The organism is Nocardiopsis mangrovi, assembly GCF_042653925.1.
GTDB classification, from domain to species: Bacteria; Actinomycetota; Actinomycetes; order Streptosporangiales; family Streptosporangiaceae; genus Nocardiopsis_B; species Nocardiopsis_B mangrovi.
The window spans coordinates 57,672-113,432 of sequence record NZ_JBHSFQ010000021.1 but is presented as its reverse complement, the minus strand read 5'-3'; the positions used below and the strand labels follow the sequence as shown (position 1 = coordinate 113,432).

At 72.6% G+C, this 55,761-nt stretch carries 44 protein-coding genes and 1 pseudogene (1 of these 45 cut by a window edge); 24 read left to right on the top strand and 21 right to left on the bottom strand.

Features of this window, described 5'->3' with window-relative positions:
- Positions 1-132 (top strand): annotated as a pseudogene (locus ACFO4E_RS20225) (IS481 family transposase); the annotation flags it as partial.
- Here ACFO4E_RS20225 and ACFO4E_RS20220 read toward each other — a convergent pair.
- The 5 genes from ACFO4E_RS20220 to ACFO4E_RS20200 all read right to left on the bottom strand — a co-directional run bounded on the left by ACFO4E_RS20220 (position 129) and on the right by ACFO4E_RS20200 (position 4,230).
- Positions 129-965, bottom strand: coding sequence for an SAM-dependent methyltransferase (locus tag ACFO4E_RS20220; RefSeq protein ID WP_378577081.1), 837 nt, complete (start codon positions 963-965; stop codon positions 129-131). The pseudogene ACFO4E_RS20225 and the gene ACFO4E_RS20220 sit on opposite strands and share 4 nt — an antisense overlap.
- A gap of 159 nt (positions 966-1,124) precedes the next feature.
- Positions 1,125-1,595 carry a hypothetical protein gene (locus ACFO4E_RS20215; RefSeq protein ID WP_378577079.1) on the bottom strand — a complete coding sequence of 157 codons (471 nt, stop codon included), beginning with the start codon at positions 1,593-1,595 and terminating at the stop codon, positions 1,125-1,127.
- Positions 1,596-1,875: 280 nt separating this feature from the next.
- On the bottom strand, positions 1,876-2,601 hold the full coding sequence (locus ACFO4E_RS20210) for a recombinase family protein (protein WP_378577087.1): 726 nt from the start codon (positions 2,599-2,601) through the stop codon (positions 1,876-1,878).
- 156 nt (positions 2,602-2,757) lie between these two features.
- Positions 2,758-3,237, bottom strand: a complete 480-nt coding sequence (locus tag ACFO4E_RS20205; protein ID WP_378577078.1) for a hypothetical protein — start codon at positions 3,235-3,237, stop codon at positions 2,758-2,760.
- Between the two features lie 180 nt (positions 3,238-3,417).
- On the bottom strand, positions 3,418-4,230 hold the full coding sequence (locus ACFO4E_RS20200) for a zinc-binding dehydrogenase (RefSeq protein WP_378577076.1): 813 nt from the start codon (positions 4,228-4,230) through the stop codon (positions 3,418-3,420).
- A gap of 229 nt (positions 4,231-4,459) precedes the next feature.
- Between ACFO4E_RS20200 and solA the strand changes: the two genes are divergently transcribed.
- The 9 genes from solA to ACFO4E_RS20155 all read left to right on the top strand — a co-directional run bounded on the left by solA (position 4,460) and on the right by ACFO4E_RS20155 (position 13,211).
- Complete coding sequence (solA, locus tag ACFO4E_RS20195) at positions 4,460-5,596, top strand: N-methyl-L-tryptophan oxidase (RefSeq protein ID WP_378577074.1); 1,137 nt, start codon at positions 4,460-4,462, stop codon at positions 5,594-5,596.
- A gap of 71 nt (positions 5,597-5,667) precedes the next feature.
- Positions 5,668-6,768, top strand: coding sequence for an ABC transporter substrate-binding protein (locus ACFO4E_RS20190; RefSeq protein ID WP_378577072.1), 1,101 nt, complete (start codon positions 5,668-5,670; stop codon positions 6,766-6,768).
- Positions 6,765-7,625, top strand: coding sequence for an ABC transporter permease (locus ACFO4E_RS20185; protein ID WP_378577071.1), 861 nt, complete (start codon positions 6,765-6,767; stop codon positions 7,623-7,625). The genes ACFO4E_RS20190 and ACFO4E_RS20185 overlap by 4 nt, the downstream gene beginning before the upstream one ends.
- Positions 7,625-8,416, top strand: coding sequence for an ABC transporter permease (locus ACFO4E_RS20180; protein WP_378577069.1), 792 nt, complete (start codon positions 7,625-7,627; stop codon positions 8,414-8,416). The genes ACFO4E_RS20185 and ACFO4E_RS20180 overlap by 1 nt, the downstream gene beginning before the upstream one ends.
- Positions 8,413-9,522, top strand: coding sequence for an ABC transporter ATP-binding protein (locus ACFO4E_RS20175; RefSeq protein WP_378577068.1), 1,110 nt, complete (start codon positions 8,413-8,415; stop codon positions 9,520-9,522). Before ACFO4E_RS20180 ends, ACFO4E_RS20175 begins: the two co-directional genes overlap by 4 nt.
- Positions 9,523-9,679: 157 nt before the next feature.
- On the top strand, positions 9,680-10,363 hold the full coding sequence (locus ACFO4E_RS20170; protein ID WP_378577066.1) for a haloacid dehalogenase type II: 684 nt from the start codon (positions 9,680-9,682) through the stop codon (positions 10,361-10,363).
- A gap of 4 nt (positions 10,364-10,367) precedes the next feature.
- Positions 10,368-11,321 (top strand): D-2-hydroxyacid dehydrogenase, encoded by a 954-nt coding sequence (locus ACFO4E_RS20165; RefSeq protein ID WP_378577064.1) that lies wholly within the window; start codon positions 10,368-10,370, stop codon positions 11,319-11,321.
- Positions 11,322-11,433: 112 nt separating this feature from the next.
- Entirely contained in the window at positions 11,434-12,105 is a 672-nt protein-coding gene (locus ACFO4E_RS20160) for a GntR family transcriptional regulator (RefSeq protein ID WP_378577062.1), read from the top strand.
- A gap of 104 nt (positions 12,106-12,209) precedes the next feature.
- Positions 12,210-13,211: a Gfo/Idh/MocA family protein gene (locus ACFO4E_RS20155; protein WP_378577061.1), complete on the top strand. Its 1,002-nt coding sequence runs from the start codon at positions 12,210-12,212 to the stop codon at positions 13,209-13,211.
- Between the two features lie 121 nt (positions 13,212-13,332).
- Here the strand turns inward: ACFO4E_RS20155 and ACFO4E_RS20150 are convergent, their stop codons facing one another.
- A complete protein-coding gene (locus ACFO4E_RS20150; protein WP_378577059.1) occupies positions 13,333-13,638 on the bottom strand; it encodes a site-specific integrase in 306 nt (101 codons plus the stop codon).
- Positions 13,622-14,119, bottom strand: coding sequence for a winged helix-turn-helix transcriptional regulator (locus ACFO4E_RS20145; protein WP_378577058.1), 498 nt, complete (start codon positions 14,117-14,119; stop codon positions 13,622-13,624). Before ACFO4E_RS20145 ends, ACFO4E_RS20150 begins: the two co-directional genes overlap by 17 nt.
- A 72-nt stretch (positions 14,120-14,191) precedes the next feature.
- On the opposite strand from ACFO4E_RS20145, the gene ACFO4E_RS20140 reads away from it, so the two are divergent.
- Positions 14,192-15,544 (top strand): MFS transporter, encoded by a 1,353-nt coding sequence (locus tag ACFO4E_RS20140; RefSeq protein ID WP_378577056.1) that lies wholly within the window; start codon positions 14,192-14,194, stop codon positions 15,542-15,544.
- A 210-nt stretch (positions 15,545-15,754) separates the two neighbouring features.
- On the opposite strand, the gene ACFO4E_RS20135 is transcribed toward ACFO4E_RS20140, so the two are convergent.
- Both ACFO4E_RS20135 and ACFO4E_RS20130 read right to left on the bottom strand, forming a co-directional pair.
- Positions 15,755-16,222: a cytochrome P450 gene (locus ACFO4E_RS20135; protein WP_378577054.1), complete on the bottom strand. Its 468-nt coding sequence runs from the start codon at positions 16,220-16,222 to the stop codon at positions 15,755-15,757.
- Positions 16,223-16,252: 30 nt separating this feature from the next.
- Positions 16,253-17,257: a helix-turn-helix transcriptional regulator gene (locus ACFO4E_RS20130; protein ID WP_378577053.1), complete on the bottom strand. Its 1,005-nt coding sequence runs from the start codon at positions 17,255-17,257 to the stop codon at positions 16,253-16,255.
- Positions 17,258-17,360: 103 nt separating this feature from the next.
- On the opposite strand from ACFO4E_RS20130, the gene ACFO4E_RS20125 reads away from it, so the two are divergent.
- Positions 17,361-18,608: an FAD-dependent oxidoreductase gene (locus ACFO4E_RS20125; RefSeq protein WP_378577051.1), complete on the top strand. Its 1,248-nt coding sequence runs from the start codon at positions 17,361-17,363 to the stop codon at positions 18,606-18,608.
- A 218-nt stretch (positions 18,609-18,826) separates the two neighbouring features.
- Here the strand turns inward: ACFO4E_RS20125 and ACFO4E_RS20120 are convergent, their stop codons facing one another.
- Complete coding sequence (locus ACFO4E_RS20120; RefSeq protein ID WP_378577049.1) at positions 18,827-19,258, bottom strand: hypothetical protein; 432 nt, start codon at positions 19,256-19,258, stop codon at positions 18,827-18,829.
- Between the two features lie 570 nt (positions 19,259-19,828).
- Here ACFO4E_RS20120 and ACFO4E_RS20115 point away from each other — a divergent pair.
- Positions 19,829-20,209, top strand: coding sequence for a TIGR03618 family F420-dependent PPOX class oxidoreductase (locus tag ACFO4E_RS20115; RefSeq protein ID WP_378577048.1), 381 nt, complete (start codon positions 19,829-19,831; stop codon positions 20,207-20,209).
- 51 nt (positions 20,210-20,260) lie between these two features.
- On the opposite strand, the gene ACFO4E_RS20110 is transcribed toward ACFO4E_RS20115, so the two are convergent.
- Together ACFO4E_RS20110 and ACFO4E_RS20105 are read right to left on the bottom strand one after the other, a co-directional pair.
- A complete protein-coding gene (locus tag ACFO4E_RS20110; protein ID WP_378577046.1) occupies positions 20,261-22,660 on the bottom strand; it encodes an ATP-binding protein in 2,400 nt (799 codons plus the stop codon).
- Between the two features lie 220 nt (positions 22,661-22,880).
- On the bottom strand, positions 22,881-23,171 hold the full coding sequence (locus tag ACFO4E_RS20105) for a hypothetical protein (RefSeq protein ID WP_378577045.1): 291 nt from the start codon (positions 23,169-23,171) through the stop codon (positions 22,881-22,883).
- Between the two features lie 355 nt (positions 23,172-23,526).
- Between ACFO4E_RS20105 and ACFO4E_RS20100 the strand changes: the two genes are divergently transcribed.
- Positions 23,527-24,462: a Scr1 family TA system antitoxin-like transcriptional regulator gene (locus ACFO4E_RS20100; protein WP_378577043.1), complete on the top strand. Its 936-nt coding sequence runs from the start codon at positions 23,527-23,529 to the stop codon at positions 24,460-24,462.
- A 65-nt stretch (positions 24,463-24,527) separates the two neighbouring features.
- Here ACFO4E_RS20100 and ACFO4E_RS20095 read toward each other — a convergent pair whose 3' ends face one another.
- The 6 genes from ACFO4E_RS20095 to ACFO4E_RS20070 all read right to left on the bottom strand — a co-directional run bounded on the left by ACFO4E_RS20095 (position 24,528) and on the right by ACFO4E_RS20070 (position 31,833).
- Entirely contained in the window at positions 24,528-26,282 is a 1,755-nt protein-coding gene (locus ACFO4E_RS20095; protein WP_378577085.1) for an ABC transporter ATP-binding protein, read from the bottom strand.
- Between the two features lie 113 nt (positions 26,283-26,395).
- Complete coding sequence (locus tag ACFO4E_RS20090) at positions 26,396-28,240, bottom strand: ABC transporter ATP-binding protein (protein WP_378577042.1); 1,845 nt, start codon at positions 28,238-28,240, stop codon at positions 26,396-26,398.
- Positions 28,241-28,851: 611 nt separating this feature from the next.
- A complete protein-coding gene (locus ACFO4E_RS20085) occupies positions 28,852-29,931 on the bottom strand; it encodes a C45 family autoproteolytic acyltransferase/hydolase (RefSeq protein ID WP_378577041.1) in 1,080 nt (359 codons plus the stop codon).
- A 153-nt stretch (positions 29,932-30,084) separates the two neighbouring features.
- Complete coding sequence (locus ACFO4E_RS20080; RefSeq protein WP_378577039.1) at positions 30,085-30,762, bottom strand: FMN-binding negative transcriptional regulator; 678 nt, start codon at positions 30,760-30,762, stop codon at positions 30,085-30,087.
- Positions 30,759-31,409: a P1 family peptidase gene (locus tag ACFO4E_RS20075; protein ID WP_378577038.1), complete on the bottom strand. Its 651-nt coding sequence runs from the start codon at positions 31,407-31,409 to the stop codon at positions 30,759-30,761. Before ACFO4E_RS20075 ends, ACFO4E_RS20080 begins: the two co-directional genes overlap by 4 nt.
- Positions 31,410-31,572: 163 nt before the next feature.
- A complete protein-coding gene (locus ACFO4E_RS20070) occupies positions 31,573-31,833 on the bottom strand; it encodes a hypothetical protein (protein WP_378577036.1) in 261 nt (86 codons plus the stop codon).
- Between the two features lie 683 nt (positions 31,834-32,516).
- Here ACFO4E_RS20070 and ACFO4E_RS20065 point away from each other — a divergent pair.
- Together ACFO4E_RS20065 and ACFO4E_RS20060 are read left to right on the top strand one after the other, a co-directional pair.
- On the top strand, positions 32,517-33,548 hold the full coding sequence (locus tag ACFO4E_RS20065) for a cytochrome P450 (protein WP_378577034.1): 1,032 nt from the start codon (positions 32,517-32,519) through the stop codon (positions 33,546-33,548).
- A 10-nt stretch (positions 33,549-33,558) separates the two neighbouring features.
- Positions 33,559-33,783, top strand: coding sequence for a ferredoxin (locus ACFO4E_RS20060; RefSeq protein ID WP_378577033.1), 225 nt, complete (start codon positions 33,559-33,561; stop codon positions 33,781-33,783).
- A gap of 5 nt (positions 33,784-33,788) precedes the next feature.
- Here ACFO4E_RS20060 and ACFO4E_RS20055 read toward each other — a convergent pair whose 3' ends face one another.
- Positions 33,789-34,805, bottom strand: a complete 1,017-nt coding sequence (locus tag ACFO4E_RS20055) for a LacI family DNA-binding transcriptional regulator (RefSeq protein WP_378577084.1) — start codon at positions 34,803-34,805, stop codon at positions 33,789-33,791.
- Between the two features lie 452 nt (positions 34,806-35,257).
- Between ACFO4E_RS20055 and ACFO4E_RS20050 the strand changes: the two genes are divergently transcribed.
- From ACFO4E_RS20050 to ACFO4E_RS20040, 3 genes are read left to right on the top strand one after another with little or no spacing between them, the layout of a single operon-like run.
- Positions 35,258-36,316 (top strand): substrate-binding domain-containing protein, encoded by a 1,059-nt coding sequence (locus ACFO4E_RS20050; protein ID WP_378577031.1) that lies wholly within the window; start codon positions 35,258-35,260, stop codon positions 36,314-36,316.
- A 55-nt stretch (positions 36,317-36,371) separates the two neighbouring features.
- Positions 36,372-37,427: an ABC transporter permease gene (locus ACFO4E_RS20045; protein WP_378577029.1), complete on the top strand. Its 1,056-nt coding sequence runs from the start codon at positions 36,372-36,374 to the stop codon at positions 37,425-37,427.
- On the top strand, positions 37,424-38,245 hold the full coding sequence (locus ACFO4E_RS20040) for an ATP-binding cassette domain-containing protein (protein ID WP_378577027.1): 822 nt from the start codon (positions 37,424-37,426) through the stop codon (positions 38,243-38,245). The genes ACFO4E_RS20045 and ACFO4E_RS20040 overlap by 4 nt, the downstream gene beginning before the upstream one ends.
- Before the next feature lie 21 nt (positions 38,246-38,266).
- On the opposite strand, the gene ACFO4E_RS20035 is transcribed toward ACFO4E_RS20040, so the two are convergent.
- Entirely contained in the window at positions 38,267-39,742 is a 1,476-nt protein-coding gene (locus ACFO4E_RS20035) for an SLC13 family permease (RefSeq protein ID WP_378577026.1), read from the bottom strand.
- A 331-nt stretch (positions 39,743-40,073) separates the two neighbouring features.
- Between ACFO4E_RS20035 and ACFO4E_RS20030 the strand changes: the two genes are divergently transcribed.
- Both ACFO4E_RS20030 and ACFO4E_RS20025 read left to right on the top strand, forming a co-directional pair.
- On the top strand, positions 40,074-41,258 hold the full coding sequence (locus tag ACFO4E_RS20030) for a pyridoxal-phosphate-dependent aminotransferase family protein (RefSeq protein WP_378577024.1): 1,185 nt from the start codon (positions 40,074-40,076) through the stop codon (positions 41,256-41,258).
- A gap of 65 nt (positions 41,259-41,323) precedes the next feature.
- Positions 41,324-44,263, top strand: a complete 2,940-nt coding sequence (locus ACFO4E_RS20025; protein WP_378577023.1) for an FAD-binding and (Fe-S)-binding domain-containing protein — start codon at positions 41,324-41,326, stop codon at positions 44,261-44,263.
- A 50-nt stretch (positions 44,264-44,313) separates the two neighbouring features.
- On the opposite strand, the gene ACFO4E_RS20020 is transcribed toward ACFO4E_RS20025, so the two are convergent.
- Positions 44,314-44,658 (bottom strand): hypothetical protein, encoded by a 345-nt coding sequence (locus ACFO4E_RS20020; RefSeq protein WP_378577021.1) that lies wholly within the window; start codon positions 44,656-44,658, stop codon positions 44,314-44,316.
- A gap of 445 nt (positions 44,659-45,103) precedes the next feature.
- Between ACFO4E_RS20020 and ACFO4E_RS20015 the strand changes: the two genes are divergently transcribed.
- The 3 genes from ACFO4E_RS20015 to ACFO4E_RS20005 form a co-directional block, all read left to right on the top strand.
- Positions 45,104-46,033 carry a nitroreductase/quinone reductase family protein gene (locus ACFO4E_RS20015; protein ID WP_378577020.1) on the top strand — a complete coding sequence of 310 codons (930 nt, stop codon included), beginning with the start codon at positions 45,104-45,106 and terminating at the stop codon, positions 46,031-46,033.
- Between the two features lie 400 nt (positions 46,034-46,433).
- A complete protein-coding gene (locus ACFO4E_RS20010) occupies positions 46,434-55,400 on the top strand; it encodes an amino acid adenylation domain-containing protein (RefSeq protein WP_378577018.1) in 8,967 nt (2,988 codons plus the stop codon).
- A gap of 13 nt (positions 55,401-55,413) precedes the next feature.
- Positions 55,414-55,761: the beginning of a cytochrome P450 gene (locus tag ACFO4E_RS20005; protein WP_378577016.1), read on the top strand. It continues 1,314 nt past the right edge of the window; 348 of the gene's 1,662 nt are visible here — the first part of the coding sequence; it begins with the start codon at positions 55,414-55,416; its stop codon lies off the right edge, out of view.

Here is a 55,761-nt window from a genome sequence, read left to right as displayed (position 1 = left end):
TACACCTCAGAGACCCAGCGGCGCCAGGCGTTCCCGGAATGGCTGCACCACTACAATCACCACCGGTTCCACACCGCGATCAGCGGCCCTCCCGCCACCCGCGTACCTAACCTCTCGGGGCAGTACACCTAGGGCTTGCGGCCGACCGCGCAGTACTGGGCGACCGGGGTGGCGGTGCCGAGGTCGACCGCGTCCGGGCGCCACAGCGAGCACGAGGAGATGCCCGGGTCGACCAGGTCGAGCCCGTCGAACAGCCCGGCGAGCTGAGCGGCGTCGCGCAGCACCAGCGGGGTGGAACCGCCCTCGTTCCAGAGCCGGGCGGCCTCCCGCATGGCCTCGCCGTGGACCTCGTCGGTGGAGTGGGAGACCGCCAGGAAGCTGCCGGAGGGGACGGCGGCCAGCAGCCGTCCGATGATCGCGGACGCCTGGGCGGTGTCGGGGATGAACTCCAACACGCCCAGCAGCATGATCGCGATCGGGCGCTCGAAGTCCAGGGTGCGCGCCGCCTCGCCCAGGATGTCGTCCGGCGAGCGGAGGTCGGCGTCGATGTAGCTGGTGGCCCCCATGTCGCCGCCCACCATGAGCGCGCGGGCGTGCGCGAGCACGATCGGGTCGTTGTCGACGTAGACGACGCGGCAGTCCGGGGCGACCGACTGCGCCACGTCATGGGTGTTGCCCGCGGCAGGGATGCCGGTACCGATGTCGAGGAACTGGCGGACGCCCTCTTCGGCGACCAGGTGGCGGACGGCGCGGCCGAGGAACTCGCGGTCGGCTCGGGCGTTGGCGACCATGTCGGGGATGGCCGCGAGGATATGGTCGCCGGTTTCGCGGTCGGCGGCGAAGTTGTCCCGGCCGCCGAGCCAGTAGTCCCAGATGCGCGCCGGATGGGCGACGGAGGTGTCGATGTCGCGGGGGGCGGCGGTGTCGTCGGGGGCGGGCTTCATCCACGCCGGCGTGTCGCTCATGAAAAGGGGGTCCAGCCTTCGGAGGGTCGGTGTCCGGTCGGTCACCGCATCGTAGCGTCGGCCGCTTTCGCGGTGTCCGGCGCGGGATGCCGGATTCCCCACAGGCGGGGGGTTCCGGGCCCGGGCGGAGGCGGGGGAGCCGAGGCCGCGCGGCCGCCGTCACTCCCCGATCTTGGGCGCGGGGGCGGAGCTGGAGGCGTCGGGGCCGGGCTTGCTGTTCGAGGGGCGGCAGTTGAAGCAGTTCAGGCGGAAGACCTCCTCGTCGGCGACGGTGCCGAGGTAGGAGCCCGGAAGGCTCTCGTCGGCGGCGTCCTGGCCCGCCAAGGCGGTGTGGTCGATACGTCCCTCGAAGCGGGCCGGGGCGTCCTCGCGGGTGATCCCGCTGCACTCGACCGTGGCGGCGGTGTCGTCGTCCGGCCGGGCGGCGCACTCCAGCTTGCCTTTGATCCGGTGCCCCTTGCGCTCGAACTCCGTCTCCGCCTTGGCGCGCAGGAGGACCGACGACAGGTCGCCCACTGTCGTGCGCAGCGCCGCGGCGTCCTCGGACGCGCCGCCCGAGCAGCCCGTTGCGGCGAGGGCGACGGACACGAGGGCGGCCGCCAGCGCGGCCGTGGATCGACGACCGGTCATGCTACGGCTCCGTTCGCTGCGCTGTTGCCTGCTCATCCGCACGCGACCACTATCGCGCCGGGGCGGCGCGGGGTTGAGGAGCGCCACGGGGGCCGGCGGTCAAGGATCGGGCATGATCCGGCAAACGGGGCCGGTCCGTCGACCGGGCTTCCGCGTGTTGACGAGCACGAGAACTGTCGGGCTCCGAACTCGCCTGCACGAGTGACCGGAGTCGCCTGCCCTCGTCGGCCCACACCTTCGGAGAGGCGGTGGATGTCATCGGTCGGGCAGGGGTGCCCGATCAGAGCGTGATGTGCTCGCGGAGCTTGCCCTTGACGTGCGGGCGGGTGCCGCCCGGGCGCACGGGCAAGGCTGGGCATTCGCATCTCGATCCCGGCGGGGCTGAGCGGGGCGCTGACCGGCACGGCCGCGAATCCGCGGTCGTCCTCCTCCCACCCGCAGTCGGCCTCGACGGCGCGCACCCGGCCCGCGGTGCCGTCGGCGACGTAGGCGATCGCCTGAGGTAGCGGCGCCGGGCCGGAGTGATGTTCCACCACATCCGGTCGGCATCGTGTCGGACCTCCTTGGAGGCGCCGGTCCCGCCGAAGCGGCGGTTGGTGCCGGCGTCGACCTTCTTCTTGCCGCACGTGTTGCGGTAGACGACCAGGGCGAAGTCCTTGCCCTGGTTGGCGGCGGTCAGGTGGCGGCGCATGGTCGGGCGCGAGACGTGGAAGGTCTCGGCGATCTCCTCCACGGTGTGCTGGCGGGAGTCGTACATCTGCTGGGCGATGTCGAGCCGGCGCTGGGTGGGCTTGGGACGGCGCCTGGCGCCCGCCGGTGCGGCCGCGGGCGCGCGGCGGCCCTCTAGGCCGTCGCGGGTGTTGGCGACGATGAGCTCGCGCTGAAGTTCGGCCAGGACGCTGAGCATGCCGAACATCGCGCCGCCCTCCAAGGTGGAGGTGTCGATGCCCTGCTCGGTGACGTGCGGGCCGATGTCGCGATCGCGTAGGTCGGCGCCGAGGTCGATCAGGGTGCTGGACGGAGCGGGAGAGGCGGTCCAGGCGGGCGATCTTGAGGGTGTCGCCCTCGCGGAGCGGTTCGAGCACGAGGTCGGGTTCGGGGGCGGGGCGCCTTGGCGCCGCCGGCGGTATGGATGTTGCCCTCCAGGCGGTGGCTTGACGCCTTAGACCGCTCGGATGTCCTTCGGCGCTACTCGATTAGCGCCCGCCAAGGAGCTCGTGACCAACGCCGCGATGGCGGTGAGGACACCGAAGAAGATGATGTCGACCACGGCGAAGAGCCCGACCGTGGGGATGGCCTCCGCCAGATCCGGTGCCGCTTGCCACAACCAGTCGTCCAGGAAGATCTGCACACTCGACAGCGGAAAGTACATCAGGAACGCGAAGGGGGCCACCAGCAGGGCGGTGAGCAGCGGAGAGGCCGCACCGGACATTCTCAGTACCAGCCAGGTCGACACCGGGGTCAAGAGGTAGACCAGGGCCGTCATGATCATCCCGCCCGCGATGGGCCCCAGGGAGTCCGCGAACATGATGACGACGAGCAGGCTCAGGAGCGAGGCTGCCAGAGCCCCGCCCGCCCCGGCCGCGAAGCCGGCCAGGACAGGGCGGAGAGGGCTGGGGGAAGCGGAGGATTCGAGGTTCATGCCACGAGTGTGGGCGCCTGTGGGAGCTACCGCATGAGTTCACGTACTCATATTCGTGGGGTGCTCGCCCTGCCGCCGTCGCCGGGCCCGCGGGCCTATCCCGTTGGCAGGGGCGGTGGCGGAACCATCGTCAACATCGCCTCGGCCATGGCTCACGTCGGCACGGCCTTCTATCGCAGGTCAGCGGCCTGATCTAGGGCTGTGGTGCCAGGCGGACATGTCGAGGACGAACCGGTACCGGACGTCGCCGTCCTCCAGGCGGTTCAACGCCTCGTTGACGCGCTCGGAGGGGAGGACTTCCACGTCGGCGGCGATGTCGTGCTCGGCGCAGAACGCGAGCATCTCGGCGGTGCCTTTCGTCCCTCCGGTACCGGAGGAGGTGAGCTTCTTGCGGCCGGCCGTGAGTTCCAGAATGCGCGGACCGGTCAGCAGTGGGTTCCCCACGACGGAGAGGGTCCCGTCCAGCCCGAGCAGTCGCAGCAGCGGTGAGAGGTCGTGGTCGGCGGAGATCGTGTCGAGGATGAGGTCGAAGCGACCACGAGCGAGCTGCATCTGATGGTCGTCGGTCGTCAAGACAAGGCCATCGGCTCCGAGGGCGCGGGCGTCGTCGGCCTTGTCGGCGGTGCGACTCAGGACGGTGACCTCCGCGCCGAGGGCGGCGGCGAGTTTCACGCCTAGGTGACCGAGACCGCCGAGGCCGGCGATGGCGACGCGGCTACCCGGCCCGATACCCGCCGCCCGCAGCGGCTCCCACATGGTGATCCCCGCACACATCAGTGGAGCAGCCGCGGCCGGACCAAGCGCCTGAGGCAGGAGATAGGCGAACTTCTCCCGCAGCACGTACTCGCGGCTGTAGCCGCCGCGCCCGATCCCGGCCGACATCTGGTGCTCGTTCGCCGCTGACGGACCGGTGCTCGAACCACTGACGCCCCCGCGCACGTCGACACCGCGGGCGGCGGGAACCGGGAACCGGGAACCGCCGGAGTCGGACATTTGAGATCTACGCCGTCAAGGTGGGCGTTACGGTCATTCCGCGCGCGGGGGAGCGGGCTCCGGGTGTTTCCGCGAAGCATCAGAGGCTTCCGGCGCACCGGTGTCACCGTGTCGGGCGCATGTGCCCTGATTGCAGCCCGATGAACTTTCTGCCAACTGTTGACAGTTGTCATTCGCCCCTGTTGTGATGAACCTCGCAAACGGGATTCCTTGCTCGAAAGGAATGGTTATGCAGCGGCTCAGAGTGGGCGTCGTCGGACTCGGCACCATGGGTGCCCAGGTGCTCTGGCAACTCACCAGGCGCGGGGTCGACGCCACCGGCTACGACACCTACTGGCCGGGCCACCCCAAGGGCGCCGCCGGCGGGGAGACCCGGCTGTTCCGCACCGTCGAGATCGAGGACCTCCGCTACGCGCCGCTCGTCTCCCGGGCACACGAGATCTGGGGCGAGCTGCAGGAGGAGACCGGCCGGGAGCTGCGCGTGCTCGACGGCGCGCTCACCATGGGCTCGCCGGACCACGAGCAGATGCGCACCGCCCTCGAATGCGCCCGCGCGTCGGACTTCCCGCACGAGGTCTACGACGCGGCCGAGCTGAGGCAGAGGCACCCCCAGTTCGCGATGGACCCCGGCGACGTCGCGATCTGGGATCCCAACGGCGGATCGATCCGCCCCGAGCTCACCGTCGCCGCCACCGCGGCGCTCGCCGAGCGCAACGGCGCCACCGTCCACCGCTCCGCCGCCGTCCGCGAGATCCGCGAGACGCCGCGCGGGGTCGCTGTGGCGACCGACGCGGGCGAAACCGAATTCGACCGGGTCGTCGTCGCCGCGGGCGGCTGGACCAGCGGGCTGCTGCCCCGCTTCGCCCCGCTGCTCACGGTGCGGCGGCTGATCTCGGCCTGGTTCTTCGCCCGCGAGCCCGGCCACCTCGACCGGATCGCGCCCTTCATCCGCACCGTGCCCACCTACTGCTACGGACTGCCGGTCCCCGACCGGACCGCGATGAAAATCGGCCTGGGGTTCGACCACCACCTGCCCGCCGACCGCCCCGACGAGGTCGAGCGCATCGTGCGCCCCGAGGAACTGGAGCCGTTCCAACGGGTCGTCGAACGCTACCTGCCCGGCCTCGACCCGCACCCCATGCGCACCGACACCTACATCGAGACCTACACCCCCGACCACCGGGAATGGGTCGGCGCGCACCCCGACATGGCCGACGTGATCGTCCTCGCCGGATTCTCCGGGCACGGATTCAAGATGTGCCCGGCGATCGGCGAGGCAGGCGCCCAACTGGCCGTCGACGGATATTCGGACCTGGACATCGGATTCCTCCGCCGTCCAGGGGGCTCCCCCGCCGCGATGGGCTGACGACGCTCACCCGCCCTCCACCCATCACCGGTACCCCGCATTGACCCAGACGGAAAGAGGTGATTCACCAGATGCCCCGGAAGAATCGATCCGCGCCGTGGGCGGCCGCGCCCGGAGGCGGGCTCGACCGCCGCCGGCTCCTCCAGCTCGCCGGCCTCACCGGCCTCGCCGGCGCCGGCCTGCTCACGACCGGCGGCTGCTCGGCCTTCGGACGCCAGCGCGAAGGCACGGTCGTCTTCGTGTCCGACGGCGGCGAGTACCAGGCGGCCGAGCGCGACGCCTGGCTCACCCCTTTCCAGGAGCTGCGCCCCGACCTGCTCGTGGCCGAGGACGTGCCGAAGAACTACGCCAAGCTCCAGGCGATGGTCGGCAGCGACAACGTGCTGTGGGACCTGGTGACCGCCACCGGCGACTTCGGATTCGGCGAGGACCGGGAGTCCCTGGTCGACTTCGCCGGCCACGGCCTGCCCCTCGACGAGCTCATGCCGCGGTACACCCACGACTCCATCGTGGGGCACACGATCTTCTCCAACGTGCTCGCCTACCGGACCGACGCCTTCGGCGGCCGGGAACCCGGGGGATGGGCCGACTTCTTCGACCTCGACGCGTTCCCCGGCCGGCGCGGGCTGCGCAACTTCCCCTCGGGCGCCGTCCTGGAGATCGCGCTGACCGCCGACGGGGTCGCCCCGGAGGACCTCTACCCCATCGACTTCGACCGGGCCTTCGCCAAGCTCGACACCATCAAGCACGAGACCGTCTTCTGGACAACGGGTGCCCAGTCGGCGCAGCTCCTCGCCGACGGCGAGGTCACCATGGCCCAGGTATGGAACGGCCGGGTGTTCAACCTGCAGAAGGAGGGTGCGCCGATCGCCATCCAGTGGAACCAGCACTTCATCCAGGCCGACTCCCTCGTCGTCCCGCGCGGCGCCAACGTCGAGCACGCGATGGACCTCGCCAGATTCTGCCTGTCGGCGGAGAACAACGCGAAGCTGTCCCAGTACATCCCCTACGGCCCCACCAACCAGGAGGCGCTGGACCTGGTCGACCCCGCCATGGTCGAGCACCTGCCCACCAGCTACCTCGACATCGGCATCGACTTCGACAACCGGTGGCTCAACGCCAACCGCGCCGAAGTCGACTCCCGGTGGCAGAACTGGGTGAGGTCGGCATGAGCGCCGCGAGCCCCGCCCCGTCGAGGGGCGACGAGGGCCACCGCCGCTGGAACATCCTGGTGTGGCCGGCGCTGGTCTTCCTCACCGTCCTGTTCCTGTTCCCCTTCCTCCAGACGGCGCTGCGGTCGGTGACCGAGCCCGGCCCCGAGAACTACGCCATCTTCGTGGACGACCCCGTCTACCTGCGGTCCCTGGTGCAGACGTTCCTGACGGCGCTGGTGGTCACGGCGGTCGCGCTGCTGATCGCCTACCCCTACGCCTACCTGATGTACCGCTCGGGGCCGGTGGCCGCGGGGGTCCTCACCCTCCTGGTGGTCCTGCCGTTCTTCACCAGCCTGCTCGTGCGCACCTACGCGTGGACCGTCTGGCTCCAGGAGACCGGGACGATCAACTCCGCGCTGATGGCGCTGGGGATCATCGACGCGCCCCTGCCGCTGATGCGCAACATGCTCGGCGTCACGATCGGCATGACCCACTCCCTGCTGCCGTTCATGGTCTTCCCGATCTACGCCTCCATGCGGCGCGTCCCGCCGTCGCTGGTCCCCGCCGCGCGCAGCCTGGGCGCGACGGCCGCGTTCACCTTCCGCACCGTGTTCCTGCCGCTGACGGCGCCAGGTGTGGTCGCCGGTGCCCTCATCGTCTTCGTGATGTCGCTGGGCTACTACGTCACGCCCGCGCTCCTGGGGTCGCCGAGCAACTCGATGCTCTCCGAACTCATCGTCAACCAGGTCGAGCAGCAGGTCCAGTTCGGTGTCGGCTCCGCGATCGGCATCGTCCTGCTGGCCCTGACCCTGGCCTTCCTCTTCCTGGGGACCCGGCTGGTCGGGTTCAAGGACATCGTCACGGGAGGCCGCTGATGATCGCCAAGCCCTCCTGGGCCCTCAAGGTGTTCGGCGCCGTCGTCGGCGCGCTGCTCATCCTGCCGACCCTCGTGGTCATCCCGATGTCGTTCTCCGAGAGCGCGCTGCTGAGCTTCCCGCCGCAGGGGTTCTCGCTCGTCTGGTACCGGGAGTTCTTCACCGACCCGCTGTGGATGTCCGCGGTCGCCCAGAGCCTCCAGGTCGCCGTGTGCACCACGGTGCTGTCGGTGGTGCTGGGGATCATGACCGCGCTGGGGCTCATCCGCGGCCGGTTCCGCGGCAAGGGCATGCTCCAGGTGCTGATCCTGAGCCCGATGATCATGCCGCTGGTGGTGCTGGCCGTGGGGCTGTTCCTGGTCTACAGCGACTGGCGGATCCTCGGCTCGCTGGGCGGGCTGATCCTCGCCCACACCGTGGTCGCCTACCCGCTGGTCTACATCGCCGTCTCCACCAGCCTGTCCGGCATGGACCGGTCGCTGGAGCAGGCCGCCGCCAGCCTCGGGGCCACGCGGTGGTTCGTGTTCCGCACGGTGACCCTGCCCCTGATCGCGCCGGGGGTGCTCAGCGGCGCCCTCTTCGCGTTCACCACGAGCTGGGACGAGCTGATCCTGTCGATCTTCCTCTCCAGCCCGATCGTCAAGACCCTCCCCGTCGTCATGTGGCAGCAGGTGCAGACGGAGCTGTCGCCGACCCTCGCCGTCGCCGCGACGCTCGTCATGGCCACCACGATCGTGCTGGTCCTCGCCGCCGCGTGGATCGCCACCCGCAGGAAGGTAGTGAAGCCGTGACCGCCACGACCCTCGGCGGAGAACTCCGCCTGTCCGATGTGCGCATGTCCTATGGAGGACAGCGGGGCGTGGACTCCGTCAGCCTCGACGTGCGCCCCGGTGAATTCCTGACCATGCTCGGCCCCTCCGGGTCGGGCAAGACCACGACGCTCAACCTGATCGCCGGGTTCCTGGAAGCGGAGTCGGGGTCCATCGCCCTCGACGGCACCGAGCTGGCCGGGATCCCGCCGCACCGCCGCGAACTGGGCATCGTCTTCCAGCAGTACGCGCTGTTCCCGCACATGACCGCGGCCCAGAACATCGGCTACCCGTTGCGCGTCCGCGGGATCAACGGCGAGGAGCGGCGCAGGCTCGTGGCCGAAGCGCTCGACCTGGTGCACCTGTCGGAGTTCGGCGACCGCAAGCCGGCCCAGCTGTCGGGCGGCCAGCAGCAGCGCGTGGCGCTCGCCCGCGCCACCGTGTTCAAACCGCGGCTGCTGCTCATGGACGAGCCGCTGGGCGCGCTGGACAAGAAGCTCCGCGAGGCCATGCAGATCGAGATCACCAGGATCTGCCGGGAGCTGGGCGCCACCGTGGTCTACGTCACCCACGACCAGGAGGAGGCCCTGGCCATGAGCGACCGGATCGCCATCTACAACGCGGGCCGGATCGAGCAGCTCGGCACCGCCGAAGACCTCTACGAGCGTCCCGCCTCGCTGTTCGTCGCGGACTTCGTGGGGGAGTCGACGGTGCTGCGCGGCCGCTCCTCCGGTGCCGGCCTCGCCTTCGGCGGCGCGACACTGGCCACCGCGGCCGGCGGCGGCGCCCTCCCGGACGGCGCCGCCGCGGCGCTGGTCCTGCGCCCGGAGAACGTGGCGGTGTACCCGTTGTCGGCCGACGACGCGGTGCCGGCCGGGCACGACCGCATCCGCGCGACCGTCACGGAGTGGATCTACCTCGGTGCCGCCAAGAAGTGCCTGCTGGCCTGTCCCGACGGCACCACCGTCACGGCGCGCGTCGCCACGGACGCCGGCGGCGGCGCGCTCGCCCCCGGCGACGAGGCGATCGTCGCCTGGGACCCGGCGAAGTCGGTGGTCGTCCCCGACGGCCCCCGCTCCGCGGACTGACCCGATCCGCCCACCGACCCGCTCGGTGACCTCACCGGCTCAGCGGGCCGGCCCGCTCCGCGACCCGCCCTGATCCGAACCCGGACCGCCGGGGCGGCACCGCCGGGTGCCGCCCCGCCCGCCCACACACCCGCCACCCCACCCCGAGGATGGAACCGTGCCCACCAAGCCCGTAGTGACCTTCGACTGCTACCGCACCCTGGTCGACTTCGACCTGAACCGCGCCACCCTGCCGATCGTGCGCGACCGCCTCGACGAGGTCGGCGTCGACCACGACGAATTCCTCGACAACCTGCGCGTCATGCGCTTCCAGGCGGTGGCGCAGCCCTACCGGCGCTACGCCGACATCGTCCGCCAGACGCTGGAGACGTGCATGCTCCTGCACGGCGTCGAGTTCCGCGACGAGGACCACGAGCGGCTCATGGACAGCGCCCGCAGGTTCCCCGCCTTCCCGGAGGTGCCCGCCGCCCTGCGCCGGCTCAAGGAGGGCGGCTACCAGATCGCGATCATCACCAACAGCGACGACGACCTGATCCCCTACCACCTGGCGGCCATCGGGGTGGAGTTCGACCACGTGGTGACCGCCGAGCAGGCCGGCGCCTACAAGCCGCGCGACCAGGCGTTCCAGCACCTGTTCTCGGTGCTGCCGCAGTCACTCGACCAGATCACCCACGCCGCCCAGGGCTGGGAGTACGACATCATGCCGACGAGGAAGTACGGGATCCGCCGCGTGTGGGTCAACCGGTACGGCCGCAAGGGCAGCGAGTTCTACCGGCCCTACGACGAGATCGCCGACCTGGCGGGGCTGCCGCCGTTGCTGGGCATCGAGGTGGAAGGGTAGGGCCATGTCCCGCATCACCCTCGCCGTCGCGGTCGGCGAGCACCGCCCCGACCTCTCCCACCTGGCCGGCGCCGAGGTGCGCTATGCCGCGCCCGCGGAGCTGCCCGCCGCGATCGAGGGGGCCGACGCGCTGCTGGTGTGGGACTTCTCCGCGCACGGGATCGCCGAGGCGTGGCCGCGCGCCTCGGCGCTGCGGTGGATGCACGTCAGCAGCGCCGGGGTCGACCGGGTGCTGACGCGGCAGGTCGTCGACAGCGACGTGGTGGTGACCAACGTCCGGGGCGTGCTCGACGACACGATCGCCGAATACGTGCTGGGCCTGGTGCTGGCGTTCGCCAAGGACCTGCCCGGCACCCTGCGGCGCCAGGCCGATCGGCGGTGGGAGCACCGGCCGACCGCCCGGCTGCGGGGTTCGCGGGCGCTGGTCATCGGCCCCGGCGCCGTCGGCCGGGCGATCGGCTCCCTGCTCGGCGGGGTGGGCGTGGCCGTCGACGCGGTGGGCCGCTCGCGCCGGGGCGGCGACTCCGTGTTCGGGGCGGTGCACGGCCCGGACGAGCTCGCCGGGGTGGTGGGCGGCTATGAGTGGGTGGTCGTCGCAGCTCCGCTGACCGAGGAGACCCGGGGACTGGTCGGCGCCGACGTGATCGGCGCGATGGCGGCCGGCGCGCGGCTGGTCAACGTGGCGCGCGGGCCGATCGTGGACGAGGACGCGCTGACGGACGCGCTGCTCGGGAGGCGTATAGCGGGGGCCGCGCTGGACGTGTTCGGCCGAGAACCGCTGCCGGAGTCACACCCTTTGTGGGGGTGCCCGAATGTTATTATCTCACCGCATATGGCGGGGGATTTCTTCGGGTGGCGCGATTCCCTGCTCGATGTATTCACCGAGAACTTCGAACGGTTCAGGTCGGGCCGGACATTGCTGAACGTCGTCCGCAAAGACCTGGGATTCGTCGTCTGACCGGGCCGGGAGCCAACCGGTCCGTCGTATCGACCGGGCCGGTGCACGACCGGCCTGTCATGTGGCCGGGCCGGTGTGCGACCGGTCCGGTCGATCATTGGGAGGAGACCCGATGGGCGGGCTCGACACCGTCAAGCCCATGAGGAACCAGGGGACCGCCGATCTCATCGCCGACCTGCTGCGGGAGCGCATCCTCAACGGCGTGCTCGCGGCGGGGGAGCAGATCAACGAGGTGCACCTGGCCGCGCGGCTGGAGACCAGCCGCGGCCCGGTGCGCGAGGCGGTGCAGAGGCTGGTCCAGGAGGGCCTGCTCACGTCGGTGCGCAACCGCGGTACCTCGGTGGTCGAGCTCGACTCCGACGACATCGCCGACGTCTACCGGGCGCGGCTGGCCGTCGAGCGCGAGGCGGCGCGCGTGGTGTTCTCCCGCGACCTGGGCGGGCTGGTCGCCGCGCTCGACACCGTCCTCGACGACATGCGCACGGCCCTCGCCGGCCGAGTCTGGGGCGAGGTCGCCCGCGCCGACCTCACCTTCCACCGCACCATCGTCGACGCCGCGGGCAGCCGCCGGCTGAGCAAGATGTTCGCCACGCTGATCGCCGAAACACTCCTGTGCATCCACAAATTCGAGTACATCTACGATCCCCCCGATGTCATCCTCGAACACCACCAGCGCCTGGCCGACCTCCTCCGAGCCGGCGACGCCGACGACTACTTGCGCGAGATCGACTGGCACCTCCAGAATTCCGTGAAAACGATACGGGCGGCGGCTTCCGCCGACTGACGGATGTGGTTTCTCGTTGGACTTGTTCATTTCTCATCGTTCTGACCTCTCCGTGTCATTGAGCTGACGGAACGATGAGAACGCCGGCGACTTTCGGAGGTTCCATGTCGATTCGCTGGGGCATCGCCGGAACCGGTGCCATCGCGAACGGATTCGCCGACGCGCTCGGCCGGCTGCCGGACGCGCGGTTGGTGGCGGTCGGGTCCCGGAGGAAGGAGAGCGCCGACGCTTTCGGTGTCAAATACGGCATCCCGACCGCGGGCCGGCACTCCTCGTACGAGCAGCTGGCGGCCGACGACGACATCGACGTCGTCTACGTGGCGTCACCCCACTCCCACCATCACGAGCACACCCTGCTGTTCCTGAACGCAGGGCGCAACGTGCTGTGCGAGAAGCCCTTCGCGCTGACCGCGGAACAAGCCGCGGAGATGGTGGCCACGGCCCGGCGAAACAAGCGGTTTCTCATGGAGGCGATGTGGAGTCGCTTCCTGCCCGCGTATGTCAGGCTCCGGGAGCTGGTCGGCGCCGGCGCGATCGGGACGGTGCTTTCCGTCGAGGCGGACTTCGGCTTTCCCGTTCCCGAGGACCCGGCACACCGACTGTTCGATCCGGCGCTCGGCGGCGGCTCCCTGCTCGACCTGGGGGTGTACCCGGTCTCGCTGGCGAGCATGCTGCTCGGCGAGCCGGATCGGATCGCAGCGACGGGCAAGCTCGGCCCGACCGATGTGGACGAGCAGGTCGCCGTCCTGAGCGGCTACGACAGCGGCGCGATCGCCATCGCGAAGTCGTCGATACGGTCGCAACTGGCCTGCACCGGCCGCATCACCGGCACGGACGGTCATATCGAACTGCCCTTCCTGGTGCACTGCCCTGACGAACTCATCGTCCATTCCCGGGGCGTCGGCGAGCGGCTGAGCCTGCCCGCCGCCGGTGAAGGCGCAAGCGGCGAGAACGCCGGCGGCGGCCTGCACCACCAAGTCCGGCACGTACACGAACGGCTGAAGGCCGGGCAGGTGGAAAGCGACGTCATGCCGCTGGACGAATCCGTCGCGATCATGCGGACGCTCGACACCGCTCGCCGGCACATCGGTCTCGTCTTTCCCTGACGCGGAGCCCTGTTCGATCCGCCGCCCATCGACGGGCGCCCTCTCAGTGTTCGTTCGCCGGTGGGCGGCCGACCGCCGCGAGGCCGCCGGTGAAGACGAGGACGACTGACCGGGGCCGGTCTCAGCGGCCCCGGGCCGGCTCGCGTCCGGCCTGCCAGGCGGCCGGCGCTTCGGCGGAGACGCGGGCGTAGCGCGCGAGCGAGGCCACCGAGGCGGGGCCGCAGGAGGCGAGCAGGGTGGAGGTGCCGGCGCCGCCCTCGGCCGCGTGCGTCAGCGCGGAGTGCCGGATCCGGTGCGGCGTCGCACCGCCCGAGGCCCGCTCGAACGGCTCGGCGGTACGCCGGTAGGACAGATCGCCGCCGCCGCCGTGCGCCCCGCGCCGCGGACGCCGGATCGACGACCGCTGCGCTTCAGTCGGCCAGGACACCGGCGGGGACCAGGTCGTCGTGCGCGTTCTTCCAGGTCTTGACCCATGTCATGTGCTCAGGGACCAGGACGTCGCCGCACGCGCTGCACACCTGCCCCTGCGTGGTCTCGTTGCCGCACGTCTGGTGGATCATGGCCATGTGCCCGCCGCCCGCGGGCATCGCCGTGTGCCGTTCGCCCCACACCGCGAGCTGCTGGAGCACCGGCAGAAGCTCGGCCGCGGCCTCGGTCGCGGCATAGCCCTGACGGGTGCGCCCCCCGCTGTCGTAGTCGACGCGCACCAGCAGGCCGGCCTCGACCATGGCCTGAAGCCGTCGGCTGAGCACCGCCTCGGAGATGCCGAGATTCCTGCTCAGCGAGTCGAACCTGCCGCGGCCGTGGAGTACGTCGCGGATGATAAGCAGCACCCATCCATCGCCGAGCACGTCGAGTGAGCGCCGGATCGGGCAGAGGTCGTCGGACCAATCAGATCGCAGAGGCATGGCCTTCTCCGTCACCTCGCATCTCGGGTAGGCTGCCCACCAGCCTATAGCTTCCTTGAAGAAAGTCACCTCATGTCGCCAGGATCCCCCGAGCGCGCCCTCGCTCCCCGTGCCTACCGTGTTCACCCCGCTTGGTGGGTCGCGGCCGTGGCGTTCCTGGCTCTGCTGGGCGCCGCGGGCTTCCGCGGGGCCCCGGGGGCGCTGATGGTGCCGCTGCACGATGAGTTCGGTTGGTCGATGAGCGTGATGTCGCTGGCCGTGAGCATCAACCTGGTGCTCTACGGGCTCGTCGCGCCCTTCGCGGCCGCGCTGATGGATCGCTTCGGGATGCGCCAGGTCGTCTCGGCGGCGCTGTTCCTCGTGACGCTCGGCGCCGGCGGCAGCGTCTTCATGAGCGCCTCATGGCAGCTGCTGGTCTTCTGGGGCCTGCTGATCGGCACGGGAACGGGAGCGATGGCGCTGGTGTTCGCCGCGACGATCGCCAACCGGTGGTTCATCCGGCGCCGCGGCCTGGTCATGGGCGTGCTGACCGCCGGGGCGGCGACCGGCCAGCTGGTGATCCTGCCTCCCGTGGCCGCCATGGCCGAGGGCATCGGGTGGCGGCCGGCTTCCCTGGTCATCGCCTCGGCGGCGCTCGTCGTCGTGCCGCTGGTGTGGTGGATCATCCGTGACCACCCCGAAGACCGCGGCGTTCTCCCCTACGGCGCCGACCCGCAGGGCTACACCGCGCCGCCGCGCGCCGTCGGCGGCGCGCTCCGGCGCGCCCTGGAAGGACTGGCCTTCGCGGCCCGGCGCCGGGCGTTCTGGGCCTTGGCGGTCGCGTTCGCGATCTGCGGGGCGACCACGAACGGGCTCGTCGGCATCCACTTCATCCCCTCGGCCCACGACCACGGGATGCCCGCCACCACCGCGGCCGGCCTGCTGGCCGCGGTGGGGGTCTTCGACATCGTCGGCACGATCGCCTCGGGCTGGCTGACGGACAAGTTCGACCCGCGCAAACTCCTGGCCGCCTACTACGCCTTCCGGGGGATCAGCCTGATCCTGCTGCCCTGGCTGCTCTCCGACCAGGTGCACCCCAGCATGGTCCTGTTCATCATCATCTACGGATTGGACTGGGTGGCCACCGTGCCCCCCACCGCGGCGCTGTGCCGCGAGATCTTCGGCGAGCGCGGCACGATCGTCTTCGGCTGGGTGTTCGCCGCCCACCAGCTCGGCGCCGCCGCTGCGGCATTCGGCGCCGGCGTCGTCCGGGACGTCTTCGGCGCCTACACCTACGCCTGGTGGGGCGGAGCGGCGATATGCGCCATCGCCGCCGTGCTGTCGATCATGGCGAGGGGCTCCCACCTGGGCGCGCGCACCATCGAGCCGCCCGCGCAAGTGTCGCCCGTGCAGGAACCGCCCGCACCCGACGAGAGCCGACGCTGACCTCCGCCGGCTCCCGACCGCCGGACGGCGGGCCGGCCGCGACGCGTCCCAGGGGAGGCATGCGCTCCGCGCCGGCCTACCGGCCGATCACCTCGGGGTGCCGGGATGCGGGCGATCCCGGATTCGACCCCATCGGCCTCGTGGCGGACTTTCGCCGACGGCGGTCGGCCCGGGCGGAGGACCGGGCACAGCAAGGGGAACGAAGGATGCTCACCGGGTGACCGGCAGCCTGTCGATGCCGCCGGTGAGCCGGTCCGACAGGATCTCGATGTCCTTGGGATCCGTGGCCCGGCGCAAGGCGGGGAAGCAGCGGAAGAGCGCCGGGAAGGCGACGCGCAGTTCGGTGCGCGCCAGGTCGGCCCCGATGCAGGCGTGCACGCCGTGCCCGAAGGACAGCTGGAGGTTGGGCCTGCGGCTGGCTCGGCGCTCCTCGGGGTCGGCGAACACCGACTCGTCGCGGTCGGCGGCGTCGTTGGAGGTCCGGACCAGGTCGCCCCGATCGACGGTGGTGCCCCGACCTCGACGTCCTCGTGGGCGTAGCGGAGCAGGCCGAGCCCGGCGGGCGCGCCCCGGCAGCGGTCGCGGACGTTCTCCGGGACCACCTCGACCACCTCGACCGCCCGTTCCACGGAACCGGTGGGCGGAGCGGACAGGGCGATGAGACGGAACCCGTGGCACGTCGGTGAGAACGCCGGGCGCACCCGGAGGTCAGGCGGAACCGCTGTCGTGGGTGACGGTGGCCCAGCGGTCGGCGAGGCGGCGGCAGGCGTCGACGAGTTCCGGGGGCTGCACCTCGGTGAGGTCGGTGTCGAAGGTGGCGAGGATGCCGGCGATACCGGCCCACGACCACGCCCCGAGGGTGAGCCGGCAGTGGCCGGCGTCGAGGTGCTCGACGACCGACCCGCCGGGCGCCCAGCGGGCGACGACACGGGCGGGCAGGTCGAGGCGCGCGCTTCCCGTGTACTCCCAGACGGCGAGGGTGTCGCCCCGGTCGTGGTCGGTCATCACGAACCGGGCGACGTCGTCGCCGGGAAGTTCGCGGGCGGTGAAGGGCTGCGTCGTCGCCCGGGGACGCAGCCGATCGACGCGGTGGACGCGCCACGTGTCGTCCGTGAGGTCATAGGCGACCAGATACCAGCGCGCGGCCCACACGACCAGGTGGTGGGGCTCGATGCGCCGGGCGGGGGCGAAGTCGTCGTCGCCGGGGGAGGGGCGCGTACCGTCGGGGCGCAGGGTTTCGATAGCGAGCACGTGCCGGTGGCGTACCGCGCCACCGACCGCGGCGACGGCGCCGGGGTCGATGGGCGGTGCCGGGAACTCCCAGTGGTTCCGCAGCCTGGTCAGGCGCAGGGCCTCCATGGACGCCCGGACACGGGCGGGCATCATCTGCGTGAGCGTGTCCAGCGCCCGCGCCGCGTCGTCGGCGAGGCCGAACACCGTGCCGGGCGCGGTCTGCAGGGCCACCGCGATCGCGAGTGCCTGATCGTCGTCCAACAGCAGCGGCGGCAGGGTGTGCCCGGCGCCGAGCCGGTATCCCCCGTCGCGCCCGCGGACGGTGGTGACCGGGTAGTCGAGCTCGCGCAGGGTCTCGATGTCGCGCCGTGCGGTGCGTTCGCTGACGCCGAGCCGGGCCGCGAGCTCGCTCAGCGACCACTGGTGGCGCGCCGCGAGCAGTGAGAGCAGCCGAAGTGTCCGCCGTGAGGTGTCCGCCACGGTCTCATTATGGGGAGATAGTGGTCATTCGACGGCCACTATCTGCCCCATCCTCCTTGACGACCGGAGTGATCACGGAGTGATGAGTGATGGGGAGCGGAGCATGACGCGTGTCGTCGTTGTCGGTGGCGGGATCGGGGGGCTCGCGGTGGGGGCGGGGCTGCGCTGTCGGGGAGTCGAGGTGGCGGTGTTCGAACGCGACACCGAGGTCGCGGCGACGGGCGGTTACCACATCACGCTGGACGGGCGGGCCCAATCGGCGCTGCGGGAGCTGGTCGCACCGGAGATCTTCGAGCGGCTGCTGGCGTCGGCCTCGGCACTGCGGCTGCGCGACCGGGACGCCTTCTGGGACCGGCGCGGGCGGCTGCTGGGGCAGGGACCGGACCTCAGCGGCGACTCCAGTGTGGACGTCGACCGCATCACCCTGCGGAAGCTGCTGGCCGAGGCGGTCGGCGACGACCTCCACCTGGGCCGGGCGGCGACCGCGGTCGGCCTCGACGAGAACGGGGCACCGCAGGTGGCGTTCGCCGACACCGCACCGGTCACCGGCGATCTGCTCATTGGAGCGGACGGCACGCACTCCCTGGTCGCCCGGCACCTGGCGGGCGGCCCCACGAACACCCCGGCGGGCATCATCGGCTTCTCCGGCCGGACGCGTCTCGATTCACTCAGCCCGAGCGAGCGGCGGCGGCTGGGGCCGCGGTCGGGCCTGGCGATCGGCCGCCACGGCGCCGCGCTCTATGTCGGCTTCCTCGACCCGGTCGGCAACGCCGCACTCGACAAGCCCGAGCTGCGGATGGCGGTCACGACCGGGCCCACCTACATCTGGGGCGCCATGCTCCCCGAGTCCGCGACCACCGACGCCCTGCGCGACCTGCGTGGGAAGGAACTGCAAGCCGCGCTGATCGCCGGCTTCGTCGAGCGGGGCTGGAGCGAGCACACGCTGGAGGTCATCGCCCGCGCAGCCCCGCACACCGTGGCCGCGTTCCGCTTCAACGCCGCATCGACACGGGCACGGGAACTCGCCCCATGGCCCGCTGGCCGGATCACCGCGCTGGGGGACGCCGTCCATGCCACCCCGCCGACCGCCGGCATGGGAGCCGGATCGGCGATCCGGGACGCGGCCGACCTGGTCGAGAACCTGCGCGACGTGGCGGCCGGCACCGCCACGCTCACCACCGCCGTCGGCCGGTTCGAGGAGGACATGCGCCAACGCGGCAGCGAGGTCATCGCCAGGGCCATGATGACCGTCCGTTGGATCCTGGCCACCGACACCGCGCTCGGCGCGGCCGCCACCACCGTCACCATTCCGCTCCTGGCCGCCGCCACCCGGCTGCGCCACCCCCGCTGAGCCGCCCGGCCGACTGCCCGTTCGTACGGCCGACTGCCCGGCTGGCTGCCCGTTCGTCCGGTGCCCGGCCGACCTGAGGGACGGCCGCAGATGGGTGCTCGGCCTATGCGAGGGCCGGACGGCGGGAGGGGTGCTCGGTCGGTGGGAGGAGGGATCGGCCCGACCGTCGGCGGTGCGTGCACGCGGGGGCGGCGCGCGTGCGTACGCACCGCCGGCGGTCACGCTTCGCCCTCCAGAATGCCGTCGATGACGTCGCCGAGGACCGCAGCCCGTTCGTCGTCGGTCAGCAGCCGAAGTTCGGCCAGTGCGTCCTCGGTGCCCACCTTGCGGCCCGCCCGCGACTCGATCACGCAGCCCCGCACCACCGCGTGCGTGGCACGGTCGAGGAAGCGCAGTTCCTGCGGTGGGAGGAGGTCGGCGAGGGCGACCGGGTAGGTGGTGCGGCGGGTGCGCCACTGCTCGGCGCGCTTGAGCGCGTACCCGCGCAGCAGGGAGTCGAAGATCCCTGACGGTGCCAGATCCGCCACCGCCTCGGCGCCGCCCCGCGCCCGGCACGGCGCGCAGTTCGCCGACTCCGCCCTGAGCAGCCGGCGCGCCGCGGGGTGGGTGACGTGCTCGGCGTCGAGGGCGATGAGGTGTCGGTGCGCCATGGGCTCCCCGGGTCGCGGGCGCGCCGGTGGTGTGGCGCGGTTGGCGGCAAGAGTACCGAGACGGCCTCGCGAGCCTCGGCGGTCGGGCCCGTCTCGGTCACCTAGCGGAGCCGGGGCCCGGCAGCGGGCCGGCCGCCGATCGCAGGGGCGGCGTTCGAGCACGACATCGTGCCGAAGTCGGTGAGCTGCATGGAAGCCGGCCGGCCATCGTGGTTCTCTTGGGGAACCCGGATTGCCATGGCCGCAGCGGACAGCCTCGCTCGGTGGAATCCCCGAAAGGATCGCGGAGAGGATGAGCAAGGTCTTCAGCGCCCACGCGGTGTCGGTCGACGGCTACATCACCGGCCGCGATCCCGGTGCCGGGCGCGGGCTCGGCGACGGCCGCCCCTCTTCCAGTCGCTGCCCGAGCACGTGCGCCTCCGCCTGGTCGACGCCGTCCCGGCGCCCGGCGTCACCCACCTCCACTACGAGGTCGATCGATGATCCCCGTCGACGGCGACGGGACAGCGATGGCGACGCCCCGCCGCTCGCCGGCGACCCCGCCACAACCCACAGCAGGAGACGACCACGATGCTCGACCCCGATGTGCGCCGCATGCTCGACGGCACCTCGATCGCCCACCTTGCCAGCGTCCTGCCCGACGGCGCTCCGCACTCCGTCCCCGTCTGGATCGGCACCCACGGCGGCCACGCCGCGATCCTCACCCACCCGCGCTCCCGCAAGGCCCGCAACCTGCACCGCGACGAGCGGGTCGCACTCTCCCTGACCCCGGCCGACGACCCCTACGAGCCGGTCGTCATCCGGGGCAGGGTCATCGAGTGGATCGAGGGCGACGCCGCCTGGGAGATCATCGACCAGATCTCGACGAAGTACACCGGCGGCCCCTACTCACGCGACGAACAGCGCGTCGTCGCCCTCATCGAACCCGACCGGCAGAGCGTGGGATTGTGAGGCACTCTGCCCCGCTGCGACGCGAGAGGCCACTCGGTCGGGCGTTCGGTGTCAGCCGGTTCCCGTGATCCGACCTTCGATGCGTTCGCGGGTCCACACCGCTCGGGGGTCGTCATAGTCGGCGAGTAGCCGCAGCGCCTCGGTCCAGTGACCGCGGGCCTCGTCAGGACGTTCGTTCGTCAGTGCCTCGGCCAGCCCATCAAGGGCGATTGCTTCGTGCCACGCGTCGCCGAGTTCGCGGTGGACGGCGGCGGCCCGGCGGTGGAAGTCGGCGGCTTCGTCGTTTCGGCCCATTCGCCGGTAGGTCTCGCCGACACCGTGCCATGCACGGGCTTCGCGGTCCCGGGAACCGTGGCGGCGCTGGAGGTTCGCGGAGCGCTGATAGGAGGCCAGGGCGTCGCTGAACAGGCCGAGTGCCTGTTGCGCATTTCCGAGGTCGAGCAGCAAGTATCCCTCCAAAACGTGATCGCGGAGATCTTCGGAAATCTTTACCGATTCGGTTGCCGCGAGTACTGCGTCGTGTAACTCATCGAGATCAAGGTGGATGGCGCTGAGAATGCGTAGCGCATTTCCTATGCTAAGAAGGTCTCCCTGCTCCCGGTGGGCGGCGAGGCTCTGGATAATTCCCTTTCGCGCTTCCGGGAGGCGTCCTTGCAGGTAGTGGATTTCGGCGAGGTTGGACCGGGATACGGCCTGCCAGTGAGCGTCGCCGAGTTCGGTGAAAGCGGCGAGTGCCTGTGTGAAGTGGGTCTCTGCCTTATCCGATCGTCGCTGCCGTAGGTAGGTCAGGCCAAGGGCATTGAGTGAGGTCGCCTCACCTCGAAGGTCTCCCGACTCCCGCCTGATCTCCAGCGCAGCGTGCTGGAATTTTCTGCTGTCGGCCATGCGGTGGAAGTGGGTGTGTACGTACCCCAAATAGTCCAGTAGCGCTGCTTCGATCGCCCGGTTGCCGACTCGGCGCGCAGCGGCGACGCCGATTTTCCCGGCTGGCGACCAAGTGGCGAACCTGGTGGATGGCACTTGGGTGTTCCAAAGGACGGCAGGTAATAGGCAGGCATATTCGTCGAATCCGGATTTCTCGGCCAAACGGACCAGCGGCAGGAAATTGGCGTGCTCACGTTCGGACCAATCCACCGCTGTGTCGTAATTCGTGAACGTTAGCGGGGCGACGCCGTCGTCGGGTGGGTTGATCCGTACCTGTTGCTCGGTGGGGGTGATGAAATGCTGTGCGGCGTCGGCGCTGTGCAGGTACCAGTGGAGCAGGCGCCGTAGCGCCCCCTGTCGCTCCTCCAGCGGTTCCTCACGCTGGGCCTGGTCGGCGGCAAAGACGCGGAGGAGATCGTGGAATTCGAACCGGTCAGGGGCGGTCTGCTCCAGCACATGGACACCGACCAGCGCATCGAGCAGATGGCGCGTTCGCCGGACACTGGTTCCGGACAGAGCCGCTGCGGCCTCGATGCCGAAGTCTGGGCCCGGATGTAGGCCCAGAAGCCGGAACATCCGGGCGACGTCCTCGGGAAGTGCTCGGTAGGACCAGGAGAACACGGAGCGTACCGTCCCGGCCTCGTCCTCGTCTCCTGTGTCGAGGGCGTCCCAAAGGGCGGATTCGTCGCGGAGGTCCGCGATCAGGTCGTCCAGTCCCATGTGCGGGTGGGTGACGGCGCGTTCGGCGGCGATGCGCAGGGCGAGCGGCAGCCGGGCGCAGAGCCGCGAGAGTTCGGCGAGCTTGGCATCGTCGTCGACGGGTCGAAAGCCTGCCGTGACCGCGCGCAGGAGGGCCACCGCCTCCGGTTCCGGCAGCGTGCCCAGACTGATGCGGTGCGCGCCGTCGTGGACGGATAGGCCGGATAGGCGTCCTCGGCTGGTGACAATGACGAGGCAGCGGGAGTGGCCGGGCAGCAGCGGACGCACTTGGGCCACCGAGTTGGCGTTGTCCAGCAGGATGAGCATGTGCCGGTCGGCGAGCAGCGACCGGTACAGGGCCGCCGCGTCGTCGGTGTCGGTGGGCACCGCGTCGGCGGCGATACCGAGAGCGATGAGGAACCGGCGGAGGGCATCGTGCGAGCCGACCGGTTCACCGGGGTCGTATCCCCGCAGATTTACGTAGAGCTGCCCATCGGGAAAGCGTTCCTGGATCTGGTGCGTCCAGCGTAGGGCCAGCGCTGTCTTGCCGGCTCCGGCGGTGCCGGCGATGACGCAGATACCGATGAAGCGGTCGTCGCCATCGTCGTTGGTCAGGACTGCATTGAGTTCGCCCAGTTCCTTGGTTCGGTTGACGAACCCCCGCACCCCTCGGGGAAGCTGCCGAGGGCGCGGGCTCCGGGGCTGATCGCCGTGGTGGTCGTGGAAGTGAACACCGCCGCTGACGCTGCCTGCCTGAACGACGTCGCGGGCCGCGCCCGATATTTCTGCGTGGGCTCCCAGGTGTTGATCCTCATCGGGGGCCGCCATCCGTTCCTCCACACCGGTCGCCTGGATCGGTCCGCCACCACCCGGGGTGGGGGCAGCGGCCACAGCACGTGACGGTCAGTGTACGAGAACGCTTACCCTCTGGCACCGTCGCGCTGGCTCACGGAGCGATTGCGCAGACCTCAGATCGTGGGGCCGAAGCCTGGATTTTCGGCCCCACGCCTGCGCGAATGTCCCTATCTTCAGGTCCTGACCGCAACGATTAGGTCTGTGGACCGGTGTAGCCGTAGACGGGGTGTTCTGCGAGGTAGCGGCGGAGTTCGGGTTCGGTCATTCGGGCGAGTGCCACCCGGACGTAGGCGTCCCACTTCTCTCGAATGGCGACAGGCTCGTCCGGGGGGACCTTCGCCACGCGGCTTTCGTGGCCGCATTCGGCCGAGAAGATCCTGAATCCCAATAGGTCGGGGCTCGGGTGCTCCCGGATTTCGACGTCGCGTTCCAGGGCCCATTGGCGGAGTTCCGGCATGGTGACCTGCCGGATGTCGGAGATCATGAGGCGGCCGCCCCCGACCGCTCCGCGCGGGCGAGGGCCAATGCCCGACGGGTGCGCCGTGGGTGCCACGCCGCCCGCGCGAGACGCTCACCGAGTTCGGCCCGTTCTTCCTGCTCTTCCCATTTCACCCTGTACGGGCGTACGCGGCTGCATCGTGTGGGTAGGGTGTCCATCGTCATCGTCGCTCCGTGATTGCCGGACGGTGGCCGTACCCCGGACGATGTGGCGTCGTCGCGGGGTGTCTTTCCGAGTCCAGAATCGTGCGGCACCTCCCCTGCTGCGATAACGACTACGGAATCCTGTTTTCCTCTGCACTCCATGGACATGGCCGCATTGGCTCTGGACACTTATGGTCATGAGTTCGGGCGACGATTTTGCGGCGGCGCTGAAAGCGCAAATCGAACAATCAACCATGAATCAAACGCAACTTGCAAAGCGAACAGGGTGGTCAAAAAGCCAAATTTCTGCCCTTGCCACAGGGCGCTCCTCCCCGAAGGGGCGGGAAGTGGTCCAAGAACTGGACACGGCGCTGAATGCCGGGGGCATGCTGCTCCGGCGGTGGCTGGACGCCAAGCGGCGCGACGCGCAGCCGGAATGGCTGCGTCGGATCGACGGTGTGGACGAGGCGGCGACGGAGATCCGCATATTTCAGCCGTTCATCCTGCCCCACGTGGCTCAGTCACCGGGCTACGCCCGAAGCATCCTGCGTATGGGGCGCCCTCTCGACACATCGGATCAGATCGAGGCCGCTGTAGAGCGCCGCATGGCGCGATCGCTGCGGCTGCTTCGCGAGGACGGCCCGCGGATTTCGATCACGGTGCCCCATGCGGTGGTCCGGGCCGCACCGGATATCGCCCCCGACGCTCTGGAGTACCTCCTGCGGATGCCAGAATCCTGCTGTGTGCAGGTACTCCCGGACGGCATCCACCTGGCGGCGGCCACCGGAGCATTTCGGCTGATCTCGTTCGCTGAGCGGCTGCCCGTCGCGTTCTGCGAGCACGCGGCGGGTGGGTGCGCTGGTCGACCACCCGCAAGAGGTGGCGCGGTTCGGTGCTGCGGCGAACCTGTTGCAAGCATGGGCGCTGGGTCCGGCCGAATCACGCAAGAGGATCGAGGAGATCGCATGAACGAGTTCCACAAGAGCAGCTACTCGACCGCCGGCGGAGAGTGCGTGGAAGTGGCGGAAGGCGATGCCACGCGCGTGCGCGACACACGGTACAGAGACGGCGTGACGCTCACCGTTCCCGCGTCCGAATGGCGGGCGTTCCTGGCCGACGTCGACCGTTTCTAGGCTCCGAAGGCGTGACGGCATCGGGGCCCCCGGGGATCCTCCCCGGGGCCCCGATGCCCATCGCCTTACACGCTCGGCAGGGGGCGGCCGCTCTCCTGCCAGGCCGACCACAGGGCCGCGTAGCGGCCGCCGAGGGCGACCAGTTCGTCGTGGGGACCCACCTCGACGATCCGGCCCTCGTCCAGCACCACGATCCGGTCGGCCTCGACCGCCTGCGGCAGGCGGTGGGCCACCACCAGCGTGGTGCGGCCCTCCGTGGCGGCCACGGCGGCCCGTTCCAGGTCGCGGGCACCGGCGCTGCCCGCCTCGGCGCCGGCCTCGTCCAGGACCGCGACGGCGGGGTCGGCCAGGATCAGGCGCGCCAATGCGAGCTGCTGCCCCTGGTGCGCGGTCAGCCGTTGCCCGCTCTCGCCCACCACGGTAGCCAGGCCGTCGGGCAACCCGAGCGCCCAGGAGCGCGCGCCGACCGTCTCCAGCGCGGCGAGCACCTCCTCATCGGTGGCATCGGGTGCGGCCAGCCGCACGTTGTCGGCGAAGGTCCCCGCGAACACGTGCGACTCCTGGCTGATCAGGGCCAGGTGCCGACGTAGTGCGTCGGGGTGCATCCGGTCCATGGGAACGCCGCCGTGCAGAACCGCGCCCTCGGCGGGAACGAGCAGCCCCGCCACCACCGACGCCAGTGTCGTCTTGCCCGCCCCGCTGCTGCCCACCAGCGCCACCCGCTCGCCCGGCTCGATGCGCAGGGTGATGGTGTCGAGCACCACCGGGCCGTCGTCGTATCGGTGGCCCACCCCGCGGATCTCGATCCCGGAGTCGGCCGGCCGCGCGTGGTCCTCGGGCACCGAAGGGGCGGGCAGCCGGATCACCCCGGCCATGCGCGCCAGGCTGGTGCCCGCCGACTGCACGTCGTTGAAGGTCAGCATGATCGCGCCCAGTGGGCCGAACAGGCGGTGGAAGTAGAGGGCCGCCGCGGTGGTCGCGCCCACGGTCACGACATCGGCCCCCACCAGCCAGAACCCCACGGCGACGATCGCCGACAGCCCCACGCACTCCGCCGCGTTCATGCCGCCCGCGAAGCGGGTGAACAGGCGGAACACCCGCACCGTGATGTCCATCGCGGCCGTGGAGCGCTCGTTGACCAGGGTCAGGCGGCGCTCGTTCAGCCGGTAGGCGTGTACGGTCTCGGCGCCGTGCAGCGACCCCACGAGCGCCTGGGCGCGCTCGCCCATGGCCGCCCGCTCCTGGGCGAACAGCGGCGCCGAACGCGGCAGGTACCAGCGCAGCGACAGCACATAGACCGGCAGCGAGCACATCCCCGCCAGTCCCAGGCGCCAGTCGAGCGCGAACATGCCGCCCATGGTGAGGACCACGGTGATCAGCGACGACACGATGAGCGGGATCTTCTCGCGGACGGCGTCGCCGACCACCTGCACGTCGTCGCCCACCCGGGAGAGCAGGTCGCCGCCGCTCAGCCGGGCGAGGACGGGCGCGGGCAGCCGCAACGCCCGCTCGACCACGTCCTCGCGCAGCCGGGCGAGGACGGTCTCGCCCGTACGGGCGATCATGGTGAACGCGAACGCGCTGAGCACGCCGCCGGCGATGGCCGCGCCCGCGATGAGCGCGGACAGCGTCAGTATCCGCCCCTCTGCGGCGCCGGCGGTCACGTCGTCGACCAGGACGCCGAGCACCCACGGGGCGACCAGACCGCAGGCGTTGGCGGCGATGGACAGGGCGAGGGCCCACAGGCCCGCCGCCCGGGCGCCGCGCAGCCCGGCCACCGTCACCGAGAGGGTGGCACGCGCCGAGGCGATCGGCAGCAGGCGGTGGGCGCTGTCGAGGGCGGCCGCAACGGGGGGCGGGGCGGTGGCGGTGCTCGCGGTGGCCGTGGGGGAGGGGGGAGGTGCGTCCTCGGGTGTGCGCGGGGTCTCGACCGTCACCGCAGTACCGCCTTCCGGTAGCCCGCGTCGGACGCGGCGAGTTCGGCGTGGGTGCCCTCCAGGGTCACCACGCCGTTGTCGATCACCAGCACCCGGTGGGCGCGGGCGAGCAGCGCCGGGCTGCTGGTGACCACGATGGTCCCGTAGGCGCCCTGCGCCGAGGGGTCGTGCCGGGCTAAGGCCAGGCCCTCGGCGATGGCCCCCTCGGTCATCGCGTCGACCGCGGTCGTGGGCTCGTCGAGGACGAGGACGGGCGGCCGGGCCGCCAGCGCCCGTGCCAGGCCCAGCCGTTGGCGCTGGCCGCCGGAGAGGGTAGTGCCGCGGTCGGTGATGCGGTGGTCGAGACCGTTGGGGTGGGCGCGGGCGACCTCGTCGCCGGCCGAGGCGCGCAGCGCTTCGGCGAGGACGGCGTCGGTCGCGGAGCCCGTCGCGGAGCCCGTCGCGGTGCCGGTCCCGGTGCTGATGCCGGTCGTGGATCCGGCCCCGGTGGCGGTGCTATGGGCGCCCGGGGCTTCGTCGTCGGTGGCGACCTCGCTTGGCCGCCCGATGAGGACATTGGAGCGCAGGGTCCCCTCGAACAGGTCGACCTCGTGCGGCTCCACGAGCACCGCCCCGCGCGCGGCGTGCAGGTCGAGGCGGTCGAGGGCGACACCGTCGAGCAGGATCTCGCCGGTTCGGTCCTCCGGGGGCACCCGGCCGGCCAGCAGCGCGACCAGGGCCTGGGAGTCGAGCGGGTCGTAGCCGACCACGCCCAGCAGCTCGCCCTGTTTGAGGGTCATGCCGAACCCGCGCAGCGACCCGTGGTGCACGTCGCGCAGCTCCACGCGGCCGACGTCGCCGACGATGTGGTCGCCGGGGGTGAGCCGGAAGCCGGCGTCGAGCACCTTGGTCAGCCGCCGGGCCGAGGCGCGGCAGAGTGCGATGCCCTGGCCGCACAGGCCGAGTTCGCGCACCGGCTCGGTGATGAACTGCGCCAGCCCGACCACGGTGATCAGCTCGCCGATGCTGATCCGGCCCTGGAGGGCCGCCCAGCCGGCGAACGCCGCGACCGCTGCCAGCAACAGCCCGCCGCCGGCCGTGGTGACGCCGTGGTAGGCGCCGGTGGGGGCCGCCGCTCGCAGCGTGCTGTGCAGCGCGGCGGCGCTGGAGTCGCGGTAGCGCCGGGCCGCGTTGTGCTCGGCGCCGATCCCGCGCAGCGCCGCGATCCCGCGGATCAGGTCGGTGGCCAGCGCGGTCGTCTCGGCGGTGGCCGCCTGCTGGAGCGCGGCGCGCCGGGTCAGTACCGGGCCGATCAGCTGGACGGCCCCCACCAGGAGCGGGACCCCGATGAGCACGCCCAGGCCGAGTGCGAGGTCGATGCGCAGCAGTACGACGGCGGAGATGCCGAGCCCCACCAGCCCCGCGACGAACGCGGGGGCGAAGTGCAGCAGTCGCGAGACGCGGTCGGCGTCGGAGGTGGCGATGCTGAGGATTTCGCCCGAGAGCATGCCGGTGTTCTGGCGGCGGGGGTCGATCATCTTGCCTGCGGCCTCGACCCGTAGCAGGTGCGCCTCGCGCTGCATCGCGACGACCAGTGAGCGCGCCCCATAGCGCCAGGAGAGGGTGAGCAGCGTGAACAGTGCGGCCAGGCCGACCAGCGACACCGCCAGTGCGCCAGGGGAGCCGGTGTCCACGGCTCGGTCGATGATCAGGCCGATGGCGACCGGCACCAGAGCCTCGGCCGTCTGGTGGCCCGACGTACCCACGACCCCGACGGCCACCCGGCCGCGGTTACGCGCGAGAGCCCGCCACAACAACCGGTCGCCGCGCCGACGCTGCCCGGAATCGTCAGCAGCCGCCATGACGCACCGCCCCACCTCTGAAGAAACCGGCCGCCCCGAAACGGCGACAGGACGCGGCGGCCGACTGCCGATGGATCATGGAACTCCCCGCAAACTGGTCAGAACTCAGGTAAGGCTATCCTGAACCGATCCCACCATCAGGCGCCACCCATTTCCAACGCGCACGACAGGCCGCGTCACCTCGGAGGCCGACGACCACTACGGGCCCCGGGCGTCGGGCCCCCACGCGTCGCAAGCGAGCCCTTAGCCCCGCAGGCTGCCTCACGATCCACGAACCGAGCGAACTCACCGCCAGCCAACGGTCTCGGGCCAGTCGGCCGCTCGCCTGCCCCCATACACTGCATCCATCAGGCGCCTGTGGTCCCCGAAGGCGAAGTGGTTCCATACGGGCCATCCCGCGAGTATCGTCCCAGGTGAACAAGCCTGCTCCCCGCGCACGCGGGGATGGTCCCCTGGCGTGCTGGTGCCCGCCTGGCCCGTGCCACTGCTCCCCGCGCACGCGGGGGTGGTCCCGACGCCCGCACTCCTGGCATCCAAGAGCCTGCTGCTCGCAGGCGGAATGTGCCGTTGATGACGGCGGGTTTCCGTTTCGTGGGATATGGCCGAGCGGATCAGAAGGTGTGCCAGGTCTCCCGGGTCACTGTGCAGGGGCCGCCGTCGTGGTAGGTGAGGTGGGTGGTTTCCAGGTCTAGGGTGATGGTGAGGAGGGTCTGCCAGCGTTCGTGGATGGGCTTGGCGGGGTCGGGGTGGCAGCAGATTCCGGTGCCGTCCGGATTGTGGTCGAGGAGGGAGCGTGCCCGGTCTAGGGGGTCGGGGGAGCCGAGTGGGGTGACGCGGTCGTGTAGGGCCGCCAGACGGGGGTGGGTGGAGGATCCGTCCAGGATCTCCTGCTGGCCCTCGGCCAAGGCGGGGTCGAGGAAGTGGTTGGTGTGCAGGAGCACCCCGTTCTCGTCCGGTTCCAGTTCGGCGACGCCCATCGGGCACAGTTCCAGGCCGCGTGTTCGCCCGTGCTCGCCGTCGAACGTCGCCACGCTGATCACCGTGGACGCCGACACGCGTGCCGAGCGCGCGATCGCGGTGGCCTCTTCCACCGTCGTGGCCTCGTCGAGGATGCGGCGCGCGACGACGTGCACGGGCACCCCGATCTCCGCGTGGTCCGAGACGTGCCGCAAGATGTTGAAGTGCAGCCCCAGCCCTGAGCTGTTCACCCCGATCTTGCCCAGCACCCCGAACTCGGTGAAGCAGCGCACGGTGTGCCCGGGACGCGGCTCGAACGCCCACACCACCAGGTCGTGCCCGATCGCGTCGTGCCAGTCCCAGGTCTGCGTGGTGCGCGGTGCCCGGCCCGCCCCCGGCAGGACCACCGCCGTCGAGCACTCGCCGCGTCCGCGGTGCCCGGCCGCCGCGAGGATCTCGGTGCGTGCGTTGAGCGCCGCGGCCTGCCACGGCTCGATGCCCGCTCCGGTGGCGATCCCGGTGATCTCGTCGGCGAGCGCGGGGGCCCATGCGGCGGTCTGCTCCAGCGCGCGCTCGGCCCACGGCCGTACCCGGCCGGCGGGGGCGCCGACCGCGGCGAAGAGGCGCAGGTAGTCCTCCAGGTTCGCGCCGATCTGTGTGCGCCACGCCGTCCCGAACGCGCGGGCGCGCTGGGCGGGTCCGGCAGCGGGGGTGGTGAAGGTGTGCACGGTCATAGGGCTCCTCTGGAGGCTCGGTGCGTCGCGGGGGCGTTGGCGGCGGTCAGCCGACCGGGCGATATCGGTGGTCAGCCGATCGGGTAGACGACGGGGGCGGTCGGCCGGGCGGGGCTCGGTGGCGAGTTGCAGCGGCCGGGCGTCGACGGCGGGTCAGTGGTCGGGTGGCGCGTCGTAGCGTGGGTCGGCGCGGGTCATCAGGTCAGCCAGGGGTGGGTTGGGGTGGTCGCCGTCGGCGAACTCGTCGCGGACGCGGTGGCGGATCGGCGCTTCGAGGTCCTGGCTGAGCTTGAACGTGCTCTGCTGGGTCTCCACGTGGATGCGGAAGGCGGCCACGCCGCCGATGATCCGGTGGAACAGCTCGCGAGAGGGGGCCATGTCCCAGGCGGGTGAGCGCCGCGACTCCATCGCACGGACGGTCTCCTCCACCACCCGGAGAGCCCCGGTGTCGTCGGTGATGGGCTCGACCGTGCCGGTGAGGTGCACGGCCGCGTAGTTCCAGGTCGGCGCGGTGGGATCGGCGTCGTAGGTCGTCGGCGACACATAGCCGTGGGGCCCGGAGAACACCACGAGCACCCGCGGGTGCTCCTCGAACAGCCGCCAGTGCGGGTTGGCGCGGGCGACGTGCCCCAGCAGGGTGGTGCCGACGAAGGAGGTGACGGCGCCGCCGCCCGGTTCGGGGATCACCGGGGTGTGGGTCGCCACGGGGACCTCACCGCCGCTCACGAGCAGGGTGAACGGGTGCTCCCGGACGAGAGCCGCCGCCAGGCGGGGGTCGTCGGCCGCGTAGCTCGGGAAGGTGTGCATGCGGTCGTCCACTTCCATTGTCATCGTGTGGGCGTGTGGTGGCTGTGGGCTCGGTGGGGTGTCGTCTCCTGGAGACGCGGGTGAGACCGGCCCGGCCGGGCGTTGGTCCCGTGGTCGCGGGGCGAGTGGTTCGGCGGGACGTCGATTCCCGGTGGCCGGCGGCGTGGTGGGCCGGTGGCCACCGTCGTCTTGGCCTTGCTCTTGGTGTCGGTCTCTGTCGTGTCGCGGGCGCGGTTTGCCCGGCGGGGGCGTCGGTGCCCCCGCCGGGCTTCGACGCCCCCGGGGTGGGGTCGGTCCGCGCAGGACAGGACCGCGTCCCAGGCCACCTCGGAGGCGAGGGTGCCCAGGCCGGTGGGGGTCGTTCCGGTCAGGGCGACCTCGTCGGTGGTCAATGCGTACATGATGTCGCCGTCGGTCTCGGTGTGGAACGGCTGGATCGCGCGGTGCATCGAACTGTGGACCTGCCGCGCCATCCGGGGCAGCGACGGGTCGCTCAGCCGCACGTTGGTCACCAGTACGGTCAGGGTGGTGTTGCCGCCGATTCCCGGCGTGGCCGTGCCCTCCGCCCCCGCGTGGTCCGCACCCGCTCCGCCGTCCGCCGTTCCGCGCGCCGCCCCGCCTTCGTGGTCTCCAGCGGCGAGAGCGACTGCTCCGCCGACCTCGACCGCCACCACCGGGAGTGGTGCGCGCGCGGCGGCGCCGAGGAACTGCTGCGCACCGATCCCTTCGGTGCCCCGAGTCCGCCCGCGGCGGCCCCGATGCCGGCGCGTTCACATGAGGGGTCACCGCCCTCCGCCGGGCACTGCGGCGTGGGACGCCCCGGCCGGCGTTCGGCTAGTAGCCGTTCTCCTCGCACCAGTCCGCGAGCAGCGACACCGTCTCCTCGGGCTCCTCGAAATTCTCCTCATAGATCCGGACCACCTCATCGTCGAGGTAGGGGCGATTCGCCTGCAGTTGCGTCAGCGTGAGCTGCATCCTGCCGCCTGCGAGGAGCGCGTTGCCGGTCTCCCGGGCTTCCAGTGCCTCGTCGACGCCCTCGCAGGCGTCGCCGGTGGCCTCCTCCTCGGTGATGTCCGCCGAGGGCGTCGATGTCACCGGAGGCGGCGCCGTCGGGTACGCCGGCTCGGCGGATGGCGATGGCGAAGGAGAAGCGGATGGCGAAGGGGAGGGAGACGGGTCTGCCCCGCTCTCACCGCCCCCACACGCCGTCAGTGCCGCGAGGATGAAGATCCCGGTTAGTGCTCGCACCATCACGCGCCTCTCGACTCAGGGATGTCCGCCCAGTGCGGGGACAAGGCGTCATGACCGATCGTGCCGGGGCGACCGCGATCGCGAGGCGACATTGGGCACCACGGCATCCCGCTGACCGGACCCGGCCACCGTCCGGCTCGGCGGCGGCGGTTCGCGTACGCGGTGACCGGACGCCGGGCCGAGGGGTGGACCGGTCGGCCGGTGCGTGAGCACAGGTGCGCGGGGGTTGGGGAAAGCGTGGATCCCGCTTGCCGTGCGGGTATAACATTTCGTGAGGGTTCGATCACGTACGGGGGTCGCCTGCGGGCCGGTGGCGCGGGCGGTCGCCACATGACCGCGCACCGGCACCGACGCCTCGGGAGCACAGCATCACCGAATCCACCGCGCGCCCCTACCCCTTCAACCCCTCCGACCGCCTCACTCTCGACCCCGCCTACGCCGAACTGCGCGACCGCCCCCTGGTCCGGGTCCGGCTCGCCTACGGCGACGACGCGTGGCTGGTAACCCGGTACCGCGACGTCAAGACCGTGCTGTCCGACCCGCGCTTCAGCCGGGCCGTGGCGGTCGACCGCGACGAACCCCGCGCGCGCCCGCTGCGGATGCGCCCCGACACCATCGTCTCCATGGATCCCCCCGACCACACCCGGCTGCGCCGGCTGGTCGCCAAGGCGTTCACCGCGCGGCGCGTCGAGGCGCTGCAACCGCGCACCGAGGCGATCGCCGACCGCCTCCTCACGGAGATGCTGGCCGACGGCGCCCCCGCCGACCTGGTCGAGCGCTTCTCCCTGCCCTTCGTCATCGCCGTCATCTGCGAGCTGCTGGGGGTGCCCTTCGAGGACCGCGTGCTGTTCCACGACTGGTCCGAGACCATCATCTCGACCTCCGCCCCCCGCGACGAGGTCGAGGAGTCGTCCGAGGCGATGCGCGCCTACGTGAGCAGGCTCATCGGACTCCGCCGGGCCGAGCCCGCCGACGACCTCATCACCGGACTCGTCGAGGCCAGGGACGACCACGACCGCCTGAGCGAGGCCGAGCTGGTGTCGCTGGCGATGACCCTGCTGATCGCCGGGCACGAGGCCACGTCGTCGCAGATCGCCAACTTCGTCTACGCGCTGCTGACCCGCGAGGGGGCGTGGGCGCGGCTCGTGGCCGACCCCGGGCTGATCCCGCCGGCCGTCGAGGAGCTGACCCGCCACATCCCCCTGGGCGAGGCGTTCGACTTCGCCCGCTATGCGCTGGAGGACGTCGAACTCGCCGGCGGCACGGTCCGCGCGGGCGACGCGGTGATCCCGTTCGTCTCCGCCGCCAATCGCGACCCCGCCGTGTGGGGCGACCCCGAGGACGTGGTGTTGGACCGCGACCGCAACCCGCACCTCGGGTTCGGCCACGGCGTCCACCACTGCCTCGGCGCGCTGCTCGCCCGCATGGAGCTCCAGGTCGCCCTGCGGACCCTGACCCGGCGCTTTCCCGGGCTCCGGTTCGCCGTCCCCGAGCCCGATCTGAGGTGGAAGACTGGGACGCTGGCACGAGGGCTGATCGCACTGCCGGTCAGCTGGTGAGGAGCGGAACATGAGCTGGAACGTCCGGGTCGACGGGTCGATGTGCATCGGGTCGGGGATGTGCGTGGGGGCGGCGCCCGGCCACTTCGCGTTCGACGACGACACCGGCCTGTCGGAGGCGGTCGCCGAAAGCGTCGAACCCGATGACGCGGTGCTCGACGCGGCGGAGTCCTGCCCGGTCGAGGCCATCATGGTGCTGGACCGCGCGGGAGCGGTCCTGGCCCCCAAGGACTGACCGCGTCAGCGCCGGCGCGTCTCCCGCGGCGGGCGGATCTCGCCCGATCCGCGGGGGATCAGGCGGGTCGGCACCAGGCACTCGCGCGGCGGCGGGCCGTCGCCCCCTTCGATGCGCTCGAACAGCAGCCGGGCCGCCGTGGCGCCGATCCGCCGGACGTCCTGGGCGACCACGGTGACCGCGGGGTCCAGCAGGTCGGCCAGCGGGAAGTCGTCGAAACCGGCCACCGCCACGCGGTGGCGCAGGCCGAGGTCGCGCAGCGCCGTGACCGCGCCGATCGTGACCAGGTTCTGGCTGGTGAACAGGGCGGTGGGCGGCTCCTCCAGGGCCAGCAGCTCGGTGACCGCCGCTGCCGCCAGGGAGGCGTCGTTGAGGTCGTGCCGGACGGTGCGGGGGTCGATCCGCAGCCCGCGCCGGGCCATCTCCTGCTCGTAGCCGCGGAAGCGGCGGGCGGCGGTGACGATGGCGGCGTGGTCGCCGAGGTAGGCGATCCGCTCGTGGCCGTGGTCGGCCAGCTGGCCCACGGCGCGGGCGGCTCCCTCGGTGTTGGTGCTGAGCACGCTGTCGGCGACGATCCCTCTGGGCGGGCGGTCGACGAACACCAGGGGGGTGCCCACGCGGACCTCGCTGTGCAGGTAGGTCTGGTCGGCCGTCGCCGGAACGATCACCAGGCCGTCGGCGCGGCGCAGCGTGAAGGCGCGGGCGAGTTCGACCTCGCGTCGGGGGTCCTCGGCGACGCTTCCGGCGAATACCAGCGTGTCGTGGGCGCGGGCGACGTCCTCGATGGCGCGGTTCAGGGTGGCCGAGAACGGGTTGGACAGGTCCTCCAGCAGCAGCGCGATCTGCCCGGTGCGGTGGCCGGCGCGGCGCAGGCTGCTCGCCGCCAGGTTGGGCTGGAAGTCCAGCTGCTCGATCGCCTTCTGCACCTTCTCCCGCAGCGGGGGAGCGACGCTGGAGACGCCGTTGATCACCCGTGAGACCGTCTTGATGCTCACTCCGGCGAGCGCGGCGACGTCGCGCATCGTCGAGCGGCGCAGCGGGCGCTGGGCCGAGGCCGCCGTGTCGGCGTCACCGTGCACCGATGTCCCCCGTTTCCTGGTCCGGGTGCGGCGCCGGGCCGCGGGTCTGCGCCGAGGACAGGTCCGCTCATGGGCCGTCCCGTGCCGCGGCGGGCGGGCGCGGCCCGTGCCGCCGCCCCGGCCGGAGAGCACGGATCCCCTACCGGCCGCGGGCCGCGCGGGCGCCGGCCGTGCCTGAGCGCGGCGTGTACGCCGCTTCCGGGGCGCACCGGTGCGGCGCCCCTCACGATGCGTGGCCGGGGCAACGTTGTCAAGGTACCTCGGAGGGGACGTTTCCGCCTCCGTTCCCCTTGTGTGAGGGTCTATTGACACCCCGTCATGCGGAGGTCACACTTCACGGACAACGTTGTCTCTCGTGACTCAGGACACACCACCGTTGTCTGTGAGGAGACGTCATGCCCTCCACCCCCCATCCGGCACGCGGCCGCGTCCTGCCGCTCGCCGGGGCCGCACTCTCCCTCTCCCTCGCCCTCACCGCATGCGGCGGGGGATCCGCCGACGACGGCGAGGCGCTGGTCGGACTCGTCACCAAGACCGACACCAACCCCTTCTTCGTGAAGATGCGCGAAGGCGCCCAGGCCGCCGCCGAGGAGCACGGCATCTCCCTCCAGACCTACGCCGGCGAGCACGACGGCGACAACGAGGGCCAGATCCAGGCGGTGGAGAACCTGATCGCGGCGGGCGCCGAGGGCCTGCTGATCACGCCCAACGACTCCCAGGGGATCGTCCCCGTCCTAGAGCGCGCCCGCGACAGCGGGATGCTCGTCATCGCCCTCGACACCCCGACCGACCCCGCCGACGCCGTCGACGCCACGTTCGCCACCGACAACTTCCTCGCCGGGGAGCTCATCGGGCAGTGGGCGAGCGCGAGGTTCGAGGCCGAGGGGGAGGAGGCGCGCATCGCGATGCTCGACCTCCACCCCAACCCCACCGAGGTGGACATCGGCCGCGACCAGGGCTTCCTGAGCGGCTTCGGCATCGACATCGCCGACGAGGGCGTCATCGGCGACGAGGACGACGACCGCGTCGCCGGCCACGAGGTCACCGAGGGCGCCGAGGAGGGCGGGCGGCAGGCCATGGAGAACCTGCTCCAGCGCGACCCGGAGATCAACCTCGTCTACACCGTCAACGAGCCCGCCGCGGCCGGGGCCTACGAGGCCGTCGAGGCCGCGGGGCGCCAGGACGACATCACCGTCGTCTCCGTCGACGGCGGCTGCCCCGGCGTGGAGAACGTCGGATCCGGGGTCATCGAGGCCACCGCCATGCAGTTCCCGCTGGTCATGGCCGAGGACGGTGTGGCGGCCGTCGCCGCCTACGCCGACGACGGACGGCTGCCCGAGAACACCGAGGGCAAGGACTTCGTGGACACCGGCGTCCGGCTCATCACCGACGACCCGGTCGACGGCGTGGAATCCGAGGACAGTGCGTGGGGCCTGGAGAACTGCTGGGGCTGACCTCCCGGCCCCGCCCTGCGAACCCCGAGCCGCCGAGCAACGTCTGCGAGCCATTGTGAGCGATTCCGACACATCCGCCGTGCGGCCCCCTGCCGCCTCCCCGCCGCCCGCACCCCCCGGCCCGGCCGCGCCCGCCCCGTCGCCGGCCCAGCGCCTCCAGCGGCTGCTGCACGCCCACGCGATCCTGGGCCCGGCGACGGTGCTGGTGATCGCCGTCGCCGCGTTCTCCCTGGTCGCCGACAACTTCCTGCTGCCCGGCAACATCTCCCTGATCCTCCAGCAGACCGCCGTCGTCGGCACACTGGCCGTCGGGCAGACCCTGATCATCCTCACCGCGGGGATCGACCTGTCCGTCGGCGCCGTCATGGTGCTGTGCTCGATGGTGATGGCCAGGGCCTCCGCCGAGGCGGGCCTGCCCGGCCCGGTGGCGCTGCTGGCCGGCTTCGCCTGCGGCACGGCGTGCGGGCTGCTCAACGGGGCCCTGGTCACCCGGCTCAACCTGCCGCCGTTCATCGTCACGCTCGGCGCGATGAACATCTACTTCGCGCTGAACCTGTGGATCTCGCGCAGCGAGACCGTGCGCGGCACCGACATGTCCCCGCTGCTGCTGTGGACCGGCGAGGTGTTCCGCATCGGGCAGACCAGCGTCACCTACGGCTCGGTGCTGATGCTGGTCCTGGTGGCGGCGGTGGCCTACACGCTGAAGATGACCGCGTGGGGGCGGCACGTCTACGCCACGGGCGACGACGCCGAGGCGGCCCGGCTGTCGGGTATCCGCACCAAGCGCGTGCTGCTGAGCGTCTACATCCTCGCCGGCCTGATCTACGCGGTCGGGGCGTGGGTGCTCATCGGCCGGGTCGGGTCGGCCAGCCCCCAGGCGGGGCTGACGGAGAACCTCGACAGCATCACCGCCGTGGTGCTGGGCGGTACCAGCCTCTTCGGCGGCCGGGGGCTGGTCGCCGGCACGCTCATCGGGGCGCTCATCGTCGGCATCTGCCGCAACGGGCTCTCCCTGGCCGGGGTCGAGGTGCTGTGGCAGAACTTCGCGGTCGGGGTACTCGTCATCATGGCGGTCTCCCTGGACCAGTGGATCCGGAGGGCGAAGGCATGAGCGAGACGCCCCCCACGACCCCGCTGCTCCAGGCGACCGGCCTGGTCAAGCGCTACGGCAGCGTCACCGCGCTCGGCGGGGCCGACCTCGACCTCTACCCCGGGGAGATCCTCGCCGTCATCGGCGACAACGGGGCCGGCAAGTCCAGCCTCATCAAGTGTCTGTCGGGCGCGGTCGTGCCCGACGCTGGGGAGATCCGCATCGACGGCCACCCGGTCCGCCTCGACACCCCGCCGGCGGCGCGCGCCGCCGGGATCGAGACCGTGCACCAGAGCCTGGCCGTGGCCCCCTCCCTGGACATCGCGGCCAACATCTTCCTCGGCCGGGAGATCCGCCGCCCCGGTGTTCTCGGGCGGGTGTTCCGTTCGCTGGACCACGGGCGGATGCGCGAGGAGGCGCGGCGGCACCTGGACTCCCTCGGCGTCATGACCATCCAGAACCCGGGCCAGGCGGTCGAGACGCTGTCGGGCGGCCAGCGCCAGGCGGTGGCGGTGGCGCGCGCGGCGGCGTTCGGCAGCCGGGTGGTGATCATGGACGAGCCCACGGCCGCGCTCGGGGTGCGCGAGTCGCGCGCGGTGCTCGACCTGATCCTGCGCGTGCGCGACCGCGGGCTGCCGGTCATCGTGATCAGCCACAACATGCCGCACGTGTTCGAGATCGCCGACCGCATCCACATCCAGCGGCTCGGGCGCCGGGTGGCGTGCGTGACGCCCGATCAGTACAGCATGACGGAGGTGGTCGCGGTCATGACGGGCGCGATGGCCATCGACGACCCGCCGGCCGTGCCCGGCCCGCCGGCCGCGGCCGCCGGCGGGTAGGCACGGTGAGCGGGCCGGGTGTCACCACCAGCCGGGCACGACGAACACCGTCCACGCCAGCAGCGGGGCCACCAGGATCATGCTCATGCCCCAGATCATGAGGGTGCGGAACACCCGGGCCCGCTGCTCCTCCGGCGCGTTGGCGACCACCAGCGCGCCGGAGGTGGAGAACGGCGAGGAGTCGACCACCGACGACGAGATCGCCAGCGCGGTGATCATGCCGATGACCCCGACCTCCCCGGCCAGCAGGAACGGCACCGCCAGGGGGATCAGCGCGCCGAGGATGCCGGTGGTGGAGGCGAACGCCGACACCGACGCCCCGATCAGGCAGATCACGAAGGCCGCGAGGAGCGGGACGCCGATGGAGGCCACCCCGCCGCCGAGGTACTCCACCGTGCCGATGCGCTCCATCAGGCTCACGTAGGTGACGATCCCGCACACCAGCAGCACGGTGGGCCAGGCGATCCGGTCGATCGCGCCCTTGGCCGATCCGGGCGCCACCAGCGTGAGCACGACCGCGACGCTGACCGCCATGAGGCCCACGTCGAGGTCGAAGGCGAGCGCGCCCACGGCCAGCGCGAGGATGCCGATCACGGTGAGGACCCGCTCCGGGTTCAGCGTCAGGGTCTCCTCGGCGGCGCCGGCCGGTGCGGGGGCGCCCGGCTCGGCGGTCCGCGGCCGCGGTACCGATGTCGTGCGCACCCCGGTGCCCGTCCCGCCGGAGGAGGCCGGCACGGTGGCGGAGCCGCCGGGACCCTCCGGCGCGGCCGGCCCGGTCCCTCCCGGGGCCGGGTCCGGGTCCGGGAGCCCGGACGGGCCGGCGTCCGCGGGCGGGGCCCCGGCGCCGCCGTCCGGCGTCGCGGCGCCGGCGCCCGCCGTCTCGGCGCGGCGGCCGATGAGCTTGCGGCCGCCGAACATGAAGAAGACCGCGATGCTCAGGACCACGTTGAACACGAACGAGGCGACGAAGAGCGTCAGGGGCGAGCCGCCGAGGTCGTTGCGGGCCACGACCCCGTTGGTGATGCCGCCGAAGATGCTGAGGGGCGAGAAGCCGCCGGCGCTGGCGCCGTTGATGATCAGCAGCCCCATCAGGACCGGGTTGATCCGGAAGCGGGCGGCGAATCCCATGCCCATCGGGGCGATGATCGCGACGGCGGCGGGTACGACCGCACCTACGGCGGTGAGGGCCGCGGTGATCAGGAACATCACCCAGGGGATGAGGGCGATCCGGCCGGCCACGGCGCGCACCGCCTGCTGGACCAGCCAGTCGACGGTGCCGTTGCCCTTGGCCAGGGCGAACAGGTAGGTGACCCCGGCGAGGATGACGAAGAGGTCGCCGGGGAATCCGCCGAAGATGTCGTCGGGCGTCTCGCCGACGACGGCCGTCCCTACGACGAAGGCGGCGACCAGGGCGAGAGCGCCCATATGGGCGGAGGTGAAGGTGGCGATGAGGAAGACGAGGACGAGGACGAGGATGGAGACCAGCTCAACGGACATGGAGCCCCCTGGGGCGCACGCGCGGCGGCGGGCGGTCGGGTGGTGGCGCGCACTGGTCGGAGGTCCCGAACGGCGCTGTCCGGGGCGTGCTGCCGCCAGCACACTGCTGATTCCGTATCGCAGAAGATCGCTTCTGTCAGGCAGAACACGCAGCAGTATGTTCTTCCTCTCATTGCCCGTCAACCCTCTCTGTCGACTTGACATGGCGTGTTCGGTGACCAACGGCCGGTCAGGGGGTTGTCGGCGGCGTCCGAGTGCGCCTAAAATTCGCTGTGCGAAATAAGCATTCCGCAAAGTGGATTATCTCTACTGATTGCGAGACCGCCGAACCATGACCACCACCATCCCGACCGGCCGCCACTTCCTCCAGATCCCCGGCCCCACCAACGTCCCCGACTCGGTGCTGCGCGCCATGGCCGCCCCCACCATCGACCACCGCGGCCCGGCGTTCTCGGACCTGCTCGCCGAACTCCTCCACGACATCAAGCCGGTGTTCGGCACCGCCGGCCCGGTCGTGATCTACCCCGCCTCGGGGACGGGCGCCTGGGAGGCGGCCCTGGTCAACACGCTCAGCCCCGGCGACCGGGTGCTCTGCTTCGAGACCGGGCACTTCGCCACCCTGTGGCAGGAGATGGCGACCCGGCTCGGCCTGGTCGTGGAGTTCGTCCCCGGCGACTGGCGCCACGGGGCCTCGCCCGAGGCCGCCGCCGAGCGCCTCGCCGCCGACACCGAGCACCGGATCAAGGCCGTCTGCGTGGTGCACAACGAGACCTCCACCGGCGTCACCAGCCGGATCGCCGACATCCGCCGCGCGATCGACGCGACCGGCCACCCCGCGCTCTACCTCGTCGACACGATCTCCTCGCTCGGCTCCCTCGACTACCGGCACGACGAGTGGGGCGTCGACGTCACGGTCTCGGGCTCGCAGAAGGGCCTGATGCTCCCGCCCGGCCTGAGCTTCAACGCCGTCAGCGACAAGGCGCTGGCCGCCGCGGAGACCGCGCGCCTGCCCCGCTCCTACTGGGACTGGACCCCCATCCTGGGCGCCAACGCCACGGGCTTCACCTCCTACACCCCGGCCACCAACATGCTCTACGGGCTGCGCGAGGCCCTGCGCATCCTCTACGCCGAGGGACTGGAGAACGTCTACGCCCGCCACGCCCGCCACGCCGAAGCCACCCGCGCCGCCGTCCGCGGCTGGGGGCTGGAGGTCCTCTGCAAGGACGAGCGCGAGTACTCCGGCGTCCTCACCGCCGTCGTCGTCCCCGACGGCCACGACGCCGACCGCATCCGCGACCTGATCCTGGACCGCTACGACATGTCCCTGGGGGCCGGGCTCGGCCGGCTGGCCGGCCGGGTCTTCCGCATCGGGCACCTCGGCCACACCAACGACCTCACCCTGGCCGGCACGCTCGCCGGCGTGCAGATGGGGCTGCGCGCGTCCGGGCTCGACGTCGGCACCGAGGGGATCAACGCCGCGCTCGACGTCCTGGGCCGCCCGGCCGCCCCCGCCTGACCGCAGGCGCGGCCACGCGTGTGGCGAGAACACGGCCCACCCCATCCACCTGCGAAGGACGTCCCGTGACCACCATCGGCACCGAACCAGCCGCGCCCCCGGCGGCGCGCACCGAGATCGAGCGCCGCCTGAGCGCGGCCGTCGACGGCGACGTGCGCTTCGACGACTACACCCGGCACCTGTTCTCGCGCGACGCCAGCATGTACGCCATCACGCCCGCCGGCGTGGTCCTGCCCCGCCACGCCGGCGACGTCGCCGCGACCATGGCCGTGGCCCGCGAGTTCGGCGTCCCGGTGACCGCCCGCGGCGCCGGCACCAGCCTGGCCGGGCAGACCGTCGGCGCCGGGATCGTCATCGACATGTCCCGGCACATGCACGGCATCCTCGAACTCGACCCCGACGCGCGCACCGCCCGCGTGCAGCCCGGGGTCGTGCAGGACGAGCTCAACCGCGCCGCCGCACCGCACGGCCTGATGTTCGGCCCCGACACCTCCACCAGCAACCGCGCCACCATCGGCGGCATGATCGGCAACAACTCCGCCGGCAGCGGGTCGCTGCGCCACGGCATGACCATCGACCACGTCCGCGAACTCCAGGTCGTGCTGTCCGACGCCGCGACCGCCCGCCTGGCCCCGCTGACAGAGGCCGAGTTGCGCGAGCACGCCGCCCGGCCCGGCCGCGAGGGCGAGGTCTACCGCGCCCTGCCCGGCATCCTCGCCGCCCACGGCGACGCGATCGCCACCCGCTTCCCCGACTTCTGGCGGCGCGCCTGCGGCTACCGCCTCGACCGGCTCGCCGACGACACCCCATTCGACCTCGCCAAGTTCGTCGTCGGCGCCGAAGGCACCCTGGTCCTGGCCACCGAGGCGGTCGTGGACCTGGTGCCCAAGCCCCGGCACACCGTCATCGCCGTGGGCCACTTCCACACCACCCCCGAGGCCATCGCCGGCACCCAGGACGCCCTGGCCTGCGACCCCGCCGCCGTGGAGCTGATGGACCGCACCATCCTCGACCTCTCACGGCAGCGCATCGAGTACGCCGGGCTCGGCCGCATCCTCCAGGGCGACCCCGGCGCGCTGCTGTTCGTGTCGTTCTCCGGCGACGACCTGGAGGACCTGCGCGACCGGCTCGACCGCCTCACCCGGCTGTGGGAGGCCAACGGCCACGGCTACCACACCCTCCAGGCCGTCACCCCCGAGCAGCAGGCGTCGCTGCTCAAGGTCCGCAAGTCCAGCCTCGGCCTGCTCATGGCGGCCGGATCGGGCACCCGCCGGCCGCTCGCCTTCGTCGAGGACACCGCGGTCGACCCCGCCCACCTGGTCGAATACACCACCCGCTTCAAGGAGATCCTCGACGCCCACGGCCTGGAGGCCGGGTTCTACGGGCACTGCTCGGTCGGCTGCCTGCACATCCGGCCCTTCGTCGACCTCGCCGCCCCGGGCGAGGCCGAGAAGATGCGCGCCGTCGCCGAGCAGGTCAAGGACCTCGTCACCGAGTACGGAGGGGTGAACTCCAGCGAGCACGGCGACGGCCTGGCCCGCAGCGAATTCAACCGCGAGATCTTCGGCGACGACCTCTACACGGCCATGCAGGAGGTCAAGAAGGCGTTCGACCCCGACAACCTGCTCAACCCCGGCAAGATCGTCGACGCCCCGCCCATGACCGACAACCTGCGGGACGCCGCCCTGCCCGAGCCCGGCCCGCTGCGCACCAAGCTCTCCTTCGACGTCGTGGGGGGCATGCGCGGCGCCGCCGACCGGTGCATGAACATCGGGCTGTGCCGCAAGAGCGGCAGCGGCGCGATGTGCCCGTCCTACATCGCCACCCGCGACGAGGAACACGCCACCCGCGGGCGCGCCAACGCCCTGGTCAAGGCGCTGTCCGAGCCCGACCCGCGGGCCGCGCTGGGCGACGAGCGCCTGCACGAGGTACTGGACCTGTGCCTGATGTGCAAGGCGTGCAAGAGCGAATGCCCCCTCGGCGTGGACATGGCCAAGCTCAAGAGCGAGACCCAGGCCCACTACCACGACGCCCACGGCGTGCCGCTGCGCACCCGCGTCTTCGGCGCCGTGCGCACCCTCTACCGCCTCGGATCGGCCACCGCGCCGCTCAGTAACCTGCCCGGCCGCGTCCCCGGGGCGAGGTGGCTCGTGGAGAAGACGGTGGGCATCACCGCGCGGCGCCCCCTGCCCGCCTTCGCCCGCACCCACCTCGTCCGCTGGTTCACCCGGCGCCGCACCGCACCCCGGCCCGCACCGCTGGGGCAGCTCACCTTCCTCGCCGACTCCTTCACCACCTACACCGAGCCGGGCATCGGCCGCGCCGCCATCGAACTCCTGGAGCGCGCCGGATGGGACGTCCGCCTGGAGTCGCGCGGGTGCTGCGGGCGCTCCAGCCTGTCCAAGGGCCTGGTCGACGACGCCAAGGCCAAGGCCGGCCGGCTCGTCTCCCTGCTGTCGGAGGGCACCGAGCCGGGCACGCCCATCGTGGGCTGCGAGCCCTCCTGCATCCTCACCCTCAAGGACGAGGCGGCCTCGATGCTGCCCGGCGACCCGCGTGTGGCCGACCTGTCGGGCCGGGTCCGCCAGGTCGAGGAGCTGATCACCGAGGCGATCGACGCCGGGCGGCTGCGGCTGCGCGCCGACGCCGGCCCCGCCGGGCGGCGCATCCTCTTCCACGGCCACTGCCACCAGAAGGCCGAGGTGGGGACCGCGGCCACGGTGGACATGCTGCGCCGCATCCCGGGCTCCGAGGTGGTCGAGCTGGACGCCGGGTGCTGCGGCATGGCCGGGTCGTTCGGGTTCGAGGCCGAGCACTACGCGACCTCGATGCAGGTGGGCGCCGACCGGCTGTTCCCCGCCATCGAGGCCGAGCCCGAGGCGACCGTGATCGCCGCGACCGGCGTCTCGTGCCGCCAGCAGATCGGGCACGGCACCGAGCGCGAGGCCCGGCACCCCGTCCTGCTCATCCGGGACTGCCTGGAGGAGGCCCCGGGGACCGCGTGAGGGCTGTGCGCGCCTGCCCGCGCGGGCGGGCGCGCACCGGCCGTACGGGCTCAGCCCCCGGCGCCGGAGAACCGCGCGGCGAGGCCGCGGTGCCGGTCCGCGGCCGTCCGCGCCTCGGCGGGGCCGATGACCGATCCGGGCATGCGGCCCAGGCGTTCGACCTGCTCCGCGAAGCGCAGGTGCGCGATCCGCGCGTGCTCGCGGCAGGCGAGGCAGGTGACGCTCTCGGGCCGTGGCGAGGTCATCGCATAGGGCATCCGCAGCCCGCATCCCGTCGCGACGGTGCCCGGCAGGTCGCCGGCCAGGCCGAACGTCGACGCCGGCACGTCGCGGACGGCGGCGTCGCCGTGGACCGCCGTCGAGTCGACGTGGATGTGCGGATCGTCGCCGCCCATGTGCCCCTCCCTCGGCTGCCCGGCCGCGCCGCGCGCCGGGGCCACCACAGTAGGGCCCGTCCGCGTTGACAGCCGGGGGTGGGAGTGGCTGTAATGGGGGGCGTGCAGCGTGGCGTCCGCCGAAGAGGACGGCGGTCGGCCAAGCGAGCACCTTATATCCGAGGGACGATGCCATGATGAGTCGCGCCTGATCTGACCGCGCCCACGCGCCGTCCCTCGCCTTCCCCGGTGCCTCCGGCACCGCTGTGTGCCATGTGAGACGAGCACACCCGCCCCCCCTTTTTCGAGGGCTGCCCGGCCTGTGCGGCCGCGGCCGAGTGTGCTCGACGCGTGTCCCCATCCCCGGGCGAGGGCCCGTGCGGCTGCCGTGTGCTGTCCGCAGCACCGCTGTTCCACCACCACCGCGACCACGCGGACCCATTCACGCTTGGAGAGTCCATTCCGCATGCCCGAATCCTTCAACCAGTCCATCATCGACGAGTTCCGCGCCAACGGCGGCAAGGTCGGCGGCCCTTTCGAAGGCGGTGACCTCCTGCTGCTGACCACCACGGGGGCGAAGTCCGGCGCCGAGCACACCACGCCCCTCGGCTTCGTCCGCGAGGGCGGCCGGCTCCTCGTCGTGGCCTCCGCCGGGGGCTCCGACCGCCACCCCGCCTGGTACCACAACCTGCTCGCCCACCCCATGGTCCGGGTGGAGATCGGCACCGAGGCGTTCGGCGCGATCGCCGTGCCCGCGCAGGGCGGGCAGCGCGACCGCCTGTTCGCCCACGTGGTGGGCGAGGTGCCCGGATACGCCGATTACCAGGAGCAGACCGACCGGGTGATCCCGGTCGTGGTGCTGGACCGGTCCCAGCCCGAGGAGGAGGTGGACGCGGCCGCCGACCTCGGCGACATGCTCGTGCGGGTCCACACCTGGCTGCGCGGCCAGCTGGACCGCGTCGGGGTCGAGGCCGACGCCTACTTCGCGGCGCGCGCCGCCCACCAGGGGCCGGGCGATCCGCCGCCGCCCGGGCTGGGTCTCCAGCTCCGCCAGCACTGCCTGGCGTTCTGCGAGTCCCTGGAGTTCCACCACACCGGCGAGGACGCGCACATGTTCCCCGGGCTGGAGGAGCACCACCCCCACCTGCGCGACACCGTGGCACGGCTGCGCGAGGAGCACCGTACCGTCGAGCGGATCCAGGGCGAGCTCCTGGCCCTGCTGGCCGACATCGAGGCGGCCGACCCGGGGCGCTTCCGCGCCGAGCTGGAGCTGCTGTCGGTGGAACTGCGCGCCCACCTCGACTACGAAGAGGAGTCCCTGATCCCGGTGCTGGCCGGGATCCCGATGCCGGCGGGGCCCCCGGACCCCGTCGCGGCCGACGGCGCGGAGGTGTGACCTCCGCATGAGCCCCGGCCGCCGGCCGCGTGACCGCGTCGGCGGCCGGGGCGGCGCTCGCCGGGGGCGGCCGCGCCGTACGGCCGCCGCCCGCTGGGGCGCGCCCGCGTCCGCGACCGGAGCCGGGCCGGCCTATCCGGGTGAGGTGACGTGCGCCACTCCCGCGCGTATCCACCGATGGTGATTCCTTCCGATTCATCCTCAGATTTCACGACATTCGCGAATGAATTTCGCAGATGCCATGGGCGTGGATGAAGTAAATATATCGACGCCCGAAACGGTGTCCAGTGGTGCGTATTCCGCCCGAACATGAACAAAGGACAAGAACCCAACGCGTGGTGGGGCGTCCCTTCCGCCGGAGTTGGCCGACTTTCAACATTGGTGATTTCATGGTTCTCTCGTGGCGCGCCGTTTGCCCCGGAGTCCCCAGGGGTACGAGGCTTCCGGTGCAGATAGAGCGCTGTTGTCTCCTTTTATATGTAGGGCCTCCAATGCGGCGATTGGTGCCGACCGGCGACCGGGTGATCCCGTTCCCGGAACCGCGTCGCCGACATTGCGGCACCGTGACGGGAATCGGTGTTACGTGTTCGATCCGCGCAGCCCTCGGTTTTCGCTCTCCCCCTATCAGGCATCCGTCCTGGCGGCGGGGGAGCGGCCGGATACAGGGCATCCCTCCTTGGCCGTCAGCGAGTACATCGCCATTTCCGGGGGGCTCGACCCCGCGCTCTTCGCCGACGCCTTCCAGCGGGCGGCGGCCGACACCGACGCCCTCCGCCTCCGTTTCACGGTGACCGACGGCGCCGTCCGCCGGCACCTCGACCCCGGGCCCGCCCCCGCGCCCCGCCACCTCGACCTCAGCGGCGAGCCCGGCCCTTGGGCAGCGGCCACCGCATGGCTGGAACACGAGGCCGCACGGCTCGTCGCCCCCGCCGACGGCGCCGGCCTCTACCGCCACGCGCTCATCACCCTCGGTCCCCGGCTCCACCTGTGGGCCCACTACGCCCACCCGCTCCTGCTCGACCTCCCCGGCCTCGCCCTCCTGCGCACCCGCGTCGCCGAGGTCTACACCGCCCTGGACGACGGCCGCCCCGTCCCACCCAGCGGCTTCGCCCCCATCGGCGAGATCGTGCGCGCCGAGGAGGAGATCAGGCGCGGCCCCGAGTTCGCCGCCGACCGCGACCACTGGCTGGCCCGCCACCCCCGGCGGACCGCCCCCGCCGCACCCCGCCCGCCCGCACGCGCGCTGATCCGCCACCACCGCACGCTGCCGGTCGGCACGCGCACCGCACTGCGCCGCTCCGCAGCCGACCTCGGCGTCCCCCCGGCCGCCCCGGTCCTGGCCGCCGCCGCCCTCTACACGCTGCGGCTCGGCGCCGAGGGCGCGGCCGTGGTCGGCGTCGTCGCCCCCGGACACGGCCGGTCACCGGCGCACCGCACCCCCGCTGCACTCGCCGCCCTGCTGCACGTGCCCTTCGAACCCGACCCCGGTGCCCCGCTCGCCGACCTCGTGCGCGCCGCCGCCGCCGAGTACGCCGCGGCCGACCGCCACAGCCGCTATGGGGCAGCCGACCTGGACGCCGACCTCCTGCGGAGCGGCTCCGGGCCCCTGCCGCACCCCCTTATCACCCTCGCCACCGACGAACACCACGTCCGCTTCGGCCGCAACCACGGCACCGTCCACGTCCTCAACCCCGGGACGGCCGGAGAGCTGGCGGCCGTCGTGGGTGACGGGCTCTCCCTCTTCGCCGACCCCGACCGCCACGACCCCGCCGCCCTGGCCCTGCACCACCGGCGCCTGCGCACCCTGCTGCGCCGCATCGTCACCCAGCCCGGACGCCGCGTCGCCGAATCGGACGCGCTCACCTGGGCCGAACGCCGCCCCGCGGTGTCCGGCAGGCGACCCGTCCCCCCGCCGCCCGCCGCGCCGGCCGTGCACCTCGTCTTCCAGCGCCGGGTCAAAGAGGCCCCGCACGCCACCGCCGTCGTGCGCGGCGACGAGCGGCTGACCTACGCGGAGCTCAACGCCCGGGCCAACCAGCTCGCCCACCGCCTCGTCGAACGCGGCTGCCGACGGGGGGACGCCGTCGCCATCGCGCTGCCCCGCTCCACCGACCTGGTCACCGCCGTCCTGGCCGTGCTCAAGGCCGGCGCCTGCTATGTCCCGCTCGACCTGCGCCAGCCCGACGCCCGGCTGCGGCTGGTGCTGGCCGAGACCGGCGCGCACACCGTCGTCACCGACGCCGCCGCCGCGCGGCACCCCGCGGCCGAAGGCCGCGACGTGCTCGCCATCGACGGGCCATGGCACGAGGCCGACCCCGGCGCGCCCCCCGTCGACGTCGACCCCGACGACCTCGCCTACGTCATGTACACCTCCGGGTCCACCGGCCGCCCCAAGGGCATCGGGGTCCCCCACCGCGCCGTGGCCGCCCTCGCCGCCGACCGGCGCTGGCGCGGCGGCGGGCACCGGCGCGTGCTCCTGCACTCGCCGCACTCCTTCGACGCAGCCACCTACGAGCTGTGGACCCCCCTGCTCGGCGGCGGGACCGCGGTCATCGCCCCGCCGGGCGACCTCGGCCCCGCGGAGCTGCGGCGCACCATCACCGAAGGCGGGGCCACCGCGGCGTTCGTCACCAGCGCGCTGTTCGACGTCATCGCCGACGAGCTCCCCGACTGCTTCGCCGGGATGCGCGAGGTGTGGACCGGCGGTGACAGGGTCGCACCGCGCTCGTGCCGGCGCGTGCTCGACCACTGCCCCGGGCTGCGGGTGGTGAACGTCTACGGGCCCACCGAGACCACCACCTTCGCCCTCTCCCACCCCGTGCACGGCCCCGGCCTCGGCGACACCGTGCCCATCGGGCGGCCGATGGACGACACCCGCGCCCACGTGCTCGACCGCCACCTGTGCCCCGTCCCCGACGGCGTCGCCGGCGAGCTCTACCTGGCGGGCGGCGGACTGGCCCGCGGCTACCTGCGCGCACCCGGCCTCACAGCGGAGCGGTTCGTCGCCGACCCCTTCGGGCCGCCGGGCACCCGCATGTACCGCACCGGCGACGTGGTGCGCCGCGGGGCCGACGGGGAGACCGAGTTCCTGGGGCGCGTCGACGACCAGGTGAAGATCCGCGGCTTCCGCATCGAGCCCGGCGAGGTCGAGGCCGCGCTGCGCGAGCACCCCGGGGTCGCCCACGCCGCGGTCACGGTGCGCGAGGACCGCCCGGGCGACCGGCAGCTCGTCGGCTACATCGTGGCCGCCGACACCGGGGAGCACGACGGCGGCGACGCGCACGTCCACCAGGTCACCGAATGGCAGCGGATCTACGACGGGCTGTACGGCCCCGCCCCCGACGGCCCCGCCGCCGGCCCCGATGCCCCCCGCGCGCCCTTCGGGGCGGACTTCACCGGCTGGAACAGCAGCTACGACGGCCGCCCCATCCCGGCCGACCACATGCACGAATGGCGCGACGCCACCGTCGACCGCATCCGCGAGCTCCGCCCCCGCCGGGTGCTGGAGATCGGGGTCGGCACCGGCCTGCTGCTCGCCCGCCTCGCCCCCGACTGCGAGGAGTACTGGGGCACCGACTTCTCGGCGCCCGCCATCGACGCGCTGCGCCGCAACGTGGACCGCACCCCCGGCCTGGCCGGCCGCGTCCACCTGCGGGTCGGCGCCGCCGACGACACCGCCGGCCTGCCCGCCGGGCGCTTCGACACCATCGTCGTCAACTCCGTCGTCCAGTACTTCCCCAACGGGGGCTACCTCACCGACGTCCTGCGCCGCGCCGCCGGACTGCTCGCCCCCGGCGGGGCGATCTTCGTCGGCGACGTCCGCGACCTGCGGCTCTCCCGCCTCTTCCACACCGAGACCACACTGCGCCGCGCCGACCCCGTCGACGGCGCGGCGGCGCTGCGCACGGCCGTCGAACGGCACATCGCGGCCGAGCAGGAGCTCATGGTCGACCCCTGCTACTTCGCCGCCCTGGCCGCGGTGGTCCCCGGCCTGACCGGCGCCGACGTGCGGGTCAAACGCGGGCGCCGCCACAACGAGATGTCGCAGTACCGCTACGACGCCGTGCTGCGCACCGCCGCCCAGGGGCCGCCCGGACCCGCCCCCCTCGACCTCGTGTGGGGGGCCGACGTCACCGGCCCCGGCCACCTGGCCGACCTGCTCGCCGAGCGCCCCGCCCCCCACATCCGGCTGGTCGGCGTGCCCAACGCCCGCGTCGCCCCCGCGGCGGCGGCCTGGCGGGCGCTGCACGAGGAGGGCGACGCCGACCTCGCCCGCACCGCCCTGGAGCGGCCCGCACCCGGCGTCCCCGACCCCGAGGACCTGTACGAGGCCGCGCGCCGCACCGGGCACCGGACCGTCGCCACCTGGGCCGGCACCCCCGACGGCAGCCTCGACGTGCACTTCCTCGACCCGCGGGAGGGCCCCGACACCCCGCCCGCGAGCCTGTACCGCCCGCCCGGCGGAGCCGGCACCGACCCCGCCCGCCACACCAACAGCCCCCACCTGTCGCGCCAGGCCGGGGCCCTGCTCGCGCGGGTCCGCACCCACCTGGCCGAGCGGCTGCCCGACCACATGGTGCCCCGCCACATCATGGCGCTGGAACGGCTGCCCCTCACCCGCAACGGCAAGGTCGACCGCGCGGCCCTGCCCGCACCCCGCTCCGGGGCCGTCGCCGACGGCCGCGCGCCCCGCACCCCGATGGAGGAGCGCCTGTGCGCGCTCTTCGCCGAGATCCTCGGCGCCCCCTCGGTGACCATCGACGACGACTTCTTCGACCTCGGCGGGCACTCCCTGTCGGCCACCCGGCTCGCCAGCCGGATCCGCACCGCGCTCGGCATCGAGCTGCCGGTGCGCGCGGTCTTCGAGGCGCCCCGCGTCGCCGACCTCGTGCACCGCCTCGGCGGCACCGCCGCCCGGGGCGCGCTCGCCCCCCGGCCCCGTCCGGACCGGCTCCCGCTGTCCCACGCGCAGGCGCGCCTGTGGTTCCTGTACCGCCTGGAAGGGCCCACGGCCACCTACAACGTCCCCCTGCGCGTCCGGCTCTCCGGACGGCTCGACCGCGACGCGCTGCGCGCGGCGCTGGCCGACGTCGCCGCCCGGCACGAGAGCCTGCGCACCGTCATGGCCGACGACGGCGGCATCCCGCACCAGGTGGTGCTCGACGGGGCGCGCCCGGAGTTCACCTTCACCGAGACCACCCCCGGCGACCTGGAAGCACTCGCCGACCAGGCGGCCCGGCGCCCCTTCGCCATCGACTCCGAACCCCCGATCCGCGCGGCCCTGTTCCGGACGGCCGAGGACGCCCACGTGCTGGTCCTGGTCCTGCACCACATCGCCTGCGACGGCTGGTCCCTGGCCCCGCTCGGACGCGACCTCGCCACCGCCTACGCCGCCCGCACCGCCGGCGGCGCACCGGAATGGCCGCCCCTGCCCGTGCAGTACGCCGACTACACGCTCTGGCAGCGCGACCTGCTCGGCGACGGCCCCGGGAGCCCGGCCGGCCGCCAGCTCGACCACTGGCGCCGCACCCTGGACGGGCTCCCCGAACGCATCGCCCTGCCCACCGACCGGCCCCACCCGCCGGTCCCCGCGCACCACGGCGACCGCGTCCGCTTCGAGATCACCGCCCCGCTGCACCGCGCCCTCACCGACCTGGCCCAGAGCCACGGCGCCACCCTGTTCATGGTGCTGCACGCCGGCTTCGCCGCCCTGCTGACCCGGCTGGGCGCCGGTACCGACATCCCGATCGGCAGCCCGATCGCCGGCCGCACCGACGACGCCTTGGACGACCTCGTCGGCTTCTTCGTCAACACCCTCGTCCTGCGCACCGACACCTCCGGCGACCCCCGGTTCCGCGACCTGCTGGACCGGGTCCGGGAGGTCGCCCTCGCCGCACACGCCCACCAGGACCTGCCGTTCGAACGGCTCGTCGAGGAGATCCGCCCCGCCCGGTCCCTGGCCCACCACCCCCTGTTCCAGGTCATGCTGGCCCTCCAGAACGCGCCCGCGGTAGGTCGACCGCAGCCGGGTATGACCGCCGAGATCGACCTCATGGGAACCGGGACCTGCCGGTTCGACCTGGTGCTCAGCCTCACGGAGTACCTCGACGACGACGGCGCGCCGCTCGGCCTCGGGGGGATCGCCGAGTTCGGCACCGCCGTCTTCGACCGCGCCACCATCGACGCGCTCGTGCGGCGGCTGATCCGGCTGCTCGACTCCGCAGCCGCCGACCCCGGCCGGCGTATCGGGGACCTCGGCGTCCTCGACCCCGACGAACGCCACCGCACCCTGGAGACCTGGAACGACACCGCGCGCGACCTGCCCCGGGTGCCCTACCCCGTCCTGTTCGACAGCCAGGCCGCCCGCACGCCCGGCGCCCCCGCGCTCACCCACGCCGACACCACCTGGACCTACGGCGAGCTGAGCGCGCGCGCCAACCGGCTGGCCCGGGCGCTCATCGCCCGCGGAGCCGGCCCCGAGCGCTTCGTCGCCATCGCCCTGCCGCGCTCCGCCGACCAGGTGGCCGCCCTGCTCGCGGTCCTGGCATCCGGCGCCGGCTACCTCCCGCTCGACCCCGGCCAGCCCGGCGAGCGACTGGGCGGGATGCTCGCCGACACCCGCCCCGTTCTCATCCTCGGCACCGACGCGACCCTGGCCGGCCTGCCCGCCGCGGACGCGCCGGCGGTCGCCCTCGACGACATCGAGGCCGAGGCCGCCGGGCTCCCGGCGACCCCGGTCGCCGACGCCGAGCGGACCACCCCGCTGCACCCGGCGCACCCCGCCTACACCATCTTCACCTCGGGGTCCACCGGACGGCCCAAGGGCGTGGTCGTCACCCACACCGGCCTCCCCGGCCTGGCGGCGGCCAACCGCGAGCGCTTCGGCGTGACGCCGGACAGCCGCGTCCTGCAATTCGCCCCGATCGGATTCGACGGCGCGGTGTGGGAGATCCTGGGCGCCCTCGCCGCGGGCGCCACCCTGGTCAGCGCGGCCGCCGACGAGATCGCCCCCGGCCACGGACTCGCCGGACTCGCGGCCCGCCGGCGCGTCACCCACGCCACCCTTCCCCCGGCGGTCCTGGCCGCCATGGACCCCGCCGACCTGCCGGGGGTGTCGTCGATCATCTCCTCCGGCGAGGAGCTCCCCGGCCGCCTGGCCGCGGCGTGGGCGCCCGGGCGCCGCCTCATCAACGGCTACGGCCCGACCGAGACCACCGTGTGCGCCACGCTGAGCGCCCCGCTGTCGGGCGACGGCCCGCCGCCCATCGGACGGCCCACCGTCGACGCGCGCTGCTACGTCCTCGACGACCGCCTCGCCCCGATGCCGCCCGGGGCCGCGGGCGAGCTCTACGTCGCCGGCCCCGGCCTGGCCCGCGGCTACCTCGGCCGACCCGGCCTCACCGCCGCCCGGTTCGTGGCCGACCCGTTCGGCCGCCCCGGCACCCGGATGTACCGGACGGGCGACCTCGCGCGGTGGACCAGGTCCGGGCACCTGGAGTTCGTGGGCCGCGCCGACGACCAGGTCAAGATCCGCGGGTTCCGGATCGAGCCAGGAGAGGTCGCCGCCGTCCTCGAACGCCACCCGGCCGTCGGCCGCGCCGCCGTCGTCGCCCGCGAGGACCGCCCCGGCGACCGGCGCCTCGTCGCCTACGTCGTCCCCGCCCCCGACGCCGACCCGGCCGACCCCGCGGAGCTGCGCCGCCACGCCGCCGCGCACCTCCCCGGCTACCTGACCCCCGCCGCCGTCGTCCCCCTCCCGGCGCTGCCCACCCTGCCCAGCGGCAAGCTCGACAAGGCCGCCCTGCCCGCCCCCTGCTACGGCCCGGCCACCACGGGGCGGCCCCCGCGCACCGACCTCGAACACACCCTGTGCGCCCTGTTCGCCGACGTCCTCGGGCTGTCCCGGGACCAGGTCGGCGCCGACGACGGCTTCTTCGACCTCGGCGGGCACTCGCTGCTGGTGCCGCGGCTGCTCAGCGGTGTGCGCGACCGCACCGGCGCCGACCTGACGGTGCGCCGGCTCTTCGAACTCCAGACCGTGGCCGCGATCGCCCGTGAAGCGGCGGCCGCCGCCGGGCCGCGCGGTGCGGCCGGCGCCACCCGCACCGACCCCGATCCCGCGGTCGTCCTCGCCGCCGACGCCGTCCTGGACCCGCGCATCGCCATCGCCGCCGCCGGGACGGCCGACCCGGACCGCGGCGCCGACCCCGAGCACATCCTGCTCACCGGGGCCACCGGCTTCCTCGGCGCCGCCCTGCTGCGCGAACTGCTCGACCGCACCCGCGCGACCGTGCACTGCCTGGTCCGCGCCGGCGACGAGGCGGGCGGGGCCGACCGCATCCGGCGCAACATGCTCCGCCACGGGGTCGGCCCCGGGCCGGCGGACGGCGCCCGGATCACCGCGGTCCCCGGCGACCTCGCCCGGCCGCTGCTCGGCCTCACCGAGGAGCGCTTCAGCGAACTCGCCGGACGGATCGACGTCATCTACCACAACGGGGCGCGCGTCAGCGCGGTCGAGCCCTACGCGCGGCTGCGGTCCCACAACGTCCACGGCACCCGCGAGGTCATCCGGCTCGCCGCCCGCGGACGGGCGGTCCCGGTCCACTTCGTGTCGACCGCGGCGGTGGCCGTGTCCCGCAACGACAACCCCGCCGTCCTCACCGAGGACCGCCGCCCGCCCGCCACCGCGGTCCTGCCCAGCGGCTACGTCGCCGGCAAGTGGGTGGCGGAGGAACTGCTCGGCGCGGCGGCCGCGCACGGCCTGCCCGTCACCGTCCACCGGCCCGGGCGGATCAGCGGGCATTCGCTGACCGGCATCGGCGGCACCGACGACACCCTGTGGCACCTCGTCCGCGCCATGGTCATGCTGGGCGCCGTCCCGGAGAGCGCCACCCGAGACGGCGCCGTGGTCGACCTCGTTCCCGTCGACCACGTGGCGCGCATGGTCGTGCGGATCTCCCGGCATCCCGGGGCCCTGGGCCGGACCCACCACCTGACGTGCCCCGACCCGGTCCCGTTCCGCGTGCTCATCGACGCGCTCCGCGCCGGCGGCCACGAACTCCGCGCGCTCCCCGACTCCGGGTGGCGGGAGCTGCTCGCACAGCGGGCCGGCGACCACGCCCCGGGCACCGGCCTGGAGGCGGCCGCGCTCCTCAGCGACGTGCTGCCCACGGTCTTCGCGTTCGGCGGGCTGCGCTTCGACCGGCGCAACGCCGACGCGGGCCTGACCGGCAGCGGGATCGCCGCGCCGGCCGTCGACGCCGGCCTGCTGGCCCGCTACGTCGGCCACCTCACCCGGACCGGCTTCTTCCCCGCACCCGCCTGCGCCCCCGGGGCGACCCCGGCCGCGGCCCGCCACGACCTGTGAGAGGCACGATCACGTGAGCAACCCGTTCGAGGACCCCGACGGCTCCTATCTCGTCCTCGTCAACGACGACGGACAGCACTCGCTGTGGCCCGCGTTCGCCGACGTCCCGCCCGGCTGGACGGTGCGCCACGGCCGGGCCGGCCGGGACGCCTGCCTGGACCACATCGAGCGTGCGTGGACCGACATGCGGCCGGCGCACCTGAGAGACCGCGGCACCGGTGGACCCGGCCCGGCCGGCTCCACCGCGGCCGCCGCGCGCACGGCCACCGCCGATCCCGCCACCGGATCGGAGGCGGGCGTCCCAGGGGAGGCCCGATGCCCGGCGGCGGGTGCGGCGGGCGCCGCGGACCCGGCGGGGCGG

What these genes read in the sequence shown, in the direction of transcription:
- ACFO4E_RS20050 (WP_378577031.1), top strand. Translation starts at nt 35,258, where the DNA reads ATGCCCTCCACCCCCCATCCGGCACGCGGCCGCGTCCTGCCGCTCGCC.
- ACFO4E_RS20145 (WP_378577058.1), bottom strand. Translation starts at nt 14,119, where the DNA reads ATGCCTCTGCGATCTGATTGGTCCGACGACCTCTGCCCGATCCGGCGC.
- ACFO4E_RS20155 (WP_378577061.1), top strand. Translation starts at nt 12,210, where the DNA reads ATGTCGATTCGCTGGGGCATCGCCGGAACCGGTGCCATCGCGAACGGA.
- solA (WP_378577074.1), top strand. Translation starts at nt 4,460, where the DNA reads ATGCAGCGGCTCAGAGTGGGCGTCGTCGGACTCGGCACCATGGGTGCC.
- ACFO4E_RS20090 (WP_378577042.1), bottom strand. Translation starts at nt 28,240, where the DNA reads ATGGCGGCTGCTGACGATTCCGGGCAGCGTCGGCGCGGCGACCGGTTG.
- ACFO4E_RS20015 (WP_378577020.1), top strand. Translation starts at nt 45,104, where the DNA reads ATGCCCGAATCCTTCAACCAGTCCATCATCGACGAGTTCCGCGCCAAC.
- ACFO4E_RS20055 (WP_378577084.1), bottom strand. Translation starts at nt 34,805, where the DNA reads ATGCGCGACGTCGCCGCGCTCGCCGGAGTGAGCATCAAGACGGTCTCA.
- ACFO4E_RS20060 (WP_378577033.1), top strand. Translation starts at nt 33,559, where the DNA reads ATGAGCTGGAACGTCCGGGTCGACGGGTCGATGTGCATCGGGTCGGGG.
- ACFO4E_RS20110 (WP_378577046.1), bottom strand. Translation starts at nt 22,660, where the DNA reads ATGGCGGCCCCCGATGAGGATCAACACCTGGGAGCCCACGCAGAAATA.
- ACFO4E_RS20180 (WP_378577069.1), top strand. Translation starts at nt 7,625, where the DNA reads ATGATCGCCAAGCCCTCCTGGGCCCTCAAGGTGTTCGGCGCCGTCGTC.
- ACFO4E_RS20185 (WP_378577071.1), top strand. Translation starts at nt 6,765, where the DNA reads ATGAGCGCCGCGAGCCCCGCCCCGTCGAGGGGCGACGAGGGCCACCGC.
- ACFO4E_RS20020 (WP_378577021.1), bottom strand. Translation starts at nt 44,658, where the DNA reads ATGGGCGGCGACGATCCGCACATCCACGTCGACTCGACGGCGGTCCAC.
- ACFO4E_RS20105 (WP_378577045.1), bottom strand. Translation starts at nt 23,171, where the DNA reads ATGATCTCCGACATCCGGCAGGTCACCATGCCGGAACTCCGCCAATGG.
- ACFO4E_RS20100 (WP_378577043.1), top strand. Translation starts at nt 23,527, where the DNA reads ATGAGTTCGGGCGACGATTTTGCGGCGGCGCTGAAAGCGCAAATCGAA.
- ACFO4E_RS20085 (WP_378577041.1), bottom strand. Translation starts at nt 29,931, where the DNA reads ATGACCGTGCACACCTTCACCACCCCCGCTGCCGGACCCGCCCAGCGC.
- ACFO4E_RS20200 (WP_378577076.1), bottom strand. Translation starts at nt 4,230, where the DNA reads ATGTCCGACTCCGGCGGTTCCCGGTTCCCGGTTCCCGCCGCCCGCGGT.
- ACFO4E_RS20115 (WP_378577048.1), top strand. Translation starts at nt 19,829, where the DNA reads ATGCTCGACCCCGATGTGCGCCGCATGCTCGACGGCACCTCGATCGCC.
- ACFO4E_RS20215 (WP_378577079.1), bottom strand. Translation starts at nt 1,595, where the DNA reads ATGACCGGTCGTCGATCCACGGCCGCGCTGGCGGCCGCCCTCGTGTCC.
- ACFO4E_RS20080 (WP_378577039.1), bottom strand. Translation starts at nt 30,762, where the DNA reads ATGACAATGGAAGTGGACGACCGCATGCACACCTTCCCGAGCTACGCG.
- ACFO4E_RS20220 (WP_378577081.1), bottom strand. Translation starts at nt 965, where the DNA reads ATGAGCGACACGCCGGCGTGGATGAAGCCCGCCCCCGACGACACCGCC.
- ACFO4E_RS20030 (WP_378577024.1), top strand. Translation starts at nt 40,074, where the DNA reads ATGACCACCACCATCCCGACCGGCCGCCACTTCCTCCAGATCCCCGGC.
- ACFO4E_RS20165 (WP_378577064.1), top strand. Translation starts at nt 10,368, where the DNA reads ATGTCCCGCATCACCCTCGCCGTCGCGGTCGGCGAGCACCGCCCCGAC.
- ACFO4E_RS20190 (WP_378577072.1), top strand. Translation starts at nt 5,668, where the DNA reads ATGCCCCGGAAGAATCGATCCGCGCCGTGGGCGGCCGCGCCCGGAGGC.
- ACFO4E_RS20120 (WP_378577049.1), bottom strand. Translation starts at nt 19,258, where the DNA reads ATGGCGCACCGACACCTCATCGCCCTCGACGCCGAGCACGTCACCCAC.
- ACFO4E_RS20035 (WP_378577026.1), bottom strand. Translation starts at nt 39,742, where the DNA reads ATGTCCGTTGAGCTGGTCTCCATCCTCGTCCTCGTCCTCGTCTTCCTC.
- ACFO4E_RS20125 (WP_378577051.1), top strand. Translation starts at nt 17,361, where the DNA reads ATGACGCGTGTCGTCGTTGTCGGTGGCGGGATCGGGGGGCTCGCGGTG.
- ACFO4E_RS20140 (WP_378577056.1), top strand. Translation starts at nt 14,192, where the DNA reads ATGTCGCCAGGATCCCCCGAGCGCGCCCTCGCTCCCCGTGCCTACCGT.
- ACFO4E_RS20205 (WP_378577078.1), bottom strand. Translation starts at nt 3,237, where the DNA reads ATGAACCTCGAATCCTCCGCTTCCCCCAGCCCTCTCCGCCCTGTCCTG.
- ACFO4E_RS20160 (WP_378577062.1), top strand. Translation starts at nt 11,434, where the DNA reads ATGGGCGGGCTCGACACCGTCAAGCCCATGAGGAACCAGGGGACCGCC.
- ACFO4E_RS20040 (WP_378577027.1), top strand. Translation starts at nt 37,424, where the DNA reads ATGAGCGAGACGCCCCCCACGACCCCGCTGCTCCAGGCGACCGGCCTG.